Origin of the sequence: Streptomyces canarius, assembly GCF_014650735.1 — a bacterium.
Classification (GTDB): domain Bacteria; phylum Actinomycetota; class Actinomycetes; order Streptomycetales; family Streptomycetaceae; genus Streptomyces; species Streptomyces olivaceoviridis.
The window spans coordinates 56,576-114,246 of sequence record NZ_BMVN01000014.1; the positions used below are offsets into that span (position 1 = coordinate 56,576).

The window sequence follows — 57,671 nt, forward strand, 5'->3', positions numbered from 1 at the left end:
GGCCAGGGCGAAGAACGTGTTGCACAGGTTCGACTGAGCTTCGGTCAGCCGGTCGCTCTCGGTCATGTGCCTTCCCCAGTGCTCGGGCGGATCGGGGTGTTCGCGTCAGACGGCCTTCGCCGCCTTGAACACGTGGACGAGCCCTCCGGCCTGTGCCCGGCCGTGGAAGGCGATGTACTCGGGCAGTACGGCGTGCGGGGCCCACTTCTGCTTGTAGGCGAGCTGGCTCTGGGCCGGGTAGACCGCGTCCCCGTACTCCCAGAGCCACTGGACGAACCAGCCGAACGCCGCGCTGGCGTTCGGGGACTCCGTCTCGGGCACGAGGCTGGTGAAGGGCGTGAAACCGAAGTGCAGCCACTCCGCGCCCTCGGCCGTGAACGTGCTGATCGCCGCCTGGTTGATCGACTCCATGATGCCGGGCACATCGCCCGGCATCCTGCGGCTGAGGTCGTGCAGCCAGCCCGGCCGGCTGCCGTACGCCGGTGAGTAGGAGATGTAGCCGACGACCTCTCCCTCGATGAGCCCCACGAACAACCGGCGGTGATCCTGTGCCGGGCCGCCCATCTGGCCCACCAGGAACTCCAGTTCGTGGGCGTGCTCGCCCTTGCTGCCCAGCCAGGCGCGGTCGACGGCGGCCACCCCGTCGGCCCATTCCCGCAAGGTGCCCTCGACCACCGTCAGCCCCGCCCGGGCCGCACGGGCGATCTTGTTGCGCAGCTGCATGAACCGGGTGCCGCGCAGGGTGAACCGGGCCAGGTCGACGGCGTAGGAGGCGCCCACCTGGTTGACCGTGAACCCCTCTTCGGCGTAGAGGCCGACCTCGTTCTGCTGCACCTGGACGGACACGACCCCACGGCCCTGCTCGGCGGCGAACTCGACAAAGCTCCGCAGCAGTTCGGGCGCGCGGTCGGCCGGTGTGAACGGGCCCCCGAACTGGACGAGGAAGGGGCCGGAGGTGCGATAGACGATCACTCCGTCCAGGCCCGGGACGGAGAAGTAGGAGTTGCCGCTGTTGAGCGCCAGGAAGGCGCTGGGGTTGTCTCCGTGGGCCGAGATGGCTCGGTGCACGTCGTCCAGGGTGAGGGCTGTGGTTACCGCAGTCATCTTCGCTCGTGTCTCTCCGTGGGGAGGATGGACGTCGCATTCTGCGGAGAGGGCAGGATTCGAACCTGCGCGGACTGCTGGAGCCCGACCGGACCAGAGGTCCGGTCCCCGATAGGCCACTCCGGGCACCTCTCCTTGCGGTTCGTCGGCCGGTTTCCCTTCCGACGGTTCATATCCTGCCAGCGGGGCCTGACGAGACGATGACGCGCCCCTGACGTGCCGCCAGGGAGAGATCACCGGAGGTCAGCAGACACATATGCGGGACGACGGCAGCGCGCTGCACATGTATCTCTAAGACCGGTCTTCGGAGCGCACCGGCACAGCGCCTGAGCCGACGACCGGCCGACGGGGAGTCGGTGACCGGCCATCCTCCGCCCCCTTGGGCCGGAGGCGGGGACCGGGACCGAGCCGCCCTAGGTAATATTTGAGCAATGTCCGAGGTCGCCCCGGGGTCGTCCGACTCGGCCACAACGAAATCTGTCGGCCATAGTTCCCCTCGATTCGGAGCCGTGTGCATACGTGTCCTTCGCGCTGGGTACACACTGCTCCCCCCTCCGAACTCGGCGTCACGGCTACTACCATGGAGGTAATAGACACACGTGTGGCGTGTATTGCAGCATGCCCGTGCAGGATGCCCGCGCTGGGAGACGACCGCCTGGCAACGACAGCTTCACGAAGCCCGGATCGTGCCCACCTGGCTGGTCTGGCATGCGGTACATGGACTCGATTCGAGGGACATACGTGAAATTTCGCGTTCTGGGTTCTCTGAGCACCATCGGCGAAACCGTGACGAAGCCAGTCGAGGGCGCGCGCCAGCGGACGCTGCTTGCGCTCCTCCTCATCAGCCCGAAGAATGTCGTCACGAAGGACCAGTTCTTCGAAGAATTATGGCGGGACAAACTCCCCGGCGCTCCGGACAACGCGCTCCAGGCCATCGTGGCACGGGTCCGCAAGGTACTGGCCAGTGAGTTCGGTGAGGATTTCACCCGGATCAACCTGGTGACGCATCCGCACGGTTACTCGCTCGACGTCGAACCCGACCAGGTCGACGCACATGTGTTCTCCAGTCTGACCGCGGAGGCCGAGGCGAGGGCTCATCTGCACCCCGAAGCGGCTCGCGACCTGCTGGACCGGGCGCTCGGCCTGTGGCAGGGCTCAGCACTCCAGGGGGTGTCCGGCGGGCTCATCTGCGAGAGCGCCGCGACACAGCTGGAGGAGATGCGGCTGTCCGCCATCGAAGCCCGGATACGGCTGAACATCGAGATCAGCGGTCACGCCTCGGTGATCAGCGAGCTGAAGAGGATGACGTCCCTGTACCCCTGGCGGGAGCAGCTGTCGGAGCTGCTCATGATCAGTCTGTACCGGACGGGCCGCCAGGCGGAGGCCATCGAGGCGTACAACCACCTGCGCCGCCGGCTCGTCGACGGCTTCGGACTGGAACCGTCGCAGAACCTGACGAAGTGCATGATGGCCGTCCTGCGACAGGATCCGGGACTGGGCGAGCCCACCCGGAACACGGTCCACAAGAAGGCCGTGACCGCGCTCGTCCGGTGAACCGGCCGCGCGCGACATGACGGTGCCCCGAGCCCGCCGGCTCTGCCGAAACCCCCATCGCCCCCTTCCGGACGGGTGCCTCGCGGCGCCCGGACCGGCCCCGCTCTCCGAGGAAGGCCGCCGTGCCGAACAACAGCGATGTGACCACCACCGACTCGACGGACGCCACTACGCGGGTGCATGACCTGCTCCTGCGCTTTCCCGGCATCGCCCGTGCCCGGGTCACCCGTGACGCGTCGGGTGACCTACGGGCCGAGGTGCTCGGATGGGACGCGCCGGCCTCCTCGCCGTACGTGGGCCCCCTCGCCGAACTGGACATGCACAACCCCGACGAGGTGCAGTTCCTGCACGACGAGATCTTCGTGGGCGAGTCGTACCTGGACGGCGGCATCGTCCTGCGCCAGGACGCCGTGGTCTTCGACGTGGGCGCCAACATCGGGGCGTTCGCCCTGTTCGTCGGAGCCCGGTGCCCCTCCGCGGAGGTGTTCGCCTTCGAGCCGGTCACGGACATCCACCAGCAGCTGCGACGCAACCTGGAACGTTACGGCGTCCGGGCCCGGATGTTCGAGGCGGGACTGTCCGACCGGGACCGCGAGGTCACGTTCAACTTCTATCCGGACCTGTCCATCATGTCCTGCCGTTCCGACTACGCCAGCCTGGACACCGAGAGCGAACTGGTCAAGCAGTACGTGCAGAACGCCCGGGAGAGCGGCTCCACGGAGCGCGAGGAGCACCTGGCCCGGGTGGAATCCCTCGTCACCCGGGACTTCGAGCGGAGCGAACGGCGCTGCCGGCTGCGTCCGCTGTCCGCGGTGCTCGACGAGACCGGGGTGACCCGTATCGATCTGCTCAAGATCGATGTCCAGCGTTCCGAGCTGGACGTCCTCCTGGGGATCGAGGACCGGCACTGGCCGCTGGTCCAGCAGATCGTCATGGAGGTGCACGACGAGGTCGGTACCCCGACCGAGGGACGCCTTCGCCAGACGCAGTCCATGCTGGTCGAGCACGGCTTCAAGGTGAGCGGCTCGGAGGTCGAACTGCTGCGGGGAGCGGGCCGCTACACCGTGCGGGGCATACGGCCCGAGTACGCCGAGGACCCCCGCCCGGTGGTGGCGCGGACCGGCAACGCCAGGGCGCTCCGTCCCCAGGAGATCGTCTCCTGGCTGGCCGAGCGGCTTCCGCACGACCTCGTCCCCCGTGACATCACCGTGGTCAGTGAGCTGCCGTCCCACTGACCGGTTCCCGCAACGACGCGACCGCGGCGCCCGGACGGACATTCGTCCGGGCGCCGCTTCCACCTCCCACCGGTTCGCGGATGTCGCCCGCGTCAGGACCGGTTCCCCGCACAGACGAATTCGACGGAGGCCTCATGGGGCACGATGACGGACGGGCCTCGGGCCGCTGGTTCCACGCAGGCCCGCAGCGGCCCGATGCCACCGTCCGCCTCTACCTCTTCCCGCACGCCGGCGGATCCGCCGCCTCGTACGCACGGTGGGCGTCACTCCTCCCCCACGACGTGGAGGTGCGCACCACGCAGCTCCCGGGGCGGCAGGAACGCCGCTCGGAGACGGCGTTCACCCGCCTCGACCCGCTCATCGAGGCGCTGTACGACGAAGTGGAAGACGATTGGGACGGGCGGCCGTTCGCCTTCTTCGGGCACAGCATGGGGGCGCTGCTGAGTTACCGGCTCACCCTGGCCATGGAAGCGGAAGGCGGTCCGAGCCCTGCTCTGCTCGCCGTCTCGGGCTGGGCGGGCGTCGCACACCATCCCACCGACGTACCCATCGCGGACATGTCGGACGAGGAGTTCACCGGCGAGGTCGAACAGTTCGGCGGGCTGCCCCCGGAGGTGCTCGACGACCCCGAGATGCGCGCGCTGGTGCTGCCCGCGCTGCGTGCCGACTTCCAGGTCCTCAACGACTACCGCCATGACGCCGCACCGGTCCGGTGCCCCCTGGTGGCCTACTGCGGCCTCTCCGACCCGTTGCTCGCCGGCGACGCGATGGCGACCTGGTCGTCGCTCAGTCCCGCGTTCGTGGGCCTGACCCGGTTCCCGGGATCGCACTTCTACATCTACCAGCACGCCTCCGCGATCGCCGCCGATCTGGGCCGGCACCTGCGCGCGTCGGCGGCGAAGAGCTGACCGCGTCCCCACACCGGTCGCTCGCGGCTGTGGCCCGTACCCCCCCCCGGGGTACGGGCCACAGCCGCGAGCGACGGCTTCGGTCAGCTCTCGGCACCGCCGCCGTCGAACCGCTCGCCGAGGAACGCCGCGAGCAGCCGGGGCGTCGGGTGGTCGAAGACCGCCGACACCGGCAGGGTGATGCTCAGCGCCGATTGCAGACCGTCGCGCAGCTCCACGGCGGCCAGCGAGTCCATGCCGAGCTCGGAGAAGGCGGCCGTGGCGGGCACTTCGGTGGCATGGGCGAATCCCAGCGTGATCGCCAGGTGCTCCCGGACGAGCACCACCAGGGCCGCCTCACGCTCTTCGGAGGTGAGCCCGGCGAGGTCCTGCGGGGTGACCGAAGCGGTCCGCGGCGCCGGGACGTCCGGTACAGCCTGAGGCGACGGCTCGCTGTCGGCCAGGTGCCGGTGCCGGTCCGTCGGGAGCCAGTACCGCCTGCGGTCGAACGCGTAGGTGGGCAGGTCGACCTTGCGGCGGTCCGTGGCCGGGCCGTGGAAGTCGCGCCAGCCGAAGGACAGTCCGACCTCGTAGAGACCGGCCACGGCGTGCAGCAGCGCCTCGTCGTCCTCGGCGCCCTTCCGCAGGCTGGGCAGCCAGACCTGGTGTTCCGCCGCCTTCGCCGACCGCTTGGCCAGCGCGGTCAGGGTGCGGGCGGGGCCGATCTCGATGAACGCGTGGTTGCCCCGGCGTTCCACCGTCCGCATCCCGCCGAGGAAGTCCACGGGAGCGGTGATGTGCCGTACCCAGTACTCCGGGCGCGAGACCTGCCGCCACCGCGCCATCTCCCCGGTGACGTTGGAGACGAAGGACAGCTGGGGTTCGTGGAACTCGATGTCTGCCAGTTCCGCCGCGAAGGCCTCGGTGATCTCCTCCATGAGGGGGGAGTGGAAGGCGTGCGACACCGACAGCTCGGTGACGTGCACCTTCCGCCGGACCAGTTCGTCCTTCAGCGCGTCGAGGGAGGCCCGGGCACCGGACAGCACGCACTGGGTGGGGGCGTTGCGGGCAGCGATGGCCAGGTCGGGGTGGGCTTCGAGGAGCGGGGCGACCTCGTCGGCGGCGACGCGGACCGCGAGCATTCCGCCGGGCGCCGACACGGAGTCCATCAGCCGCGCCCGTGCCGCCACCAGCCGGACCGCGTCGGGCAGGCTGAACAGCCCGGCGACGGCGGCGGCCACGACTTCGCCGATGCTGTGCCCGATCATCACGCTGGGCCGCACGCCCCACGACAGCCAGAGCTGGGCCAGCGCGTATTCCAGCATGAACAGCGTGGGCTGCGCCCAGCGCGTTCGGTTGATCTCCTGCGGGTCCCCGTCGTCTCCCAGCATGATCGCCTTGAGCGATTGCCCCAGGTACGGCTCGAACAGCGCGTCGATCTCGTCGACCTGTTCGCGGAAGCGCGCGTACCGCCGGTACAGGCCGGCCCCCATCCCGGCGTACTGGGCTCCCTGCCCGGCGAAGAGGAAGGCCACCTTCCTGCTGATGTCGCCGGCGTCCCCCTGCTCACCGCTCAGCCGCACGAGCCGGTCGGCGAGCAGGGCGGTGAGGTCCTCGCGGTCGCGCACCACGCCGCTGACGCGGTGGGCGAAGTGCGCCCTGCCGACGTTCGCCGTGTAACAGATGTCGCCGACATCGAGGTCGGGGCGCTGGTCCAGCAGCTTCTGGTACCGGTCGAGCTGGTGTCGGAGCGAGGCCGCGCTCTTGGCCGAGAGGGTGAAGACGTGGCGGTCGCCGTCGCCCGGTCGCGGGCCCGGCTCGGCGGAGGGGGGCGCCTGCTCCACGACGGCCGCGGCGATGGTGCCGGTGAAGCCGAAGGAGTTCACGAGGGCGCGCCGGGTGCCGGCCTGCCAGGGGCGGTTGCTCGTCGGAACGTCGACCGGGTAGGCCGTCCACGGGATCCGCGACGACGGGGTGTCGAAGTTGGCCTGGGGGAAATAGCTGCCGTCGCGGAGCTGGGCGACGGTCTTGAGCACGCCCCCGACCCCGGCGGCCGGCTCCATGTGCCCGATGTTGGCCTTGTGGGAGCTGACCACGACGGGAGCCGTCGGAGTGTGCGAGTCGCGGAACACCTCGCTGATCGCTCCCAGTTCGATCGGGTCGCCCAGCGGGGTCCCGGTTCCGTGCGCCTCGACGAACTGGATGTGACCGGGTTCGAGTGCCGCCGCGGCCAGGGCCCTGCGCATCACGTGCTCCTGCGCGCTGCCGTTGGGGACGTAGAGGCCGGCGCTCTCGCCGTCCTGGCCCACAGCGGTACCGCGGATCAGCGCGAGCACCCGGTCCCCGTCCCGTTTGGCGTCCGACATGCGCTTGAGCACCAGGACGCCGCATCCCTCGGCACGGCCGTAGCCGTCGGCGCTGTCGTCGAACGTCTTGCAGCGCCCGTCCGGGGACAGCGCCTCCAGATCGGCGAAGAGGACGTTGGTACGCGGGTGGTGTATCACGTTGACGCCGCCGCACAGCGCGATGTCGCACTCGCGTCGGCGCAGCCCCTCCACCGCGTAGTGCAGCGCCACCAGCGAGGCGGAGCAGGCGGTGTCGATCGTGATGCTGGGACCGCGCCAGCCGAGGAAGTACGACAACCGGCCGCACAGACCGGCGTGGGTGACGCCCGGCGCGACACTTCCGTCGAGATCCCGCATGGCGATCCCGTCCAGCTCCATCGCGTAGTCGATGTTGCTGGCCCCGATGTAGACCCCGCCGTTGCCGTGCCGCAGGGTGGCCGGATCGATGTTGGCGCTCTCCAGCGCCTCCCAGGCGGTCTCCATGAGGAGGCGCTGCTGGGGGTCGATCCAGGCCGCCCCCTTCGGGGATATGTTGAAGAACCTGGCGTCGAAGAGGTCGATCGCGTCGAGGAAGCCGCCCGCCTGCGGTACCGGCTGTCCCAGCTTCGACAACTCCTCGTTGTCCCAGCGGTCGGAGGGCACCGGGACTGTCGCGGTGCCACCCTCGCGCAGGAATTCGGTCAGCTCGTCGAGTGAATTGCTCCCGCCGGGAAGGCGCACGCCGGCGCCGACCAGAGCGATCGGCTCGTACTTCTCCAGCAGCAGTCGCCGTACGAGTTCCGCCTGTTGCGGGTCACCGGCCTGGTTCTGGGCAGCGCCGGATCCCTGAACGGACATTGGCTTCACAGTGTCCATAACCTCTCGTCACACTTCTGCGGAACCGGCCGCGAACTCACGGCCGGTCCGTGATGGCGCTTCGGTCGGGCAGTTGAAGGTCGAGAATCTGACGCAGCATCTGGGCGTACGAGGTCAGCGCCCCCTGCATCGGTTCGGCCTCCCAGCCCGGCACGGGCGCTACGCCCGCCGCCGCACAGGACAGCCGCGGAGAGCCGAACCCGGACTCCGTGCGGTCCTGTCCGGTCACTCCATCGGGTTCCGGATCGAACACCACACCCACCTCCTGCGCAGTGAACCTCGGTCGAAATTCCTCGCACGGCGATCTCAAGCAGCGTTCCCAATTCCCCCTGCCGGATTCAAACACGACCCGGCCACGGCGCGGCGGGAATCGGTCCCCCGAACACCCTGAACATCAGCACTGTGTCAGCAACGCGTCAGTCCTGACTGGCACCATGTCACGGGTAACGCATTTGATAGATGTCAACACGATGGATAAGAGCCGGAGGTCGGCAAATATGGCAGACATGGCCGCAGCCGATTTGGTCGGGGTGTGGGAGCTTTCCGCCTGCTACGAGCGTGACGAGCACGGACGCATGCTGGAAGGACCGCTCGGCCCGAATCCCAAGGGGCGCCTCATGTACACCGCCGACGGCCACGTCGCCGTGACCATGATGAGGACATCGGGCACCGCCTCCTCGTCCGTCGCCATGGACGCCGTGGGTTACGCCGGCACCTGGCGTCTGGCCGGCCGGCAGGTCGTCCACACCATCGAGGTCACCAGCCCCGTGACGGGCTGGGCCGGTTCCGACCAGGTACGCGATGTCGAGGAGCTGAAGCCCGGGTCCCTGACCCTGGCGGGAACCGATGTCATCGACGGCAAGCGCCGGACGGCCGTACTGGAGTGGTCCCGGACGCCACCGCAGGACCACTGATCCCACCGGGCCGTAGGCCCCCGCGGCGCTCGTGGCCGTCGGGGGCCTACGGCCCGTGGGTTCGCGGGCGCCGCGGGGGCCTACGGCTCCGGGGAGCCGTTCGTAGCAGAGGCTGTCGTGAGCATTGGCCCGTGCTCCACCCCCGCCCGCTCCCCCGACCAGCGGGGCTCCCCCTTCACCGGCCGGTCCGAAGCCGCCGGTCAGCCGTGACTCGGTGCGGGATTGCGAGGTTGTCCATGGACCGCGGCCCGCTGGTGGTCCATCGATTGGCTCAGCGCGCAGCCGGCCGCGACGACGAGCGCACGCGCTGCTCCGAGTGCCTCGCGGAGCTCTTCGGCCCGTTCCTGCCGCATGGCATCCGGCGCTTCGGCCCGCACCAACAGCATGAACGCCTCCAGCGCGCTGAACTGGGCCTCCGCCAGGGCGCCCGAGCGGTCTATGGAGTCCATCCAGGACCTGACCGTCCGGCAGATGCAGGGATCTTCCCGTGCCGGGGAGCAGCAGCCTCCCCGCTCCTCGGCATCTGTTGCGTACGTTTCCCCTTGGCGCGGGTGCACGGCGTGAGCACTGGGCCGGCACAGCCGCGCGTCTGTGTTTGCCATGTCAAGCCTTCTCGGTGTGGAGGAAGCCCGGACAGGTGGCCGGCGCCTGGCCCATGAGTGCCACCCCGTGGTGCCTTCCTGCTCCTTCTTCTGCCCCGTGTCGTCGCCGGTGATGCCACCTGATGCGTGTCATCGCCTGCACGGATCACACAGCCATGGACGCCGGGCGGAAGATCGAATCACGCAACTATAGGTGTGCGTCCCGTCCGTACGACAGGTGCAGATTCGGCCACACATGACGATGCCGGCCCGGTCCCGGAGCCCGGTCCAACGGAAAACGTGTCTGCGGACCGGTTCGCCGGTCGCTCGTTCACACGTACTGGCGCACACCCAGCCCATGACAGCTTGTGGTCGTGCAACATCGTGATGATCGCCGACCGTGGACGGGTACCACCGGCTGCTGAAGACTCGATCCCAGTGTCGCGCCACGAAGACGAAGTGCGTTCCATGAGGGGAGAAGGCCACATTGCCTGCCAGTGCGATCGACCTCGACCATGTGATCGACAAAGTGCGGACAACGGGGTACGCCGTGCTTCCGGGCGTCCTCTCGCCCGAGGAGACCCGGCGCATCAGAGAAACACTGCACCGGTTGTCGGAGCTGGACGACGAAACCTACGGCGTCGAGCGCCTCATCGGGATGCGGCAACGCGGCGCGCTGCGCAACCTGGCCGCCGCCGACGATGTCTTCCACGGCCTGCTGGAGACCTCGTCCGCGCTCGACGTCGTCGACGCGTTCCTGGGCCCGCAGGGGATACTCAACTGCTTCGACGCCCTGATCCTGTTCCCGGGGCAGGGCCGCTACCCGTGGGACTACCACACGGACCTGATGGACGTCACCGGTGTGTCCTTCCCGCCCAACAGGATTCCCGGTGTCAATATCCTCTACTTCTTCGACCGGGTGCGCGAGGAGAACGGCGCGACATGGGTCGTCCCCGGAAGCCACCTCACCCTCGCCGACGAGCCGGACCCCGAGGTGATGGCACCGCTGTCGGTGCCGCTGGAGGTCGAACCCGGTGACGCCGTCGTGTTCGACGCGCGGATCTGGCACTGTGCCGGCACCAACGGCACGGACATGCCACGCGCCCTGATCAAGACGTTGTTCACGGCGCCCTGGTACCGGCCGCAGATGGACTTCACCCGCGCCGTGCCCGAGGACGTGCTCACCCGGCTCAGTCCGCGCGCCCGGCGGTATCTGAACGTGCACAACGTACCGCCCACGACCGTCGACGAGCTGCGGTGGCGGCTGTCCCACGGTGACGCGGTGAACGCGGAGGAGGCCAAGGTGGACAAGGCGGACAAGGTCGCGGAGGTCTGAGGTGTACCTGCTGCCATTCTTCAGCTACCGGCAGGTCGGCGACACCGTCGTCCTCACCAACCACATCAGCAAGAAGCAGGCCGTCGACACGTGGGCGACCGTGGAGGCGCTGGAGGCGATCTACGACTCGCCGTCCGCCTCGATCGGCGTCCCCGAGGTCGCCGAGGAGTTGGAACTGGTCTTCGCGGACCGCGACGCGGCCAACCGGTGGCTCGACAGCGGTCCGTCCCGGCAGGCGGGCCGGCTGCCCAAGATCGAGCAGATCGAGCTGACCAACCGCTGCCCGTACACCTGCAAGATGTGCCCGCGCACCTTCGAGATGGACCGCGGCCTCGGCGACATGTCGCTGGAGCTGTTCGACTCGATCATGCGCCAGGTCAGCGGTGACACGAAGTTCTGCGCACTGCACCACTTCGGGGAGTCCCTGCTGCACAGGGGCATCGGCGAGGCCATCGCCATCGCGCTGAGCCACGGCGTGCACACCGGCCTGTCGTGCAACCCGCCGAGTCTGCTGCCCAAGCGGGCCGAGGCGGTCCTCAAGGCGGGCCTCGCGAACATGGTGCTGTCGCTGGACTCCCTGGACCCGGACGTCTACAAGTCCATCCGCGGCCGGGCGGCCCGGTTCGACCTCGCCGACCGCAATCTGCGCGAGCTGGTGCGGTTGCGCGACGAGGGCGGATACGACACCAACCTCACCCTCCAGATGATCAACATGCACGCCAACAACGAGGAGGCCGAGCAGTTCCTCGCCTACTGCGAGGAACTGGGTGTCGACCGCGGTGTGGTCATCCGGCTTGAGCGCTGGGACTTCGGCGACGAGCTCGTGGCCGAGCTGGGCGAGCACACGTCGGCCGGTTACACCGAACCGTGCACCCGGCCGTGGAACTCCGTGGCCATCCTGTGGGACGGGCGGGTCGTCCCGTGCTGCCACGACTACAACGGCGAGAAGGTGCTCGGCAATCTTCAGCACGAGACGCTGGAGGAGATCTGGGCGAAGCCGGAGGCGCGCGAGTTCCGCTCCCGCAACACCGAGATGGCCATCTGCGCCAAGTGCGCGTTCGGCCAGTCGTTCCGGGAGGCCAGGCGGCAGAAGGAGGGCTTCCACCGGTTCCACAAGGAGGTCACCGAGCCGGGTGGCGCTCAGTGGGAGTGGTTCAATCCCCGCCTGCTCGACGCGGGCAAGACCAGGGCCTGGTACGACGGCTTCGACGTGCTGCCGGCGGTGCCCCATGAGACGGGAGCGTGAACGTGGACGAGACGCGATCGACGGCGCACGGCGCGCAGGTGAGGTTCGAGTCGGCCGATCTGGCCGCCCGCGCCGTGCTGCTGCGGGGATGGGCGTACGCCGACGGCGAGCTGGACGTCGTCGGCCCCGTGCTGGGCGCGGATCGCGAGCCCGGTGAGCAGGCAGCCGCACGGGACACGTGGCAGTCCGTGGAGAAGCCGGACCCGGCACACGCCCTGGGACCGGTCCGTTCGCTGGTCGTGCTGACCACGACCAGCGATGCCACCGTGTCCATCGCCCACGGCGGCCAGGCGTGGTGGCCCGCCGCGGACGGGGAGCCGTACGCGTGGACCGTTCGGCTGGGTGCGGGTGCGCAGGTCGTGGTCGACGGGCGCTCCGCCTACCGGGTCGACGAGGGCAAGGCCACTGCACTGCGCTGGACAGCCGCGTGACACGAGGAGTCAGTACATGATCACACTGGGTATCACGGGCAGTTTCTCCGACCTGGCCGGGACCTTCATGCCCGACGTGCCGGAGTACCTGTTCCACGATTCCGCCGCGGCCCTGGTCGTGGACGGGACGGTGGTCGCCGCGGTCGAGGAGGAGCGTCTCAACCGGCTCAAGCACTCCAACCTGTTCCCCGCCTCGGCGGCGAAGGCCTGTCTGGAGCTGGCCGGCGTGCGCGCGGAGGACGTCGACGACGTCGCGTTCTTCTTCGGGGAGGACTACGCCGACCTGGAGGTCGGCCTGGAGTACCTGAAGGTCCCCGATGCGCCCGTGCTGTCCGCGCGGGAGCTGCTGACGACACGTCTCACCGAGGCGCTGGGACGGGAGTTCCAGCAAGGTGAGATCCACTTCACCAAGCACCACCGCGCCCACGCGTTCGGTTCCTTCGCCGACTCGGGGTTCGACAGCGCTCTCGCGGTGGTCATCGACGGCAACGGCGAGGCCGAGGCCGTCTCGGTGTTCGAGTGCACCGACGGCGGCCTGAAGCTGCTGCACAGTTATCCCGACCGGCACTCGCTGGGCCATCTGTACCTGGCCCTGCTGCCCTTCCTCGGCTTCCGCCGCTTCGACGAGTACAAGGTCATGGGACTCGCGCCCTACGGTGACCCGTCGGTGTACCGCGACTGTTTCCGCCCGCACTACGAACTGTCGGACGGCGGCGGGTACACCATGGACAGCGGCGCCGTGGTGAAGCATCTGCTGCACGCCGGGTTCAAGCCACGCAGGCGCGGTGAGCCGATCCGGCAGCAGGACTCCGACCTGGCGGCGGCCCTCCAGGCGACGCTGGAGGAGGTGGAGCACCATCTGCTGAGCCACTGGGCGCGGCAGACGGGGGCCACCCGGCTGTGTCTGTCCGGTGGCGTGACCCACAACTCGACGGCCAATGGCCGCGTCCTGCAATGGGGCCTGTTCGACGAGGTCTTCGTCCATCCGGCCTCGCACGACGCGGGCGCGTCGGCGGGTGCGGCGCAGCACCGGCAGGCGGAGGTCACCGGCGGTCGCCGGGGCAAGGGGCTCGTCAACGCCTTCCTCGGGCCCGACCTGGGCGACCGGGACGTGGTACGGGCCGAACTGGCCGGGTGGAGCGCCTTCGTGGACGTGGAGGAGATCGCGCCGGGTGAGGAGGCGCGGTACGCGGCGTCGGCGGTCGCGGCCGGCCAGGTCGTGGGCTGGGCGCACGGGCGGTCCGAATTCGGGCCACGGGCCCTCGGCCACCGCAGCATCCTGGCCGATCCCCGCGACGCCGGCAGCCGCGACCGGGTCAACGCGATGATCAAGAAGAGGGAGGGGTTCCGGCCCTTCGCCCCCGCGGTCCTCGCCGAGTCCGCGCACGAGGTGTTCGACCTCACCGCCACCAAGGCGCGCCTGGACTTCATGGGCTGCGTCGTGGATGTCCGCCCCGAATGGCGGGAGAAGCTGCCCGCCGTCACCCACGTGGACGGCAGCGCACGCGTGCAGACCGTGCACCGGGACACCAACCCGGTGATGTGGGAGCTGATCGACGGTTTCCGCGCGGCCACGGACGTGCCGGTGCTGCTGAACACGTCGTTCAACAACTTCGCCGAGCCGATCGTGCAGTCGGTGGGCGATGTGCTGCGGTGCCTGGTGACCACGACGCTCGACCTGGCCGTCGTGCCCGGCCACGCGGTCCGGCGCAAGCCCGGGTTCCGCGCCGTGCTCCACACCGCGGATGTGGTGCTCCACCCGGCGACCCGGCTGCGCGAGGTGGCGACGGCCGACGGCTCGGTCGAACGCATCGTGTCGTTCCGTACCCAGGGGGCGAAGCCCGTCTCCGTGTCGGAGCCGGTGTTCGGCCTCCTCCAGGCAGCCGCGACGGAACCGACGTCGGCGGCGGCCCGTGGACTGCCCGCCGACGAGGAGACCCTGGACACGCTGCTGCTGTTGTGGGAGCACCGGGTCGTGGATTTCCGGGTCGGCTGACGCGGCGCACGAAGAACCATCGGGGGGCGACCCGGCGGGATCGCCCCCCGATCCGTACCCCGGACCCCCATCCGTTCCCTGGGAGGGAGACACAGTGACCGACCTGCGTTTCGACAGCGTCCGCCTCGACGTACAGGACATGGACGCGGCCGAGGCGTTCTACCGCGACGCCTTGGGCTTCGAGCGGGTGTTCCGCTACGACCTGCCGGACGGCGTCATCCAGATGATGGCGCCGGGCGGCCGGCTGCCCGGCGTCGAACTCACCATGCTGCGCGATCTCACACCGGTCGCCAGCGCCACCGAGCACGTGGCGTTCCTGGCCGACGACGTGCCCGCCTGGGTCGAGCGGGTCCGCCGTCTCGGCTACAAGGTGGTGCGTGAGCCGTTCTCCATCGAAGGGGAGACGATGGCGTTCGTCGCCGATCCCGACGGCCACCGGATCGAGCTGAAGCACTTCAGCTAGCGTCCCGATGACGGGCTTGGCGGCGCGTCCCGCCGCCAAGTCCCGGAACGCGCCGGACCTCCCGGGACAGAGGTGTCTCCCAGCAGGCGCTCGCAGTAGCCGGTCCGGCCGGCCGCGCACCGGCTGTGGGCGCCGCGGTGGAACGCCGGGTCGACCACCACGAGCGAGGTGTCCGGCAGCGTGCCCGGCCGGTCCGCCCGCCCCCGGAAGTCGATGAGGTCCGTGCCGCAGACCTCCGCGGCGGCCAGGGTTCTGTCCGACGGCCTCGCCCGCGGAGGTCGGGGTGCACGCGATGCCCTCGAAGCGCTCAGATACCGGCCACGCCCGCCTTCCGGAGCGCCTCGCGGGTGTCCACCGCGTCGGTGAAACGGACACCGGTGCCGCCCAGCGCCGCCAGCGCGTCGGTGTTGACCTGTTTGTCGTCCACCAGCAGCACGTTCCGCAGTGGCGTGTTCGTGGCGTCCGCCAGCAGTTCGAAGAACCGGGGCGACGGCTTGCGCACGCCCAGCCGGCACGAGGCGAACACGTCCACGTCCAAGCCGTGCAGGTGGTCCCGTACCACCTCGTCGATCCAGTCCGCGTAGTTCGACCCGATCACGACCGTGTGGGCGGCGGTGCAGTCGGACACCAGGTCGCGCATGCCGTCGATCCAGGCGTAGCCCTCGCGGCGCACCCGGTGGAACTCCTCGACGTCCCAGTCCAGGCCGCTGTCGACGAGACTGCGCCAGTAGTCGGCCTCGGTGATCTCGCCCCGTTCCAGCCGGTGGTACACGCCGTCCGGACGCACCGCCTCGAACTCGGCGAACGTCAACCCGCACGCGGCCTCGTGAGCGCGCCGGAACGGGTCGGTCAACAGGGTGTCCATCAGGTCGAAGACGATGAGCACGGTTCTCCTCACGAGGGGTGGTGCGGGATGACCTTGATCGCGCGGTGGCACCGCCCGGCCCGCCCATCGGATGACCGGAGGCGGTGTCGTCCGCGGTGGCCGGGACGACACCGCCTCCGGTCATCCGATGGCGGTGCGCAGCAGTACCTCGCGCACTTTCGCGGTCTTCGCCGCGGCCTCCTGCGGGGTGTCGAGCACGGTGACCTCGCCCAGGGTGCCCAGATAGCCGTCCACCACGCCCACGCTGAGTGCGACCGACCGGGACAGCAGGTCGTCGGTGCGCGGCAGGTCGCCGGGGGCGGCGTTCCGTATCCGTCGCTCGCCGTTCGCGTCGGTCCGGGCGAACTCGGCGTGCAACTGGCCCGCGCGGGCGTAGTTGTGCTTGGTCGAGGCGTCCAGGGTGGACCCGCCCAGTTCGCGCGCGAACGCCGCCGCTCGTACCGGATCCTCGAAGATCAGGACGTGCGCCGTACCGCACCAGCCCTCGTCGTGGATGACGCGGTGGCCGACGCCCGGCACACCGTCCAGTCCCTCGCGGACCACGGCCGCCAGGCGGCGGCAGTGCTCCAGTGCGCGGTCGAGCTTGCGCACCTGGGCCAGGCCCAGGGCGGCGGCCAGCTCGTGCATCCGCAGGTTGATCCCCATCCGCGGGCCCTCCTCGACCAGGCCCGCCCGGTCCGGCGCGAACCCGTGGTCGTGGAAGGCGAACGCCTGCCGGTACACCTCGGGCGACTCGGTGACCAGCAGACCACCGTCGCCCGTGGTCATCGTCTTGCCGGTGTTGAACGAGAAGGCGCCCGCCACGCCGATGGTGCCCAGCCGCCGGCCGCGGTACGAACCGCCGCACGCCTGAGCGCAGTCCTCCAGCAGGGGTATGCCGTCCGCGACCGCGAGCAGCCGGTCCAGGTCGGCGGGTCCGCCGATCATGTGCACCGGCATGATCGCCTTGGTGTGTGGGGTGAGCTTCGCCGCGACGTCGTCCGGAGCCAGCGTCAGGCTCTCGTCGATCTCGGCCAGCACCGGCCGGGCGCCGGTGAAGAGCACCGCCGCGATGGAGGCGATGAAGGTGTAGCCGGGCACGATCACCTCGTCCCCCGGGCCGACGCCGAGACCGGTCAGCCCGGCCACGAGCGCCGATGTGCAGCTGTTCACGGCCAGGGCGTGCGGGCTGCCGAGCAGTGCGGCCATCTCCCGCTCGAACCGCATCGTCTTGGACACGGACGACTCGTCGCCGAAGCGGTAGCGGGTGAGGTGGCCTTCTCGCAGCGCCTCGATGACCTCCTGCTCCTCGGCATCGTCGATCAGGTACCAGCCTGGACCGGGCACCGTGGCCCTCCGTTCTGTCGGGGTTCTCTCAACGTGACGGCTGAGGGGATACGGCAGCGTGGCCGGCCGGCTCGTCCCGGCTCCCTCTGTGGTGGATGCGGATGTGAGCTGCGGTGCGTCGAGTCACCGGCCGGCGAAATCGTTGAGCTCCACGAGATGCCCGTCGGGATCGCGGACGAAGGCGACGGTCTCGTCACCGATCTGCCACGGTTCCCTCACCACCTCGTAGCCGAGAGCGCGGACGTGTTCCAGCAGGCCGTGGACGTCGTCGACGGCGAACGCCAGATGTTCCGTCGCACTCGGGCGGGGCTCCAGCCCGGACTCGAACCACAGCTCGACTCCGGGTGGTGCTCCGCCGGGACCCATCTGCAAGATGACGCCGTTCTCGGTCTCATACCGGACGATCCGCCGCAGTCCCAATGCCTCTGAGTAGAACCGTTCGGCCCTGTCGATGTCCTTGACATCGACCCGGAGGTGGTCGAGACGCACTCCTACCACGGAATTCCCTTCTCGGATGGCCGCGTTGCGGAACATGACGACCGGTCACGCCGGCCGTGGTCGGCCCGAGTCGACGGCGCTTCCCTGGACACGACCCCCGTACTCAGTGGGTTGCCGTTCGCTCTTCTTGCCGGCCGCTCCCGGTGAGCCGGCCAAGCAGTTCCCGTCGGTCGATCTTGCCGTTCGGATTGAGCGGGATGCGTTCGACCAGCCGGAACTCGTCGGGCGACTGGGGCCCCAGCTGGCGCCGGAGGTGCTGGCGCAGCTCCGCCAGCGGCAGCTCACCGTCGGTTTCCAGGGCGAGGACCACGGTTCCGCCAGCGTCCGGGGCCAACTGGAAACAGCAGGCCAGGCGGACCGAGGGCTGGGCGATCGCGGCCTGTTCGATCGCCGCCAGATCGACGAAGACTCCTCGCCGTTTGACCTGTGAGTCCATCCGGCCCTTGATGACGAGGTTTCCGCGCTCGTCGAGCTCACCGATGTCCTGGCTGGTGAAGGTGGTCAGGCCGGCGGTGCGGCGCAGTGCGGCGTGGTCGGCCTCCGTGGCCGTGCCGTCGAGATAGCCCAGGGAGCCGTACGGTGTCTCGATGGCCACTTGGAACGACGCGCCACCGCCGGGCTCGTCCGCGCTGCGCAGTGGCAGCTGCCGCAACCGGGTCTGGGGCAGCGGTCGTCCGGCCGGTTGCGGACCGGGCGTCGGATTCGGGGGCACGGCGTACCAGAACTTCGCCAGGGTCGTCTCCGAGGGACCGTAAAGGTTGATCACCCTCGCATGCGGTGCCACTGCCCGCCACACCTCGACGTGGTGGGAGTGCAGGGGTTCGCCGGCGAACAGCGTCCACCGAAGCCGGTCCGCCCGCCGGTGCCGGGCCGCTGCCGCCCACCGGGCCGCGAGACTGGGCACCACGTGCACCACGTCGACGTCATGGTCGGCCAGCCACGGCACCACGGCGGCCGGGTCCACCCGTGTCACCGCCGGGGCGACGACCAGCTCACCGCCACCGCACAGTGCCAGTCCCAGTTCGCGGAAGATGACCTCGAACGTCGGTGGACTGATCATCGCCACCCGCTGGCCCGGTTCCAGGCCCAGCAGTTGACGCTCCCACTCCAGGAAGTGCAGTACGCCTGCTTCCTGGGAGACGATGCCTTTGGGCGGTCCCTGGGTGCCGGAGGTGAAGCCGACGTAGCCTGCGGCCTCCGGCAGGGTCCGCGGGTCGAACTCGGTGGGCAGGTACTCGGGCGTGTCCTGAACGCGCATCGTGAGCGCCGGCCGGGCGGCGCGCAGCACCTGGTCGCGCCGTTCCGCCGGCTGGTGGGGGTCCATCATCAGCGGAACCAGACCGGCGGCCCGGGCGGCCAGGTAGGCGGGAGCCAGGTAGGCGGGGTCGACCACGCCCAGTGCGACCACGGTGCCCGGCCGGCCGCCGTGGCGGCGGAGATCGTCGCTCCAGACCATCAACCGGTCGTCGAGTTCACCGTAGGTCATCGAGGTGTTCGCACCGGAGACCGCGCGGGCCTCCCGCCGCTCCGCCGCGACCTCGCGGACCCGCCGCACGAGAGCGGATGCGACGCTCGGGCGCAAAGGGGCGTTCCGGTGGCGTTCCGAAGCTGTCTGGCTCATGGTCATCCTTCTCGGCAGGAGGCGGTGGAGTACGGGCTCGCTGCGACGGAACGGTCCGCGACGTAGGAGAGCGCGGCCAGGAGCTGGGTCGAGGACATCGGCGAGTCGTGGTCTGGCTGGGGACGGACCGGCATGGCACCGGCCCGCGACCAGGCGAGCCTTCCCCGCGCGTCGATGAACGACCGGGAGTTCCCGGCGTTGTCCGGGTGCAGGCAGTACGGCACGTCGAGCAGTCCTCCTCGCATCGCCTCGACGAGCGCGTGGCCGACGTCGTCCGACAGCTCAAGGACCGCTTCGATCAGGGCACATGCTTCGTGCAGCACCTCGTTGTCGCTGCCGTCGCCGCCGCCCTCGCCGCCGCCGTCGCTGTGGTCGCCGCCGCCCATCGGCCCCGGCCCGTCGGCGAACCGGCCCGCCTCGTCGAACCAGTCGGCCGCGGCGCGCAGCGCCTGGGTGTTGTCCGCGATGGTGGGGATACGGTGTGCCTCGGCGGCCGTCTTCACGATGAGCCGCTCGACACCGCCCTGCGCCGCCAGTCGGACGGACTGTTCGGCCAGCCGCATCGCCCCTGACCGCGTGGCCGGGAACAGTCCCATGTAGGTGTAGAGCACGACGTGCCAGTCCACGTCGGACAGGTGTCTCCTGGCGAGTGTCCGCAATGCCGCCAGCGCCTGGAGATCCTGTTGGTGGTTGGTCTGTTGCGCGTAGCTCAACGACACGCTGCGCAGTCCGTGCTGGCGGAAGAACAGGGCTTCCAGCACGCTGACGGCGACCAGCAGGGACGGCGGGCACAACTGGCCCAGCAGGCAGCCGCCGAACGTTTCCAGGTGTGGCTCGGCACCGGGCCGGCGCAGTGCGGCGAGCTCCTCGCAGCAACGGCGCCAGTTGTCGACGGCACGCCGTACGGGAAGCCGGCCGTACGGAAGGCAGTAGGACAGTGGGCCGCCCTCCGTCGCGTAGAGCTCGACTCGTGACATCGCTCGGACGATGTCGAGCGGGTCGGGACTGCCGTGTCTGACCTGGATCTGGAAATCCGCGCCGGCCAGTCCCAGCGTGACGCCCAGGGTCACCTCGGGATGGAGACTGACGATCGGATATCCGTTCAGCCGCTCGCCGTTCGCCAGTGCGGCCTCGATCGACCGGTAGTCACCGACCCTGGTGTAACTGTCCAGGGTGATCGTCCCAGCCGTCGCGGCAGGCAGTCGGGCGACTGCCGTCAGCCCCTCTCGCATGAGGGCGGGATCGCCGAAACCCATCCGGGGCTGGACGACCAGTCGCCCCTGGGCATGGGCACGCCTGACGAACTCACCGAAGTCACATCCGAACGGTGACATATCGTTCGGTGTGCTCATCGGGAATCCTTCCTGTTGCCGTGCTGACGGCCCTGTGAACGCCGGCGGCGAAGGCCAGGAACGGAGAGAGGTCGGCGGCGTCTTCGAAGACCGCGGCGAAGCCGGCGGAGAGGAGGAGCCGTTCCCGCTCGACCGCACCGGCCGTCCCGTCGGTTCCGAGCTTCCCGCCGATGACCACCGGGGTCCCGGCGAGGGCGGCATCGGCGCGAATCCGCTGGATGAGGCGCGTTCCGTCACTGGCACCGTGGCCGTTCACCGAGCTGATCACGATCAGGTCCGGTCGGTGGCGCCGGCCGTTCTCGATCAGCAACTCGTCCGGGACACAGGGACCGAGGTTGTGGACGTCGTAGCCGGCCTCGGCGAGCACCAGTTCCAGGTAGACGAGGTTCCACGTGTGGGAGTCGGAGGACACCGAACTGAGCAGTGCGGTGGGATTCCGTCGCGGGTAGCTGTTGTCAGTGGTCATTTTGACGTCTGCCCATCGGGTAGTCGCACAGGGTGAGCGGGCTCGTCGGCCGGCTCGGGGAAATCCGCCGGACTCGTCGGGGAGCCGACAGAGCCGGGCCGGATGCGTCGGTGCCGCGCCGCGCTCGGCGCACACCTCGCGCGGTTCCATGGCACCGCAGTCGTCACCGGTACCGCTGCGACGTCAACTCGGCGGTGTCCGCGGCACGGTCACGGCTTGCCGCCCCGGAACTCGTCGAACAGCTCCCTGGCGTCCCGGCGTATCCGGTCCTGGTCGAGGTGCTCCAGTGTGGGCAGTACCGACCGCAGTTTCGTCAGGTCGGCCCCGGTCCAGTACTGGTACCGGTCGGACAGCGGATTGGCCACCAGCTGGACAGCGAGCGGTGCCTGGACGAACGAGGCGGACCATTCCAGCAGGGTCGCGAAGCTGACCGGTGCGCCGGATCCGAGGTTGTACACCCCGGAGGGGACCGGGGTGTCGATCAACGCGAGGCAGGTACGCGCCACCACCTCGACCGGAACGTAGTCGCGACTGGCGGTAAGGGAGTCGGCGAACAGCCTGACGGGCACGTCGGCGGCGGCCTGGCGCAGCAGTTGGGAGAGGATGGAGGCCATCTCGCCCTTCTGCTCCTCGCCGCTGCCGAAGACGTTCGTGTACCGCAGCCCGACCCAGTTCAGGTGCTCCGACGCCCGCGCCATCTCCTGGTCGAGCCGGAGCTTGGACTCGGCGTAGGGGTTGAGCGGACCGGAACACCGGTCGGCGCCGGCGTCCTCGGCGATCAGTGTCCCTCGGGGGAAGGTGCCGTAGACGCTGTGCGAGGAGGCGTAGACGAACCGCGTGCCGGATGACGCGCAGGCCGCGGCCAGCGCGACGGGAGCGTCGACGTTGACGCGTTGCAGCAGGTCCCGGTCCTGTTCGACGGTGCTGCTGATGCCGGCCTGGTTGACGACCGCGGCGAACCGGCCGGAGCGGATCTCCTCCAGCACTCGCCGATCAGCCAGGTCGGTGCGCAGCACCCGGGCGCACAGCGCCACCTCTTCCGGCGCCGGTCTGATGTCCAGCGCGGTCACCCGCCATCCCGCATGGGCAAAGGCGATCGCGCAGTGCCGGCCGATAAATCCTGACGTTCCAGTGATCAGAATCTCGTCAGGCATCCGCAACGCCTCCATTCAATTCCGCACGGTTTGGCGGGCCAACCATAACACGATATCCACGCGGGAAAATGGCCTCAGATTGGCGCTTATATGCAATCCCCGGCTTGGTTCCGAAAGGTATGGTCTCCCCGCCGGCTCTCTGTTCTCCGTAGCTGATTTCGGCGCGTGCGAGCACCCGTTGACCTGCGGTGACGGCACTTCTCCCCCGTCCCGTCGCGCAGCAGCAAAGGGAATTGTTCAGGACTTCTCGGTTTTCCATCCGGAAGGCGCCGAGTCAGCCGGCGGAATTCTGCTGACGCAGGTGCGAGATCTGGATGCGGAGCCAGTCCGCAGCCTGGGCGAAGGCGGCCGTGCGGTGCTCCCGCCGGGCATGCGGTTCAAGGGTCAGCGGACCGGAGTAGCCGTTGGCGGCCAGGCCGGCGAGCAGGCCGGGCCAGTTGACCGCCCCGGTGCCCAGCGCGGTGGTCTCGTAGGCCCGGTCGTAGTCGTGGTAGCGGACCCACGGTCCGTCCGGCTCGGGCCGGGTGGTGTCGGCGTACCGGATGTCCTTGACGTGCAGGTACTCCACGTCCTCGGCCAGAACGTCGAACGCGTACGGAAAGGGCTCGACGCCCGCGCAGTAGAAGTTCGCCGCGTCGAAGTTGAGCCGCAGTCGCGGGCTGCCGATCCGGCGCACCGCGGCGCGCAGGGCGTTCGGGCGCCGGGTGAGGTCGCCCCGGTAGCGGTCGCGCCCGAACGCGTCGAACTCGTTCTCCAGCACCAGGGTCACCCCGAGGGATTCCGCCCGCCGCAGCACGGGTTCCAGGTTGCGGGCGAGGACCTCCGCTGTGCGCCGGTCGTCACGGTAACCCGGTGCGCCGAAGTACGTGTTGACGTAAGGCGCGCCGATCCGGTCGGCCAGCTCCAGCGCGTCGATCAGCCGTGCCCGGTTGCCCGGGACGTCCTCGGTCTCCGCGTTCTCCACACCGACCGAGACCGCGACGACCCGTCCGGACCAGGCCGCCAGGCGGGCCACCGCGTCGCCACCGCTTTCGGTCCGGAGGTTTTCCGGGCTCCAGAGCTCGATCGCCGTCACCCCGACCTCGTCGGCGGTGCGCAACAGCGTGTCGAGCGGTTCGTCCCGGAACTCGGTCCCGCTGATCGCGATCTGCGGATCGAACGTCATGGCGTCGGTCACAGCTGAACCCCCACTTTGCCCACTTCCCCCGCCACCGCTTCCTCTATGTCCGGCGGCGGACCGAACGCGGCACTCCGGGCGAGCACGCGCGCCAGTTCATCGGTCTGCTCCTCGGTCAGGAAGTTCGGCCATGTGGTGAGTTCGAACACGAGGCGGTCCCCGCGGTCGAGGATGCGCAGGTCGAGTGGGGCGCTGGACTCCTTGGCCATGGGGATCGACCGCAACCGCGCCTTGCCGGAGGGGAAGTCCAACTCCATCTGGTACAGGTTCACGCTGAAGTAGATCCACGGCGTCCAACCGGCGTCGAACCACGCGCTGCGACCGCCCAGCACCAGCGAGGGCGGGGTCATCTGCCAGCCCAGTCCGCTGAGCAAGCGCTCCTGGAAGCTCGCAGCCGCCTGCTCGGGCGTCTCGCGCTCCGCGACGTCCACGGACAGCCACAGTTCACGCACCGGTGAAGCGACCAGCTCCGAGGTGCCGAGCAGGTCCCGGTTGAGCGACTGCACGATGAGCGGCACCTGGCTGACGCCCATGACCGTTCGAACCGCGTGCAGAAGGTGGCCGGCGAACAGCGCGAACGGGGTCACTCCCTCGGCCGCCGCTCGCTCCAGCAGCCGCCGGCGGGACTCCGCGCCGACCTCGAAGCCGCGGTGGGCCCACCGGTCCGGCGCGGCGCCCAGCCCTGCGGCCGTTTCCGTCGCCGGCCAATGCGGTGCGAGCATCTCGGACCAGAACTCGGCGGCGCTCTTCCCCGCATCGGCCAGAACCTGACGTTCTATCGAGCACCATTGGGAGAGGGTCAGGCCGGCGGGGTCCGCCAGGGGCAGGCCCGCACAGAGTCGGCCGATCTCCAACAGGAGCATGCGCAACGACAACAGGTCGCTCAAGCTGTGGTCGATGACCATGCAGAGCAGGTCGACATCCGCGTTTCGGATCAGGGTGACCGCCGCGAGTGGGGCCTTGGTGCGGTCGAAGAGTCGCTCCCTGAGGCGCAGCACCATGCGGTCGAGCTCTCGGTCATCGGCGTCAGGGGCGTCCACCACCTCCAGCGGAATGGAGGCCGCCGGGTCGAGCCGAGCGAGGATCACGTCCCCGCTCCGGTGCAGCGACACGCGCAGCGCCTCGTGCCGCTGGACCAGCGTGTCCAGGGCTGAGCGCAGTACGTCGGCGTCCATCGTCCCGGCCGGCAACTCCACGGCGGCCCATGTCGGGACGGGCGTCCGCTCCCAGTCCGGGCCCATGCGGCGGGCCAGGTGGTTGGTCATCATCGGCGCCAGGAAGTACTCGCCCAGCTCCGCGGGACGAGGCGGCGGGGGTGCCTCGACACGCTTCAGATCGTCCAGGAAGACGACCAGATCGCCTATGTTCGAGTGTTCGAACACGGCGGCCAGCGGGATGTCGAAGCCCAGTCGCTCTTGGAGCCGGGCCACCATCGAGGCGACCGCCATGGAGTCGAGGCCGATGGCGAAGAAGTCGGTCCGGTCGTCGATCTGTGCCGGGTCGACCTGGTGCGTCGACTCGGTCAACGCCGCGCGAACCGCGGCTCTGATCGTCTCGTGGGTCACGGAACTGTCGGTTGGTCGGAGGTCCATCGCAGTCAGGTTCCCTTCCGCAGTTGTCGTTCTCGGTGCACCGGCCGGCGTCGACGGCCGGGTGGCGCGTTCCGCGCGTCAGACCGCGAAGTCGTTGCCGGTACGCCGCGCCCGCATCGCCTGCACCCTGAAGGCCACCGCGGCCAGGACGGCCCAGCCCACCCCGACCACCGCCTCGCGGACGACATCCGGGAAGTACGGGGTGCCGGCGGCGAGCGCGCGAACGGCGGCGACGCCGTGCGTCATCGGCAGCACCGCGCCGATGGTGTCCAGGACCGGCAGCTGCACCACGGCGGTGACAAAACTGCCGGCCGCCAGCATCAGCCAGCTCAGCGCGTTGCCGAGCAGCACGTTGGTATCCAGTCGGGCGGACAGCGAGGCCACGGCCAGGCCTGCCGCGGCGCTGGACAGAATCATCAGCAGGAAGATCGGGAAGGCCCGCAGAAGCCACACCGTCGACGCGCCCAGACCCGTCAACGGGCCGACGATCACCACGCACAGCAAGTAGACCACTACCGCGTCCACGACCCACGGGACACTCCGGGCGGCGTTCAGGCACGTGATCGACACGTTGGCCATCCGTACCCGGGAGGACGTGCCCCACCGCTGGTCGAGCGTGGACACGTCGGACAGCCCGATGATCGTGGACACAGTGATGCTCAACGCCACCGCTCCCGGAAACGCGTACGCCGCGCCGTTCCCCCTCACCTGGCCGATGAGCACCCAGAACAGGCACTGGAGCACGGCACGCGGCCACGTCGTGACGAGGGAGAGCCGCCAGGGATAGGCCACGAGGTGCTCGGCGTAGGAGAGTCGGGCCACCGTCACGTAATTCACCACAGCTACTCCAGATCCAGTGTGCCGTTGACCCGGGCCCGCCGGGAGACGTAGCCGAAGACCCGGTACCCCGCGAGGGCGTAACCGGCGCTGAGCAGGAGCGTCAGGCCGAAGTAACGCAGGTCCGGATCCCCTTGGGCGCAGGAGACGAAGAACTCCATGGCCCAGCGGAAACTGATCAGCCAGGAGAAGAGGCGGACCGGCCGTGGAAACAGGCTGAGCGGGATCAACAGACCACTGAGGAGGAACACCGGGTACATCAACGCGCCGGAGATCTGCGAACCGTGCCGGCTCACCAGGAAGACGCAGGACAGCAGCACGCCCACCGCGGTGCCGGAGAGCAGGACGACAACCAGGCCGGCGACCACCCATACCGGCGGGCCGAGGTCGACCGGCTGGCGCAGGACGGCGAGTGTCGCGCCGACCGTGGCCAACACCGAGGCCGCCGACAGCAGGCTCGACCCGAGCGACTTGCCGATCAGTACGACCAGCGCGGACCGGAGCCCGAAGAGCCCCGGCGCCAGTACGCCCTCGACCCGCTCCAGTTGCAGGATGATGGCACCCCTCCAGACCGTGTTGGTCCACAGCGCCATCAGCACGATGCCCGACACCACCCGCGCGGCCGACACCGGATCGGTGGTCGAGTTCAGGTTCACCAGCAGCAGCACCGCCGGTTGCACGACGCCGAAGACCACGGTGAACTTCCACGCCGTCGCGTAGATCAGGATCTGGTGGCGAGCCGTACTCGCGAGCGCCGCCACTGTTCCTGTGCCGCGCGTCACGCGGATCGTCCGATCACCGGGGCTTCGGCGGCGGTCCCGCCGGCCAGACGGGCGAACGCCTCCTCCAGCCGCATGTCCTCGACGCGCACTTCGCGCACCGTGAGACCGCCGAACAACCGGCCGATCTCGGTGAACACATCCGCGTCCCACTCCCGCAGACGCAGGGCGGCCTCCCAGTTGTCCACCTCGTGGCGCACCCTGATGTCGACGAGTGGGGACGCGGACAGGTCGGGCAGCGGTCCCTCCCCGCGGACCAGGATGGTGGCGACGTGATCGGCCAGCGAGATGAACTCGCCGAGTTCGCTCTCGTGCTGGACCGTCCCCTCCCGCAACAGCACGACCCGCTGGGCGAGACGTTCGACGTCGAGCAGGTAGTGGCTGGTGAGCAGGACCGCGACCCCCTCGTCGCGCAGTGCCAGCACGGTGTCGCGCAGGCTCTGCGCCTCGTACGGGTCGAGGCCGACGGTCGGTTCGTCGAGCATCAGCACCGAGGGACGGCCCAGCAGGCCGATCGCCAGGTGCAGCCGCTGGCGCATGCCTTTGGAGTAGGTCTCGACACGCCGGTCGGCGACCTCCGTCAGGTGCACCTGCTCCAGCACCTCCGCGATGCGCGTGGTCAGCCCGCGTCCGCCCAGTTCGCGCAGCGTCCCGAAGTAGCGCAGATTGTCCCGCGCGTTCAGCCTTCCGTACAGGCCACGGTCTCCGCCGAAGGACACCCCCAGTGCTCCGCGGGCCTGGCGGGCCTGGGAAACGACGTCGAACCCCTGGATCCGGGCCGTTCCCCGGTCGGGCGTCAGCACCGTGGACAGGATCCGCAGGAGGGTGGTCTTGCCCGCGCCGTTGCCGCCCAGCAAGGCCACGATCTCGCCCGGCGCCACGGTGAAGGTCACGTCGCGCAGGACCGTGACCTCGGTGCCGCCACGGCCGAACGAGCGGCCGATTGCGGCGACTTCGATCGCCGGCCTCACGAGCTGCCCTCCTCGTCCGGGCGCACGCGAAGGTCACGCTGGATCCGGCGGAACTCGGCGTGGTCGGCTTCCACCTGGTCCAGGTCGCGGTGTGCCAGCAGCGCCCAGCCCTGGTTCATCGTGGACATCAGCCCAGTGGATCGCTCGACGCGATCTCCGTCACGAAGGGGCAGGTGGACGTGCCGGCAGCTGGGGAGGGACTGCACCCGGTCGAGGACGGCCGTGTTGCTCACGACGCCCGACTCGCGGAAGACCAGGTAGACCCCGCGCACCCGACGCTGGAGGGTGTAGTCCGTCCGGTCGGACGCACCGCCCCGGAGGCTGTGCACGTAACGCGAGAGCGCGCTGCCGCCGGTGGCCAGCTCGGTGGCGCCCGCCAGGCCGGCGCCCGACAACCGCGCGCCCGTCTCCATCAGTACCGGCCCGTCGTCGGTGAGCAGCACCTCGGTGTGGCAGGGGCCGAAACGCACGCCCAGCGCGTCCAGGACGCGGCGGACGTAGGCGATCAGCGCGGGATTCTCGGGTGAGTCCGCGGGCAGGAAATCGGTGCTCTCGTAGACCGCGAAGCTGTTGCCGACCGAGACCTTGTTGTACCGGCACACGTTGGTGACATCGTGACGACCGTTCTGGGTGAAGGTGTCCACCACGTACTCGGTGCCGTACATGCGCCGCTGTATCAGGACGGTCTGGTTGACCGCACCGAGCAGGTTCCGCGCGCCCAGCAGGTTCCGGACCGCCGCCGTGAGATCGCCGCCCTTGGGCACGAGAGTGAGCCCGTCCGACAGCGAACTGCGGGCCGGCTTGACCACCAGTTCGCCGGTCTCGACCGAGAGTCCGGCCGCCTCGGCCGCCTCGGCACAGCCGCGCCAGTCGTCGACCGCGACCGTGGGGATGGTCGGGATCCCGGCTGCTTTCAGGGTCCGCATCATGACGGCCTTGTCCCGGCGGGCCACGGAGCGCTCCGGGTCGTTGGCGAAGTCGGGGGTGAGCCGAGCGGCGAGCGCGTCGGCGAATTCGACTCCGCACTCCGCCCCGGGCAGCACGGCGACCGGGTGCATCCGGCCGATACGGTCGAGCACCTCGGCCAGGCCGAGGTCGGCCTCGGTCGTCCCGGCGTGGTCGGCCGCCGTGAAGGTGCGCGTGTACGCCGGGTCCGGACGTGGCGTGGTGAGCACCGCGTGGGTCGCGAACCCGGCTCGGCGCAGGGTGCGGCCGAGCGCGACTCCGGAGGAGTACGGGTCGACCAGGACGACGGTCCTGTCCTTCGTGTGGTCAGACGGCACGGGCTGCCTCGCGGATCCCGGCATGCAGCATGTTGACGGTGGGTGTGGTGAACACGTCGCTCATGTCGACCTGCACGCCCCAGCGTTCCTCCACCTCGACCACGAGTCGCGCCGCGGTGATGGAGTCACCTCCGGCCTCGAAGAAGTCCGTGTCCCCGGACAACTCGGGCACGCCGAAGATTTCCGCACACAGCGCGGTGAACTCGGCCAGGGTCGGCCCGTTGACCACCATGATGGATCTCCTGTCTCACTGTCTGTCTGTTCCCCGCCGTCGGCACGACCGAGGTCGGCCTCCGGTCTGTCGCGGCTCAGGACCTGAGGACACCGGCCAGTGCGTCACTGGTCAGCGACGCCGTGAAGAACTCCGCCCGGTCGACGTCGATCGTCAGGTGCTTGGCTGCACAGTCGGGTTCGCACGGATGGTCGCGGGCCACCATGTGCAGTTCCTCCGGGCCGGCCGGCAGCTTGCCCGGATCGCACGCGGCGGTGAGGTGGGCGAACCAGTCGGCCTGCATTCCGGCCAGCCGGCCGGCCACCGTGCCGAAGTTGTGCGGTGGGCCGGCGTACGACTCGGCCATCGCCACTTCCAGGTCCGGCAGCCACCGGCGGATGACGTCGCGCACCGTGTCGGCATCGGCGTCGTAGCGCGCGGCCGTCTCCGCCGGGAGCGCGATCTTGGCCAGGGCGCCCCGCAGCCGGTCGGCGACACCGCGCGCCACGGTGTGCTCCGGGTTCAGCGCCACCAGCAAGGGCGGCCGGCGGTAGCGCGCGGCCAGGTGCCGGGCGATGGCGGTCGCACCGCAGTAGGACACGATCGTGCCGACGTCCTCGTCCGCGAGCCGGTCGAACAGTTGCCCGGCGTACTCCTCGATCGCCGTCGCCCGCGGCCGGAACTCGTCGAGCAGGTACCGGGTCGAGAAGCCCAGGCTCTCCAGTCGCATCGCGCGGACGCGCCCGGACGTCCCGCTGCCCGGGAACTCCAGCACGACAGTGGTACGGACGGACTCGGCCCCGGCACGATCAGTGCTCATTCTTCTTCTCCTCAGCCGAGGCGAGGTCATCGGGCAGCAGGTCCAGAAGCAGTGCGTCATGCCGTCCGGCCGGGCCGGGCAGGTAGGAACGCAGCCGTCCGACCGTGCGGAAGCCGACCTTCTCGTAGCACCGCAGGGCGCGGTCGTTGTCGGCGTCGGACAGGAGCGCCACCCGGGCATGGCCGGCCGCGAAGACGGCGGACGCGAAGACGGTCAGCGCCGTCGTGCCGAGACCGCGGTCGCGGTCCTCCGGCGTGGCGATCACGATCTTCGGCCGCACCGTGTCGGAATCGTCGTCGACCTCGTACTCGATGAAACCGACCGTCCGCTCGTCGTCGATGATTTGCAGACAGCGTTCGTGCTGGAAGCGGGCCAGGTCCTCGGGTCGGGCGGACTGGTCCCACCACCGGCGTACCTCGGGATCCCCGAACGCCTGCCGGAACAGCGCCAGGTCCTCGGGAACCGTCCGGCGCAGGCGGACCGGGCCCTGTGCGGCCGTGCCGTCGTCGAACAGTGCCGCTCCGGGCCGCACCAGCGCCGGCGCGCACGCCTCGATCAGCTCCTCCAGGGTGTCGAGGATCGCGGCGGCCTCCTCCACCTTGGGGTCCGGGAAGTACCGGCACGTGGGTACGTCGAGCGCGCGCTCGTCCAGGAACGGCTGCCTGCCCAGCACGATCAGCGGACGGCCGGTGTCCAGCGCCAGCGCGATCTCGCCCAGCGTCCCGTACCGGCCCTCGAAGGCGATGACGCCGTCCCCGGCCCAGTTCAGGATGTTGCTGCGGGCCAGGTCCATCGAGGTGGGCAGCGCCCAGGTCGTGGCGGGGGTCGCGTCGTCCAGCCGGTTCCACTTGAGCAGACCGAGCGTCTGTCCGCCCTCCGCCACACAGGCGAGCTGCGCGACCTCGGCGATACCGCCTTCCCCGCCGGTGACCATGCCGTACCCGCGCCGCCCGATCTCAGCGCCCACAGCCTCGGCGAGCGCCAGTGAGGTGGTGCCGGCGTTGCCGGACCGTCCGCCCAGGACCGCGATCGCACGATTCCTCATGACGCTGCCGCCTCTCCCCTGCCGTAGTGACCGGGCGCGCTCACGTCGGCCGGATCGAGACGGTCGAGCGCTGCGCGCACGTCAGCCGCCGTGACCCCGTCCCGGCACACGTCGAAACACCCCTGGTAGTAGTTGGCGCACGTACCGTTCACGCGCATGAACTCGCACTCGCGCGCGGGCTGGCTCTGTACCGCCCGGAACCGGCCCGGGACCGCCACCGGTGACCAGATCCGCGAGTCGGTGACGAGGTAGAGCCCGACTGTGGGGCAGCCGAGCGCCGCGGCCAGATGCAGCGCCAGCGAGTCGTTCGTCACCAGACGGGACAGGCCGCCGATCCAGTCCCGCAACTCCGTCGTCGTCTCGGGCAGGCACAGCGTGACCCGGTCCGGATGACGGGCGGCCAGTTCCCGGGCGATCGCCCGCTCCGACTCGTGCGGCCCCGAGCACACCTCCACCGGGCCGATGTCATCGATCAGCTCGGACCACCGGGACGCCGGCCAGCGCTTGGACTCGATGCTGGCGCCCACGCAGATGCCGGTCAGCCCGGGTCGCGGCCTCCAGGAGGAGCCGAGCCAGGCCGCGGTGACGCCGTCGGTCGCCACCCCGTGCCGACGGAGGTGGAGCTCGCTCTGCGTGCCGAACGGCTGGAGTTTCTCCTCGGCGCTCAGCTCGTGCAGGTCCCAGCACTCGATACCGAGACCGGCGGCCGACTCCCGGAAGGCGAGGTAGTCACCGTCGTACCGCACTTCCTCGTACCGGAGATTGATGATCAGCGTGACGTCGTGCTCCTGGCAGAACTCGACGATGGCCGGCTGGTCGGCGGGGCGGAACCGCCGCCAGAGGGTGGGCAGGGTGGCGATCGGGCCGCGCAGGCCGAGCGGTTCGCGCACCCAGTCCGCCTCCAGCAGCGCGTTCGGGGGCGACCAGTACCGCAGACCGGGCAGCGTCCGTTCCACCGCGGCCAGCAGCGGAGCGAGGATGATGCCGTTGCCCAGCCCGCCGTTGAGGAACAGCAGCGCGTTGCGGTGGGCGGTCGGGCGGGCGTTCATCGGCTCACCTCGGTGAACTCTCCGGCCAGCCGGGCGGCGAGCGCGAGGATGGTCAGCGCGGGATTGGCCGCGCCGGTGCGCGGGAACGTCGCCGGGCCGCACACGTACAGACCGGGCACGGCGCGCACCTGGGCCTTCTCGTCCACGAGCGTGCCCCCCAGGGGCAGCGTGCCGGCCTCGTGCTGTTCGGAGCCGAGCGGGAAGCTGTACGTCACCGGCCGGCCCGGCGTGTCCATGGCATCCCCTGCGGCGACCCAGTCGGCGAGGTCGGTTGCGCCGAACGGTTCGAAATCGAGCGGACGCCCGGTCAGGCCCGCCTGTTCGTCGAGCAGTTGGTACATCCGCCGCAGCTCCTGCCGCTGGGCTGCGATCACCTCCCGGTCGGCGTCGCCGAGACGGCCGGCCACGCTTGTCCGCCAGGGCAGCTCCGGTCCGGGCTCGCACCACACCTGGCCGCCCGGATCGCGCGCCTGCTCGCCCATGAGGTAGCAGTCCACGACCACGAGGCCGTGTCCGTTCCGGTGAGCGCTCAGCATGAGGTTGGAGCGCGACTTCGGGGGAGCCGCGGCGCGGAAGAGTCCACCGGCGTCGGCGAGTTCACGGATCGCGTCCGGCACGGCGGCCGGGTCGAAAGCCGTCACGAAACCCTGCGCCAGTTTGTCGACCAGGCCCGGCAGCACGGCCGGCTGGGCATCGGCCGGCGTCACCGCCTGGAGCACCAGCCGGCTGTTCTCGATCGTGCCGGCGGCGAGCACGACCCTCCGTGCCTCGATCACCGTCCGCCGGCCGTCGTTCTCGGCCACGACCCCGGACACGGCTCCGTCCGGCCCGCTGGTCACGGCGACCACCTGGTGGTCACAGAGCACGGACACGGTACCGGGCTGCTGCTCGCCGGGCCGCAGCTCCAAGGGGGACCACGCCCGCCAGCGTGGGGAGTTCCCGGCGGCGAGCACCGCCCGCGGCACCTCGGTGAACCGGCGGTCGCCGAGCTGGAACTCGCGCTCGGACGTGAGGGGGCCGCCCATCCACCTCTCCAGGTCGGCGACGACCCTGTCGTAGAGCGACGGACCGCCCTGCCAGGCATCGGTCAGCTCGGCGATGACCTCGGGCGGCCAGGAGGCCGGCTCCAGCGCCCATGGCTCGACCGGCAGCGTGACGCCACCCCAGTAGAGGGCCCGGCCGCCGAGCCGGCGGCGTAGGCCCGAAATTCCGTCGAAACCCGTTCCGGCGGCATGGTACGGCTGGCTGAAAAAGGGGTCCGACTCCGGTTCCAGCCAGAGTTGGTTGGCCTTTTTCTGGTCATGCTCCCAACGAAGGTGGTCAGGTCCGGCATCAGGACCCGCCTCGATCACCAGAACGGCTACCGGATAGGTGGCGGCTATCCGGTGCGCCAGATAAAGGCCGGCGAGCCCGCCGCCGACGACAAGGATGTCGACCGATGCCGGATGATCGCCTCTCGCAATGATGTAAGGAGTACTCATCAAACCCCTATAAATCGAGGCTAGCACCGCGGCCGATTGCCTCGTATGTCACTTCACAGTGCTGCCCGATGGGCACTTGACCAGGAACCATACACGGAGAGGAGACGTATTCATTGAACTTGAGGGCCAGGTTCCGCATCGCCCTCACCCCGAATGTGCAAAACTTCTCAATTCGGACTTTGGCGCCTTTCCACACTCCTGCTGTAACACCGGCGCCAGACTCAGGTGAATTGGCTCGCAAATGCTATTGCCGGTGGCCAGGCCGCCTTCCTTGCTCTACGTTCGGAAAACGCCTGCTCGGGCGACGAACAGCAACCCGACCATGATCCTCGCGCCCGTGACGACAGCGTCGATCATGGTCGATCCGCGAAAGACCATGATGCGAGCGGTGCAGTGCACGGCTTCCGGACCAATCTGCTGATGTTGTGTGTCACCGAGGGAGAAACCATGGCCGCCAAACCGGCTTCTACGGACGATGGTCATCGCCATCTCAACGGCCTGACGCAGGCGCTGGCTGGTCTCGATGTCGAACGGATCACGCTCTGGGGCAGTGAACTCGCCGACCGGCTCAGCGCCGGACGGACACTGCTCGTCGCGGGCAACGGCGGTTCGGCGGCCGAGGCCCAGCACCTCACCGCCGAACTCGTCGGGCGGTACAAGCGCGAACGGCGGGGGGTCGCGGCGATCGCCCTGCACGCCGACTCGTCGACCGTGACGGCGGTGGCCAACGACTACGGCTACGAGCAGGTGTTCGCGCGCCAGGTGGAGGCGCACGCGCGGCCCGGCGATGTCCTCCTGCTGCTGTCCACGTCGGGCCGCAGCGCGAACCTGTTGCGCGCCGCCGAAGCGGCCCGTGCCGCCGGAGTGACCACGTGGGCCCTCACCGGCCCCGGTCCCAGTCCACTGACCGAACTCGCCGATGACGCGGTGACGATCGACGCGGCCACCACCGCCAACGTCCAGGAGTGCCACCTCGTGGTGGCGCATCTGCTCGCGGCGGCGGTCGAGGAACGCCTGGTCGAACAGCAGGCGGCGGACACGCCGGCGGTGCCCGCCGTTCCGGAACCGCCCGCGCTGCCGGCCCCCGTGGACGGTCCGACGGCGGCATTGCCGGCCCGGCGGACCGGCACCGCGAAGCGTCTGCGGGTCGTGGTGGTGGGCGACACCCTGCTCGACCGGGACAGCACCGGCTCGGTCAGCCGGCTCTCCCCGGAGGCCCCGGTCCCGGTCCTCGCCGACCTCGATGTCGCCGAGCGGCCGGGCGGCGCCGGTCTCGCCGCGGCCCTCTCCGCGACCGGCGGCGTCGACGTGACGCTGGTGACCGCGTTGTCGCAGGACGTGTCAGGCGCCGTGCTCCGCTCGCTGTTCGACGACGCCGGCGTCCGGGTCGTCGACCTCGGCCTCAGCGGACCCACACCGGTCAAGTCCCGCATCCGCACGCACGACCGGACCCTGCTGATGCTCGACGAGGCCGGCCCGGCCGGCGAGATCCTCTCGGACAACCTGGAGGACGTCGCCGACGCGCTCGCCACGGCCGACGGCATCCTCGTGTCGGACTACGGTCGAGGGGTGGCCGCGCTGCCCGCGGTTCGCCGGCTGCTGGCCGAATCGACCGGCCGGGTACCGACCGTGTGGGACCCGCATCCGCTGGGCGCGAAGGCCGTGCCCGGCGTCCGGCTGGTCACCCCCAACAGCCGTGAGGCGGCAGGGCTCACCGGTCGGCAGAGCGTTTCCGGCCGGGACGATCTGACCCTCGACATCGCGGCGGCGCGGGACCTGCTCGACCAGTGGCGGGTCGAGCAGGTGGTGGTGACGCGGGGCATGCGGGGCGCGGTCCTGATGCAGCGCGGTGCGCACACACCGCTCGTGGTCAACAGCCGGCGCGTCATAGGTCACGACGCCTGCGGCGCCGGAGACCGGTTCGCGGCGACCACCACCATTCAGCTGGCCGGTGGCGCCACACCGGCAGCGGCGGTGGCGGCGGCGACCGAGGCGGCCACCGCCTACGTCGAGAACGGGGGCCCCCGGTACGTCAGCGATCGTCCGGAGCGGAACCGCTCGGGAGCGGAGGACGACGCGCTCCTCCTGGCCCGCCAGGTGCGGGCCGCCGGCGGTACGGTGGTGGCGGTCGGCGGCTGCTTCGATCTTCTGCATCGCGGCCACGCCGCGATGCTCGAAGAGGCGCGCCAGCTGGGCGACTGCCTGATCGCCTGCATCAACGACGACGAATCGGTGGCCCGGCTCAAAGGCCCCGACCGGCCCGTGCTGTCCGCGGCCGACCGGGCCGCGATGCTGCGCTCGCTGCGCTCGGTCGACGCGGTGCTGGTCTTCGGCGAGGACACCCCCGAAGCCGCACTCCAGTCACTGCGGCCGGACATCTTCGTCAAGGGGGGCGACTACCACGCGACGGAGTTGCCCGAGTCCGAGACGGTCCGCGCCTGGGGCGGGCACGTGGTCACCGTGCCCTTCGTGGACGGCCACTCCACCACCTCGCTGCTGGACAAGCTGATCCCGGAACTTCCCGACTCGCAGACCCCCCGGCCCTGGAAGTCCTTGATCTCGATCCAGTGGCCGTCGGGATCGAGCGGGAACGCCACGGCCTCCCCGCCGGTGCGGCGTGGCTCCTCGGCGATCTGACACCCGAGGACCCGGGCATGCGCCACCGTTCCGGGCACACGAGCTCGACCCCCGGCGCACACCGGCGCCGGCTGGACGATCAACCGGTACAGAGCACCGTCTCCCTTCGTCCCACAACGCCCGGCCGTCCGCTCGACGATGTCGTCACTCGACGACACCGGGAGGTTCACGAGTGACAGGCTCGTGCGACGCAGGGAGAAGCCACCGCATGGAAAGAGAATTCGTGTACGACGGAAATGGTCGGGAAAGGGCGACCGACTCCCTGCGCACCAGTCGGTCGCCGCAAGCCGACACGACGATGTTGCTGCCACCGCGGCTTGAGGAACACGCCTACCAGGTGTACGACTGGGTCCTGGAGAACGGGGAGGTCGACTACGCGGCCATGGCCCCCGCCCTCGGCCTCGGCCCCGGCGAGCTGCGGAACGCCGTGGAGACGCTGGTGGACTGGCGGCTGCTGCGCGAACTGCCCGACCGCAGCGCGATCGTCGCCGCCCGGCCCGATGCGGCACTCGCCGAGGCGATGCTGCCTTTGGAGAACGCCATCACCCGGTACCGGCTGGAGGTCAGCCGGACGCGTGACGAGTTCGACAGGCTGATGTCCATCTACCTCGTCGCGGGCGACCACAGCGCCACCGAACCGCTCACCTGCGCCGACGACCTCCACGACGCGCTGAGCGGCCTCGCCGGGTCGTGTACGCGCGAGGTGCTGGTCGCCAACCCCGGCAAGGATCCCGTGCCCAGAGCACTCCGGCAGGCGTTGTGGGGCGAGATGAGGCCGCGTGCCGAGGTGTGCGACGGGGTACGGGTCCGGGTGATGTACCAGCATTCGTCACGGCGCGATGCCACCACCCGAGCTCATACCTCGGCGGCCCGCCGGGCAGCCGCCGAGGTGCGCACCGTCGGCGAACTGCACGACCGGATCGTCGTGTTCGACCGGCAGGTCGCGGTGCTCATCGGTGACGGTGTGCAGGGCAGCGTCGTCATCCGGGAGGCGTCCGTGGTCGACTTCCTGGCGCGGGTGTTCGACCGGTCCTGGGAGCAGGGCCTGGACTTCGCGGGCGAGGCGGGGAGACAGCACGAGGTCCGCGAGCTGGCCGACAGCGTGCAACAGGACATCGTCAGACTGCTGGTCCAGGGCATGCGGGACGAGGAGATCGCCCGGCGGTTGGACATCTCGGTGCGCACCTGCCGCAGGCACATCGCGAAGGTCATGGAACGACTGCGGTCGGAAAGTCGTTTCCAGGCCGGCTACTTGCTGCGCAAGCGGGGCTGGGAATTTCTGATCAACAGCTCCGACGACCGTGCCGGAGACGTCGGGTGACAGGTATCCACCGCAGGACACGCTCGGCTCAGGAGATACGGGTGGTGCGGCCGTCGGCGCCCACCCAGCCGAGAGGTGGGCAGGCCGACGGTGACGTACTTCGGGGCGGCTGTCGCCTCGCCGGCCGTGGTGACGGCCAAGCGGGGAGGGTCGCCGATCAGCCGCCGGCCTCCAGGACCACATGGCTCTTACCGGGGTGGCGCAGCGCGGTCAGGCCCACGTCGGCCAGGTGCCGCGCATACCGCTCCTCAAGGCTGGAGTGGACGACGGCGAGCAGCCGCCGGCCCGCGGCGGCGCGGCGTGCCAGCCCGCGCATGAGAGCGGTGGTCCTGGCCACGTCGATGTGCGTGGGCACATTGCACACCGTCAGCGGAGTGTCCTCGATCTCCGTCGGGTCCGTGCTGCACACCACCTCCAGCGGCACGCCGTTGGCCTCGGCGTTACGGCCGGCCAACCACAGTGCCACGCTGTCCACATCGGTGGCCACGGCCCGATCGGCCACCCCGGCGCGCACCAGACCGAGGGCGAGCGGACCGTAGCCGACACCGACGTCGGCGATGGTGGACACGTGGGGCTGCCGCAGTGCCACGTCGAGCAGATGAGCCGTGCCCTCGTCGATGTGGCCCGGCGAGAAGACGCCGTAGTCGGCGGCGAACGTCAGTGCGTGGCCGTCCATCAGCGCGGTGAAGGTCCGCGGCTGGGGCGGCGTGACCTCAGCGGGCGGACGGCCCGCGATCCGGTACAGCTTGCCCGCGCGGGAGCGGCTGACGTCCCGCCAGCCGAGGTCCGTGAGCAACGCGGGTAAAGAACCGGCACCCTGCTGCTTCGTCAGGAACCAGGCCGCCGTGCCGTCGTCGGTGACCAGATGCCGCGCCACCAGCCAACTCAGCGCGGTGACGAGCGCCTTGCCCCGGTAGGTGGGCAGGTGAACGTCGACGAGCGGCGCGCGGGGAAGATCGTCACGGACCATGGCCTCGTGAAGCCCGAGCACGACGGCACCACCGCGGCGCGCCCCCTCCGACAGACCGTCGGCGGTCAGGGCCACGACACCGTCGCCGGCCGAGACGGCGGCGTCTGACGGATCGCCAACCGCCCATCGTGACAGGGACGTCAGGGACTGCGCGGTGCGTTGCTGTTGCGTTCGCATGACCAACGTATTCTAGCCTCGATCCTTCGTCTTGCGTGTGGCCGGCCGAGCCGAGCAGGCGGATCGAAGCAGGTGATCCTCGTGCCGTCGGCATCGGTGATCTTCAACTGGGCGCCGGGACGCGGTCGTTCTTCCGGCAGCCGGGTGGCCGTGAGTGATCGGCGGCGCCGTCCGCCCAGCCGGATTCCCGTGGGGACTTGGTCCGATCACCCGGCTCAACTTCTCTGCGTGCCATGATCGACGCATGTCTCACTACTTCACAACTCCCGACGACAAGGGCATCGGCAAAACGTCGTCCGTGCCGCTGCGTCTGCCGTACGGGCCCGTGGAGGAGGTGCAACTCCTCACCGCGCCCGGCGTCTTCTCGGCCTCGCGCGTCGACCCCGGCACGTCCGTCCTGCTCCGCGCCCTGCCCCAGCCGCCTGCGCGGGGGACGTCCCTCGACATCGGGTGCGGCTACGGCCCGCTCACCGTCGCCGTCGCCGGAGCCTCACCCGAGTCGACGCATTGGGCCGTCGACGTCAACGACCACGCGCTGGAGCTCTGCCGCCGGAACGCCGAGCGGCTCGGCCTGCGCGGGGTACGCTGCGCCCGCCCGGAACACGTCCCCGACGACGTGCGCTTCGACTTCATCGTCTCCAATCCGGCCATCCGTATCGGCAAACCGCAGCTCCACGCCATGTTGCGGCACTGGCTGGATCGGCTGGTACCGGGCGGCAAGGCGTACCTCGTGGTGCACAAGCACCTGGGCGCCGACTCACTCCAGCGCTGGCTCGGCGAGCAGGGGTGGCCCACCGAGCGGTACGCCTCGCAGAAGGGCTTCCGCATCCTGTGCTGCACCACCGCGTAGGACGGCTGACCGATGACGACGCAGGCTCTACCGGCCGACGGCGCCGGAGCGGGGCGAGTTCCCGCTGACGAGGCCGGTGGCTGAACGCGACTCCGGACGGCTGACCGGCGTGCCGCCGCGCGCCGACCTCGCGTGCGCCCGCTTTTACCCACGCGCCCGCCCGCGGGACGGGAAGGCCGCGTGCGCCGTCCTCGGCGACCGGGGCGGGAAGGTCACCGCCGGCCTTCGTGCCAGGCGCGGTCGAGGGGCTGCCGGACGCCTTGCGTGAGGTGCTGCCCGGCCCGGTAGAGCGCCTTGAGCAGGCCCTTCAGACCTTCGGCGCGTACGGTGCCGCCCCGGTCCCAGGCGCCCCGGACACCGCCCAGCGGCCCGCTCCCACGCCCACTGTCCAGGCGGCCCCGAAGGCCCGACTCCTCGCCCTGCACCGCCGTTCGCCTCCGGTGCCCGTCACGGCCCGACCGCCCGCCCGTTCGACGCGGCGCCGGTCCCGCGTCCGGCCCCGGCGGGAGGCGATCTCAGTCAGTTTCGGCCACGGGAGGAGGTGAGGCTTGAGAAACCCTTTGTCACACGTATCTTGCCAATCCGAGCGGTCTGTCTCTACGTGTGCGGCAGCTCCGCCCTTCCCCGCGCGCGTTGTGGTCGACCGCCCACGGCTCGGGAACCGGGGCACGACCTGGCGTGACAGCCGCGACTGGGCGTACGCGGCCCGCATCGGGGCACCACACCCGCACCGAGTCGCGTAAGCGGACCACACGCCCACCCCGTCTCATTTGCGTGCTTAATGCAAGCAAAATCACCTTGACCGAATCTCATCGATCCTCGGTGTTTCACACGTTGCTGTTCAAGCAATGATCTGAGTGGCCGCCCCAGTGGCACAGCACAGGACCTTCCGAAGAAGATCCAGTTTCTCATACTTCGAAGCGAAAGGCTGGCCGGTGACATCACGGACTTTTGATCAGGGGATGCGTGTACTTCATTCCCGGCCGGAATACGCGACCTCGTGTCACGCCGTTCCGGCCGGGCGTCGGAGGGCGACTTTCTGACAGGCCGCCCGAGAAATCCCCGAAGTCTTGAGGACGGTCTCCATGATGCGAAGGGTCAAAGAGTTGCGGTATTCGAACGAGAACGGCGTCCGTGGCGCAGCCGCCACTTCGGCAGCGACAGGCGGCCGAGGGGACGCACCGCCGTCACAAGCGCCTGTCGGAAGCGACCGTCGGTCCCTGCGGGCTGCCGCTATGCGAATGGCCGAGGAACGCCTGCGAGAAGAGGATCTCAGCCCCACCGTGATCGCTCAGGAACTGAACGTATCGGTCCGCACACTGCACCGGTCCTTCACCGGAACCGGGGAGTCGATCATGGGGTACGTACGTCGTCGACGCTTGGAGCAGGCGCGGGAAGCCCTCCTCTCCGGCCACGGCGAAGTCAGCGTGTCCGAGGTCGCCCAGCGCTGGCATTTCGCCGACAGCAGCCACTTCATTCGCGCCTTCCGAGTCCACTTCGGTATAACGCCGGCGCGGGTCTTACACCTGAACGGCTGACACGAAGAGGCGCATCGGTCCGGGCCGCGGACAGAGCGCGGTTGACGGTGGGCGGGGCCGGCGTGAGCGCGCGGCCCGGTGGGCGTCCGAGCGGCGTCGTCACCCACGGACCGGCGCCCATGCGGACCCGCAGCGGCGATCGTCCTCGCGGGTGACGACGAGCTTGACGGTCCATGGGACCAAGGCGTGCGGCACGTCGAGTGCGGCGCATACGGAACCAACGTGGCTCCTGCGCCCGTGGGGTTGAGACGTCGAAGACCTCCCCCAACGGCACGGGAGCCTCGTGCGTCGCGCACCTCCGGCATCATCCGGCCGGACCACCGGGCTCAATCGCGGTCGGCCATCAGGAATCCCGCTTGCAGGCGGCTCTCCGCACCGACCTGTTCGACCAGCTCGGCGATGTGCCTGCGACACGTCCGCACCGATATCCCCAGCCGGCGGGCGATCACACCGTCGTGCGCGCCCTGGACCAGCAGGTGAAGGATGCGGCACTTGACCTCGTCACCGGTCAGCGCCTCGACGTCGGGCTCGGCCTGCTCGGTCAGCGGCACCGCCTCCGACCAGTGCTGTTCGAAGGCGCCCCGGAGCATGTCCAGCACCGTGGTCTGCCGGACCACGACCGCGCTGCCCGCCCGGTCCCCCGTGGCCGGAATGAACGCGGCGTGCTCGTCGAGGAGGATCAGGGGGCCCGCCACCTGGGGGACGACGCGCACCAGCGCTCCGGCACGGGCGGCGGTCGATGCGCCGTGCCGCATCGCCCAGTCGTCGTCCAGCACTTCGGCCGCGCACACCGCCCGCACGCGCACGCCGCGCCTGGACAAGGACGCGGTTTCCGCGAGCAGCTGGTCGAGCAGACCGCCGAAGCCGTCCGTCCCGGAGTGCATCAGCAGTACTTCCCGTACGCTGCCCTCGGCGATCTCGCTCATCAGCAGGTTGATTCCGACGCCCTCCGGAATCACGCCGATGGTGTCGCTCCCGCGCCCCATGCGGCGCTTGCGGTGCTGCTGGTACATGGACATCAGCCTGCGGAAATCGTCGTTCAGCCGGTCCGCCTCGTCGCGGAACTCCACGATCTGCTTCTCCAGCGGGCCGACGATGTTCGCCGCCACGGCATCCGGTCTGCCCGCGACGACCCTTCCTTTGCCGTCCGTGTGCAGCAGCCGTAGTCGCAGGAGCCGTTCCAGACATTCGTTGAAGCGGGGAAGACTCAGTCCCAGCTGCTCGGGAATCGCGTCGATTTCGGCGCGTCCCCGGTCGAGGACCCATCGATAGACGACCCAGCTCGTGTCGTCCAGGGTGGAAATGACGCGTAGTTCGCTGTACCCCTGCTCCGCACCCGCCACGACACCACCTAGTTCCTCTTGGAGAGACACGTGGCCTCTGGTTTCGGCCCACCGACGCTGGATCGTTACCCGCGAGACCGGTTGGCGAATCCAGGGATCGGCTTCCCGCTGTGGAACGGGGAACGGATGTCCCGTGGTCGTGAAGTCGCGAGAGCGTGTCGGGTCGTGACGGCCGCCCTCGGCGGCGCCTTCCTCGCCGACGTGGGCAAGTTGCGGTCCTCAAGGCGATGCGCGGCGCCCGGTCCCCCGTGCGTCGACACGTGTGGAAGTGGCCGCGTACGGGTCCTCGCCGTCAGGTGGTTCGGCGTCGACCGGTGCAGCTCGTTGACCGCGGCGGGGCAGCGGCCCTGAACGTGGCCGGGCTCGTGGAGCCGGGCGTGCTTCAGGTGGGACGGTCCGATGTCACGCCCGGTTCCGGAACTCATCCTTCCGCCATGTGAACGTCATGAGTCTGCCAAGCTCCTGCCCCGTCGCGGTAGTCGCGGCGGGGTCAACTGCCCCCTGCATTCACCGCGACAGGGGAGAGACCGGATGACACCCGCAGCCCGCCCGTCCCAGCACGCCCCCGAACTGCGCGCCGCCGCCCGGCACCTGGGCCGGCGCCGCTTGCTCACCATGACCGGCGCCGCCGCCGCGCTCGCCTTCGCCGTGAACCTGCCCGCCGCCGGCACGGCCGCCGCCGCCGAGCTCGACGCCCGGAGGATCACCGACGACCCCTTCACGCTGGGCGTGGCCTCCGGCGACCCGCTGCCCGGCTCGGTCCTGCTGTGGACCCGGCTGGCCCCGCAGCCGTACCAGCCCGACGGCGGACTGCCCGCGCAGCGCGTCACCGTGCACTGGGAGCTGGCCCACGACGCGGACTTCCGCCGGATCGTCAGGCGCGGCACCGCCCCCGCCCACCCCGAGTTCAGCCACACCGTCCACGTCGAGGTGCCCCACCTGCCGGCGGACCGCGTCTTCTTCTACCGCTTCCGGGCCGGCGCCTGGCTGAGCCCCACCGGCCGCACCCGCACCGCCCCCCTGCCCGGCACCCGCCCCGCCGCGCTCACCCTGGGCGCCGTGTCCTGCCAGGCCTACGCCGACGGCTACTACACCGCCTACCGCCACCTCGCCGAGGACGACGTGGACGTCGTCTTCCACCTGGGCGACTACCTGTACGAGTACGCCGTGAACGCCACCGGCAACGACCGCAACTACACCGACCGGACCCTCCCGGCCCACTACAACCACGAGACGGTGACGCTGGAGGACTACCGGCTGCGCTACGCCCTGTTCAAGTCCGACCCGGACCTGATGGCCGCGCACGCCGCGCACCCCTTCGTCGTCACCTGGGACGACCACGAGACGGAGAACAACTACGCCGACGACACCCCGGAGGACGGCGGCTCCTCCGAGGAGTTCCTGCTGCGCCGCGCCTCCGCCTACCGCGCCTACTGGGAGAACCAGCCGCTGCGCCGCCCGCAGCTGCCCACCGGCTCCGACATGCGGCTCTACCGCCGCCTGCACTGGGGCCGGCTCGCCCAGTTCGACGTCCTGGACACCCGCCAGTACCGCTCGGACCAGGCCTACGGCGACGGCTGGCAGTACCCCGGCCCCGAGTCCGAGGACCCGGCGCGCACGCTCACCGGTGCCACGCAGGAGCGGTGGCTGATCGACGGCTGGCGTGCCTCGCGGGCGCTGTGGAACGTCGTACCGCAGCAGGTCACCTTCTCCCAGCGGTACAACACCACGGCTACGCCGTCCAAGGTCTCCATGGACTCCTGGGACGGCTACCCGGCCTCCCGCGAGCGGATCCTGGCGGGGGCCGAAGCCGCCGGCGTGGAGAACCTCATGGTCCTCACCGGCGACGTGCACGTGCACTACGCGTTCGACATCAAGCGCGACTTCGGCGACCCCGGTTCCCGGACCGTGGGCACGGAGATCGTCACCACGTCGATCACCAGCGGGCGCGACGGCGCGGACCGGCCCGGCAACTGGGCCACCTACCTCGCGGCCAACCCGCACATGAAGTTCTACAACGGACGGCGCGGCTACGTGACGGTCACGCTCGGACAGGAAGCGGCCCGCGCCGACTTCAAGACCGTCCCGTACGTCACCAGGCCGGGCGCACCCGTCACGACCGCGGCCTCCTTCGTCACGGAAGCCGGCGCCCCCGGACTCAAGCCCGCCTGAACCCGGCGCGGCAGCGAACCCAGGCCGGGGCGGAGTCCGTCCCGGCCACCTCTCCCGGGCAGCGGACGCCGACGCGGGCGCGATGCGCGTCGGGCGTCCGCGACACCGGGCCTGCCCCTCCCCAGCGGCACCAACGGCACCTCCTTCCCGCCGGCCCGCAGCGTCCGCATGACCTTGAGGAAGGCACCGGCTCACACACACCTGCCACGATCGTGGTGTCACGGCGGACGGCACCGAATGATCCGGTCCGGATCCGGCGGAGTGGTTTACAGTCTTGCAGCCGTCCTTGTCCTCACCGTCCCGACGGGAGCCGCGGTGCCGCCCCTGACGTGTTCTCCGCGGACGAGGCCGGCGCTGGGTGTGACGGGGGTCGGCTGAGGGGAGACTTCGCGGTGCTCGGAGGGGTCCATGGCAACGGCGGTGGTCGGCTCCCGGCGCTGTCCGCGCCGCAGTTCGTCGGCCGGGAGGATGAGCTCGGCACACTTGCGTCGGCGCTCGGACGTGTCCCCGCGGTCGTGCTGATCGAGGGTGAGGCGGGCATCGGCAAGACCCGGCTGCTGCGCGAGTTCCTGGCGTCCCAGGCGGAGCGGGGGCGGCACGCCCTGGTCGGTGCCTGCCTGGAGTTGCGGGTGCCGTACACCCTCGGGGCGGTGGTGGACGCGGTGCGGGACGGCGTCGACAACGTTGCCGCGCTGCGGCTGAGCGGGCTGGCGGGCGCGCTGAGGCCGTTGTTCCCCGAGTGGGCCGACGACCTGCCTGCGGCACCGGAGGCGCTGGAGGACGCCACCGCCGCCCGGCACCGGCTGTTCCGGGCCTTCGTCGAGGTCCTCGGCCGGCTCGACGTCGCGGTCCTCGCGCTGGAGGACGTCCACTGGGCCGATGAGGCGACTCTCGAATTCCTGCTGTTCCTCGTCTCCCGCCGGCCGCAGCCGGTCAGTGTGGTGCTGACCTTCCGACGCGACGAAGTGCCGTCGGGTTCCCCGCTGTTGCGGCTGTCCTCCCGGCTGCCCTCCGACGCTCGTCCGGTCAGGCTGACGCCGGGGCCGCTGGATGTCGGTGAGACCGCCTCGTTCATCTCGTCGATGCTGGCCGGCGGGCACGTCTCGAACGAGTTCGCGGCCTTCCTGCACGCACGCACCGCGGGCGTACCCCTGGCGGTGGAGGAATCGGTGCGGCTGATGCACGACCGCGCCGATCTGATCCGCCGCGACGGCGGTTGGGCGCGGCGTCGGCTGGACCGCATCGAGGTCCCGCCGACGATCCGCGACGCCATGCTGGAGCGCGTCCAGCGGCTCGGCCCCGACACCCGCACCGTCCTGTACGCGGCGGCAGTGCTCTCCGGTCCGGCCGACCACGCGACGCTGCTCGCGGTCACCGGCCTGCCGCAGGAGCGGTTCGCGGGACAGTCGGCCGAAGCGCTCGGCAGCGGCCTGCTGCGCGAGGACAAGTCCGGGCAGTGGTCGTTCCGGCATCCGCTGGCGTGTTACGCCGTGTACGACGCCATCCCGGCCGGGGACCGGCGTGCCATGCACCTGCGGGCGGGCCGGACCCTCCAGCGGTGGCCGGTGCCCCCGGTGGCGCAGCTGGCGCGGCACTTCCGGCTGGCCGGCGACGCCGAGGCCGCGTGCCGGTACACCGAGGAGGCGGCCGACCTCTGCCTCCAGTCCGGGGACGTGGCCACCTCGGCGCTGCTGATCCACAGCCTGGTCGCCACCGTCCCGCTGCCCGCCGGGGTACTGGTACGTCTGGTGACGAAGATCCAGTTCCAGGCGCTGTCCGGCTCCGACCCGTACTCGGCGGTCATCGCATCGCTGCGTTCGGCTCTCGCCGGCCAGGTCCTCACGCCGGTGGAGCAGGCGTCCGTCCGCTTCCAGATCGGCCGGGTCCTCATGGTGGCGGGCGAGATCGAGGCGGGCCGCGGCGAGATCCTCACCGCGATCGCCCATCTGCCGCCGGGCTCCGCGGAGCAGGCACGCGCCCGTGTGCTGCTGGCCCTGCCCCTGGGGAACGCGCGGCCGGTCCGGGAGCACCTGCGGTGGCTGGAGGAGGCGCCGCCGCCGGCGCGGTCGATGGCGTCCCTCGACCGGCTGCACCTGTCGGTGGAACGCGCGTTCGCGCTGCTCATGCTGGGTGAGGAGGCCGGATGGGCGGCGGCCCGGGAGATCCCGGACGACGTCCCGGAGCCGCGGGCGGCGTCCATCGTCGCGATCGGTCACACGAACGTCGGCGAGGAGGCGACGCGGTGGGGACGGTACGAGGAGGCCAGGGCACGACTCGCCAAGGCCCGCGCCCTCGCCGAGCGCCACCAGCTCCTGGACTACCTCGACAGCATCGCCTCCTCCCAGGCCCACCTGGACTGGTTCACCGGTGCCTGGTCGGGACTCGCCGAGCAGACGGCGCGCCTGCTCGACGACGACAGCGGCGTACGGCTGAAAGACCGGTGCGAGGCGGCGCTCGTGGCCGGGTTGCTCCAGGCCGCCTGCGGAGACCGGGAGGTGGCCGAGGAGCGGCTGGCGTTCGCCGGACGCGACGACCAGCAGCGCATCGAGGCCGTGGCGGCACTGGCCCAGTTGTGCCTGCGCGACGGCGACGTCGACGAGGCGCTCCGGCTGACCGACCAGCTCGCCGAGACCGCCGTCGGCGGCGGCCCGTGGTCCCGTGCCGTCGAGTTCGCCCCCGTGCGCACCGCCGCCCTGGCCGCCGCCGGCCGGCTCGGAGCCGCCGCGGAGGTGGTGAACGCTCTCGACGGTGCCCTGGGCGACAGGGACGCACCGGCGGCCCAGGCGTCCCTCGTCCTGTGCCGCGCGATCCTGGCGGAGGCCGATGGCCGCCGCACGGACGCCGCCGCGCTGTTCGCCCGTGCGGCCACCGCCTGGGAGGCGCTGCCGCGGCCGTACGACGCTCTGCTCGCCAGGGAACGCTCCGCCCGCTGCCTGCTCGCCGAGGGCCGGGACGAGACGGCGCTCCCCGCGCTGTCGGACATCGCGCGGGCGCTGTCGGAACTCGGCGCCTCCCGCGACGCCGACCGGATCCTCCGGTTCCTCGCCGGCAAGGGGTTCGCGGTGACGCGCGGGCGGGGGCGTCCCGGCTACGGCAACCGGCTCTCGCCGCGTGAGCTGGAAGTGGCCCGGCTGCTGGTGGAGGGGCTGACCAACCGCCAGATCGCCGACACCTTGGGGGTGTCGGTGCAGACGATCGCCAGCCAGGTGAAGTCGGCGATGCGCAAGATGGACGTCACCTCGCGCACGGCACTCGCGGTCAGGGTCGTCGAGTCGGGTCTCGTCGGCGACCTGGACCAACGGCCCGCGCGCGACGAGTGAATTCGGCACGGCCTTCAGAGGACGACGAAAAGTCCCGTACCGAACGGCGGGATTAAATCCCGCATCTGAGCGATCGTGCCGGCCCCCGGCACGATCGCACACTCATTGCCATGCCGCCCGCCAAGCCGCCGACGCCCGCCTCGGCAGACGTACCGCCCGCACCGGAACTCCGTCCTCAGGACGAACCCGTGCCGGCCGGACCGCCGTCCGACCCGGCGGACTCCGCCACCCCGCACACCGAGAGGGCCGGCGCCGACGACGACGCCGAGTACGAACCCCTCTGACACAGGGCCCCTGGCGCGAGGCGTGGAGCAGCCCGCGTCCGCTGAGCGGCCGGCGTCCTCGTGTGCACGCAAGGGACGGTCGCCGACGCGCCGCACGCCCCTGGCCCGGACCTGTTCCCACGTTCCCCGTCATTCCTCTCAAGGGAGACTCATCGATGAGGTCAAGCGCAACAACGGGCGTCGGCAGACGCTGGGGCGCGGTGACCGTCGGTCTGACCGTCCTCGGCATGCTCGTGTCGACGACGACGGCCCACGCCGCCGCCCCGGACCGGCAGCCGCCGCCATCCGGTGCCGCACAGACGGACAGCCCGACATCGGCCGCCGACAACCCCCTGGCTCGATTCGTCTCCGCGTCGGGCGGATCCGTGCCGGTCACGCTGATCACCGGCGACACCGTGGACGTCGGTGTCGACGACGGCGGCAAGCCGGTCGTCCGCGGCACCGAGAGCGCGCCTCGGCCCGATGGACTGCCGGTCGTGTTCCACACCCTCACCCGCCAGGGCAAGGTGTACGTCGTACCGGACGACGCCCTCGCACTGGTCGGCCAGGGACTGCTCGACTGGTCGCTCTTCGACCTCGGCCAGTTGCTGACGCTCGCCGCCGCGGGCGGGAAGGACACCGTGCCGGTGCTCGTCACCTACACCGGCACCGCCGCGGCCGACAGGACGCGGAAGGTCGCCGGGGCGTCCGGCGGACGGGCACTTCCGAGCATCAACGGCCGCTCGATGAGGATCGCCGGCGACGGACGGTGGTGGCAGGGGGTACGGGGCAAGACGGCCTCCACACCGGCCGCCGCCCGGTCCGCCGGTTCCCTGACCGGGGTCAAGAAGGTGTGGCTCAACGGCCTGTCCCACGTCGACCTCGAACAGTCGGTACCCCGGATCGGCGCGCCCGTCGCCTGGGAACGCGGCTACGACGGCACCGGCGTGACCGTGGCGGTGCTGGACACCGGTATCGACGCCACCCACCCGGACGTGTCCGCGAGCATCGTCGGGCAGACCGACTTCACCGGCAGTCCGCACGGTGCCAAGGACGGGCACGGGCACGGCACCCATGTGGCGTCCACGGTCCTGGGCAGCGGCGCCGCGTCCAAGGGGCTGCGCAAGGGCGTCGCACCCGGCGCCAAGCTGCTGGTGGGCAAGGTCTGCAACGACGCGGGAGAGTGTCCCGACGACGCGATCATCGCGGGCATGGACTGGGCCGCCCACTCCGGGGCCAAGGTCGTCAACATGAGCCTGGGTGGTGAACCCACCGACGGCACCGATCCGATGAGCCAGGCGCTCAACGAGCTCAGCCGCACCACCGGGACCCTGTTCGTGGTCGCGGCCGGCAACTCCGGTTTCGTCGCCCAGAAGGTCGTCACCCCGGGCTCCGCCGACGACGCCCTGACCGTGGCGGCCGTCGACAAGAACGACGAGATGGCGCAGTTCTCCAATCGGGGACCGCGCATCGGGGACGGCGCCGCCAAGCCCGACATCGCCGCTCCGGGCGTCGACATCGTCGCGGCGCGCGCCGCGGGCACGGCCATGGGCACGCCGGTGGACCAGTACTACACCACGGCCAGCGGGACCTCGATGGCGACGCCGCACGTCACCGGCGCCGCGGCCATCATCGCCCAGCAGCATCCGGAGCTGACCGGTCAGCAGATCAAGGCACTGCTGATGGACACCGCCTCCGACCTGGGACACGACATGTACGCCCAGGGCACCGGTCTGGTGGACCTGGCGACGGCGACCAATCCGCAGATCGTCCCGAAGGGGAACCTGAACTTCGGCCGCCTGGCCTTCCCGCACTCGGCGCAGACGAAGCGGATCACGTACACCAACCGCGGCGACAAGGCGATCACGCTGCATCTGTCGATGCCGGTCTCCTTCGGCGACGGCAAGCCGGCCGCGGCGGGTCTGTTCACCCTCGGCACGGACACGGTGGTCGTTCCCGCGGGCGGGTCCGCCGAGGTGCCGGTGACGCTCGACGCCAGGGTACTGGGCGCCGACGGGCCCTATGGCACGTACAACGGGCTGCTGAGCGCCCGTGACGACTCCGGCGCGATACGGCTGAACGCACGGATCCACACCTTCGTGGAGGCCCAGAAGTTCCCGCTGACCGTGCACGTCGTCCCTCCCGCGGGTGCCACGGACGTCCGTTACGGGACCGCCACCTTCATGCCGGTCGACGACCAGATCCACCTGCACGCGGGCCAGGTCGCCGAAACCGGCGCGGACACCGTGACCGAGCAGCTCTTCCGCGGCACCTACGCGGTACAGATCCCGGTCACATGGCGGAACGCGGCCGGTGACGTGCAGCAGGCCACACCGATCGCACCGGAGGTGGGCCTCACCAAGGCGACCACGGTCACCCTGGACCTGCGCAAGGCCGAACCGCTGCGCGTGGAGTACCCCGAGTCCACCGAGACCTACAACGCCACCGACGTCGTCAACCGGGTCTCGGCGACCGGGGCGTGGACGATGGGCTCGTCGTCGGCGTTCGACTACAGGGCCGCCGAACCGAACTGGTGGGTGCTGCCCACCGGCAAGGTGAGCGAAGGCTCCCTCACCCACGACTTCTACACCTCGGGGACGACTCCCGTCGTCACCATGCGCGCCACCGGCGGCGGTGCCTCCGCCGCCCTGTCCGCCCGCTACGTGACCCCGGACGCCGCGCTGTCCGAGTCGCAGGGGTGGCTGCGCGACAACGGGGACCCGAGCACCCGGCAAGCCTCGATCCCGGTTCCCCGGCTGCCGGTCGAGGGACACCTGCCGGTGGTCCACGCCGGCACCGGGTCCCCCGCCGAACTCGCGGACGTGGACGTCCGGGGCAAGCTCGTCCTCCTGACGCCGACCGACATCTGTCAGGGCACCTGCGACTATGCCGAGCTCCGGGAGCGGGTGGCCACCGCCGCCTCCGCGCACGCCGTCGGTGTGCTGGTCGCGGCACCGGGCCTCACCTCGCTGGGCCGTCCCTCGGAGTTCGACCAGTGCCTGGACGGGCCGCAGAGCTGTCCGGCGATCGAGCCGTACGCCGCGCTGCCCATCATGAGCGTGCCCTACGTCCAGGCCCAGGCCCTGATCCAGCGGATCAAGGCCGGCGGGTCGCACGTCCGGATCGGCCTCGGCGGCAGCGTCGTGCCGAGGGCGTACGCGGCCACGTACCACGAGAACGGACAGCTCCAGCCGAAGACCTACCGGCTCGGGAAGGACGATCTCGACCGGGTCGACCTCTCCTTCCACGCGGCACGGCCCGGGGAGGTGCACCAGCTGAGCTGGAACCAGTCCCTCCAGGCCGGCACCGCCTCGTCGCAGGTGTCCCTGCCGCACCCGTCCACGCAGCGGACCATGACCGCCTTCGTCAAGCGGGAGGACAACGCCATCAGCCGGTTCACCGCGTCCTGGGCCGAGCGCGGGGCGGACCACTTCCTGACGCACAACCGCACGGAAATGAACGACATGGTTCTCACCGGCAGGAACGAGATCCACTGGAACGCAGGGCCGTCCGTACCGGGGGCCGTGCCGCAGGTGCGCACCGCGTCGGGCTTCTCGGTCCAGGCCGGACCGTGCTCGGGTTGCCGGCAGGGCGACACCTTCTACCCCACCCTCTATCTGACGGACAGTGGCGGCGGTCGCCAGGCGCTGATCGGCATCGTCGACGACGAACTGCTCCAGCACGAGTTCATCGATCTCCCCTCCTGCGGGACGGCCCCCTCGCCGACCGTGCCGAACCTCGACTCCACCTGCGACTTCAAGCTGCTCAACGCATCCGGTGACGAGATCGGGCGTCATACGGAGCACCTCCCCGACGAGACCTGGCCGACCCTGTGACGGCACTCGACACCGCCAAGGAGACCGACACGATGAACACCCCAGTGCCATCGGCGCGGCGCCGCAGAGGGGCCCTCATGGTGCTCGCAGCCGCAGCGATGCTGGCGCTCGCCGGCTGCAAGGGCGGTGACCTCGTCTCCTACGACCTTCCGGCGAAGTCCGCCCGGTACACGTTCGAGACGCGGACCAACGACGTCAGGACGGTGTGGCAGTACACCTCCGCCACGGCGACCAAGGACGACGCCCCGAAGCTGAGCCCGTGCGTCGGTGAGCTGATCGGCAGCAACCACGCGGCCTGCCGCCCGGAGCCGCTGATCTTCCTGCGCTACGACTTCGGTCTGGCCCTGGACAACACGGCCAAGGCCGGGGAGAAACACGAGGTCACCGTCGTCGGCTACTACCAGCAGCGGCTCACCGACCTGCCCGAGGTGACCTCCCTGAAGGCGGAGACCACCTTCGACGGAGGCAGGACCTGGCATCCCGCGGCCACGAAGGCGACCGGGAAGAACACGTTCACCACCACCATCAGCAACCCGCGGCGGGAGAAGGCCGCCGAGGGTGTCGGACTGAGGATCAGCGCGACCGACAGCCAGGGCAACACCGTCAGGCAGACCATCCCCACGGCATATACGCTGCGCTGACGAACATCCACCGCGCGGCTGGGCAGAGCGGGGCGAGAGGCGACTCCCGCCCCGCTCACCCGGCACAGCCCTTCGGGACACTGAAGGGACAGATGATGGAATAAGGAGCTTTCACCAGAAAGTTGGGGACATACGACTGGCTCCGGGGTGCCGGTGGCCGGTCGCCACGTGTCACGTGATGTCCCGACGGACTTCTGGGGAGGCCTGATGCACCGCGAATCCCTCGCGGCCACCGACTGGCGGGCGATGAGCGCCTGTAGACGCGAGGACCCTGAGCTGTTCTTCCCGATCGGCGACACCGGTCCCTGCGCGGTGCAGATCGAACAGGCCAAGGCCGTGTGCCGGGACTGCGCCGTCGTCACGCCCTGTCTGCGGTGGGCGCTGGAGACACGCGAGGCCCACGGCATATGGGGGGCGACGACCGAGACCGAACGCCGCCGGCTCCGTCGTCAGCCCCCGGCCGTGCGGGCGGACGTCCGAGGCGCATGACCCGCGAGGGAGCCGGAACCCCGCACGGCGGGGCGGGAGAAGGTCCGCCGTGCGGGGGTCCTGGCCGGGGTCAGTCCTCCCAGTGGCGGACCGCAGGGCCTGCTGCCGAGTGGTGGGGGTGCTGTGCGAGGGGCCGTTCGGGGTGTCGGCCGGCGCCGTGACCGGCGTCATGAGCAGGCCGCCCGCGGCCGGCACGCTCGCGCCGAGCGCGACAGACGTGCCGCCTGCCCTCTTTCGCTGGTGCGAGGCAGTGATCCTTGGGCAATGGGATACGTGTTTTGAACCGCGGATGTTACGTATGACGCGGAGTTACACTCACATGTATGACCAATGACGATGCGGTTTCCGAGGCCGCAGAGGCCTTCCAGACGGCTACGGAGTGGCTCGCCGGTGTCCTGCCGGACGGCCTGCACGAGCGCGGTCCCGGCGGCGCCCTGCTGGCCGTCACCCGCTCGATGATCCCCCTGCTCAACAGCATCATGAGTGTGACCGACGTGCCGGACGCGGCGGAGATCGGGCTGCTCTGCGAGAAGGCCGCACCGCATGTCGCACAGCTCCCCTGGAGCATCCGGCTGCGCGGCGAGCCCGGTGCCGAGATCGCCGGCATCGCCGCCGCCCGCGGACTGCGCACGCTCACCCGGCAGCCCTTCATGCTGCTGTCCCTGGACGAGGACCGCGACAGCCGCGAGTCCGCCCGGGGGCCCGTGACCGTGCGTCCGCTCCGCGACGACGAGGACCAGACCTTCGCCACCGTCCTCGGCGCGGCCTTCGGGGCCCCGCCGATGATCATCACCAGCCTGTACACGCCCCTCGTCCTCGGACAGCCCTTCGTCCGGGCCTACCTCGCCGAGGTGGACGGGGTGCCGGCCGGAGCGGGGCTGGCGATCCTCACCGAACGGCATGTCGGGCTCGCCAACATCGGTACCCTGCGCGACCACCGGCGGCGCGGGGTCGGCCGTGCGCTGACCGAGGCGATCCTGCGGGACGGCCGGGCCGCCGGGGCGCACACGGCGTATCTGCACTCCAGCGAGGAGGCGCTGCCGCTCTTCGAGCGGGCCGGCTTCCGCACCCGGGAGTCGTGGGCGACGTTCACGGCCTGAACGCGAAGGCGACGGAAGGTGACAGCGGCCCTGCCGGTCGGCCGTGGGCCGCTGTGCCGGGGCCGCGCCGCCCGGGGCGGATCACCTGTGCCGCCGTACGACGACCGCGCGCGCCGGGCAGCGGGAAACGGCTCACACGCTCGGCGGCGGGGCCGACAGCCGGGCGAGCTGGGCGTGCCACAGTTCGTCCAGGCGCTCCACCCATGTGGGCGACAACGTGTCGAACGCCTTGGGGAGGGAGGCGCGGACGGCGCTCTCGACGACGATCTCCGTGCCGTCGCCGACCTCGGTGAGCAGATATCCCTGGTACAGCCGGACACTGGTACCCAGGCACATCCAGCCGAGCCGGCGGGGCGGTACGTGCTCTCCCACGTAGACCTCGAACCGATGACCGCACCAGCGCACCTCGAAGGTCTGGGTGAAGGCCGGGGCGCTGACCTCCTCGCACCTCGGCACCCAGCTGGTCCAGTCCGCGATGTCGGTGAGCACACGGAAGACCCGCTCGGGCGGGCCGGGCACGACGGCCTGCACATGGTGGAAGCCATGGGCTTCGGCAGGTGAGAATCCGGACGGCCAGTGGATGTCCGGGTGGCTGTCTGCGGGGTCGTGCATCCGACTCTCTCTCACGCTGCTTCTGGCTCCGGTCGCCCCCGGCCGCGCTGGTGGCGTGAGCCGGGGGCGTGCCCCTGTCCAGGATGCGACCATCGCCCGTGCGGGTACATACGTCATCTGACTGACGGTGCACCGTGCGGCAGGTCAGCTCGCGCCGCCTCCGGTCTGCTCGGCCACCAGGTGCGCGGCGTACCACTCGGCCCAGTCGGGGTCCGCGTCGCCGGTGCTCCCCGGCCGCTCGGCGTGTGCCGCGGCGGCCCGGCGCAGGGCCCGGGCGAGGTCGTCCGCGGAGGTGAAGGCCGTCGGGCCGGGTCCGATACGGCCGGGCAGGCGGGAGGTGACCTCCTGGACCAGCCACGCGTTGCCGTCCGGGTCGCGGAAGGGGAAGTGCGAGCGGTAGCTCTCCCGCTCGGGGTGCAGTCCGGGCTCGGGGGCGGGGCCCCCGGTGTGGTAGTAGTCGCCCACCTCGACCCCCAGCTCCACCAGCCTGTTCCGTTCCGCGACGATGTCGGGGACGCACAGGTACATGTTCTGGGCCGAGCCGGGTTCGGCCGTGGTCAGGCCTGTTCCGAACTGCACCGAACACGCCGAGCCCGGCGGGGTGACCTGCACCTTGGCGGGTGGTGTGCGGTCCAGTCGCCAGCCGAGCCGTAGGTAGAACTCCTTCGCCCGCTCGACGTCGGACACGGGGATCGTCACCACCTCCAGCCGCTCGTCGGGGCTGAACCGCACCGGTTCTGCCGTCATGACGTCCTCCTCCTCCCCTGGGACAACTCACACGTACGTGGATGAACGCTACGCCCCCAGTCGGGACGAAACCAGCGAATCGGGTACATATCTTCGCCCGACATGTGTCCGGTAGACTCCGGCCCGGAGACACGTGTGCCGGGAACGGACGCGGTGGGCACATGTGAGCACAGGGATGGCCGCGAGGTCAGCGATGCGTGTCCGTGTCATGCCCTTCGTGTGTCTCCTTCCGTCGTGACCATGGACTGTGAGGGCCGCATGACCGTCATCCCCGCGGGAGACCCGGGCCACACTCGCTACGACACGGCGACGGCATCGACGGTCACCTCCGTCGGCGAGCACCTGCATCTGGTGCACTCGGGGAGCAGGCCGCCGGTGTGGCTCACCCGGCTCGCCGGCCGGCTGGGCCCCACCCGGCCGAACGAGGCGTTCGTCGTGGTCGGCGTGCCCTCGGTCGAGGGCGGCGCGGAGGGGCTGGGCCGGCTGCTGGCGCCCGCCCTGGAGGCGAGCCGGGACGCGCGGGTGCGCCTGCTGACCCTGGTGATGTCCGAGGGCGCCCACGAGGCCGGCGACAGCCCGTCGGCGGCCCGGCTGATCAGCGAACGGTGGGGAATGGACGTCCTGGCCACCGCCGGGTCCGCGCTCGTGACGGCGACGGGTTGTCTCTTCGCGCCCGGCCACCCGGGGGGCCCCGGCGGCTGGTGGCACTTCTCGCCCGGCACGGCCACCCGGCAGGTGAGCGGTCATCTGCCCATTCCGGACTGGGAGATCGCGGTGCGGCGGGTGGGCCGCCAGACACTGGCCGGGCACATCGTCGAACCCGTGCCGGCCGGGCTGGCCGTACGGCCCGCGGGACCGGTGTCGCCCGCCACCCACGCCCGGCTGCACGCCGTACCGCCGGAGGACGGCCGGCCGCAGCTGATCATCACCTCGCCGCGGACTCCCGCCACCGTCCTCGCGGTGGTCATGGGGACGCTCCCCGAGCGGGTCCGCGGCTCGCTGCGGCTGGTTTCGCTGGCGGGTCAGCCGATGTCACGGACCGCTCAGGAGGTGTCGGACCTCCTGGGCTGCGAGGTCGGGGTGGCGCTGGGAGCGCCCGTCATGCACGGCAGGGCCGTCCCGGAGGGCGTCTCGGCCGGCGACGCCGCCGCGGACCAGTACCTGCTCGACGAGCAGGGCCGGCCCGCCTGGCGGCCCTTCGCCCAAACCCTCGTCCACGAGCCGGCGACGAGCGGGGGCGGCCGGCCGGCACGCGTGACGCAATGGCGGGTCCCCGCGGTGCTGAGCGCGGGCACCGGGCCCGACGCGCTGTCGCTGGGCCGGGACTGGAAGGCGGGGGTGACCCCGTCGGGCCTGTGGGTCGGACCGCGTGACGCCGCACCGCCGCTCCTCGCCACGGCCCGCCCCGCCCGCCCCGACACCGTCGCACTCGACCTCGGGCCCTGGGGTTCGCACCGGCCCCTCGACGCGTCCCTGTGGCCGGCGCTGGAGAGGCTGTTCGGGCAGTTGGAGCCCGAGGTCTGTGTCCGGGCCGTGGTGCACGTCCACGGCGCTCTCGACGCACGGGACGGTGAGCGGCTGCACAGGCTGACGGTCCGTCACGGACTCAGGCGGGCCGACCCGGTGACGTCGCCCCGGCCGGAGCCCGCAGGACGCCCCGGCACCGGACCGGAACCCGCCTCCGGCTCCGGCCGGTCCCGGCATCGCACCCCGCTGCCGGCGTCGTAGTCCGTCATGAACCGCAGCGGGCGGCGTCCCGGCCGGCGCACGGTTCCTGACCCATTTCTTCCTCTTGGACATGTATGTGACTGTCGGCACATTCGCCCGACCTGCGAACCAGCGGAGCGTCACACGTCGTTGGTGATACATGAGGGATACATCGTGCAGCGATCCCGCACCCTGATCAGGAGGGAACCATGGGGCCCAACGCAAGGACACCCAGGACCGCCGTCGCCGTGATCGGCGCGGGTGCCGTCGGAGGTGTGGTCGCGTCAGCGCTGCACAGAGCAGGCCACGATGTGACGGTCTGTGTGCGTACCCGTTTCGACGAACTGCGGATCGAGAACGGCGCACGGGTCGAGCGCTTCCCGGTGCGGGTCGTGACCGACCCGAGCGACCTCAAGCCGGTGCGCTGGGTCCTGCTCGCCGTGAAGTCGTTCG

At 70.5% G+C, this 57,671-nt stretch carries 50 protein-coding genes and 1 tRNA gene (2 of these 51 running past the window's edge); 22 read left to right on the plus strand and 29 right to left on the minus strand.

What is annotated here, in order from left to right:
* The 3 genes from IE294_RS21035 to IE294_RS21045 all read right to left on the minus strand — a co-directional run.
* Positions 1–66: the beginning of an ABC transporter ATP-binding protein gene (locus IE294_RS21035; protein ID WP_189888382.1), read on the minus strand. The gene continues 105 nt to the left of window position 1, outside the view; 66 of the gene's 171 nt are visible here — the first part of the coding sequence; its start codon is at positions 64–66; its stop codon lies off the left edge, out of view.
* 39 nt (positions 67–105) lie between these two features.
* Entirely contained in the window at positions 106–1,104 is a 999-nt protein-coding gene (locus tag IE294_RS21040) for a bifunctional lysylphosphatidylglycerol flippase/synthetase MprF (RefSeq protein WP_189888384.1), read from the minus strand.
* Between the two features lie 44 nt (positions 1,105–1,148).
* Positions 1,149–1,239, minus strand: a tRNA-Arg gene (locus IE294_RS21045).
* Between the two features lie 651 nt (positions 1,240–1,890).
* Here IE294_RS21045 and IE294_RS21050 point away from each other — a divergent pair.
* The 3 genes from IE294_RS21050 (at position 1,891) to IE294_RS21060 (ending at position 4,801) form a co-directional block, all read left to right on the plus strand.
* On the plus strand, positions 1,891–2,658 hold the full coding sequence (locus tag IE294_RS21050; RefSeq protein WP_229917257.1) for an AfsR/SARP family transcriptional regulator: 768 nt from the start codon (positions 1,891–1,893) through the stop codon (positions 2,656–2,658).
* 122 nt (positions 2,659–2,780) lie between these two features.
* Complete coding sequence (locus tag IE294_RS21055; protein ID WP_189888386.1) at positions 2,781–3,893, plus strand: FkbM family methyltransferase; 1,113 nt, start codon at positions 2,781–2,783, stop codon at positions 3,891–3,893.
* Positions 3,894–4,027: 134 nt separating this feature from the next.
* Positions 4,028–4,801 carry a thioesterase II family protein gene (locus IE294_RS21060; RefSeq protein ID WP_189888388.1) on the plus strand — a complete coding sequence of 258 codons (774 nt, stop codon included), beginning with the start codon at positions 4,028–4,030 and terminating at the stop codon, positions 4,799–4,801.
* Positions 4,802–4,884: 83 nt separating this feature from the next.
* Here the strand turns inward: IE294_RS21060 and IE294_RS21065 are convergent, their stop codons facing one another.
* Both IE294_RS21065 and IE294_RS21070 read right to left on the minus strand, forming a co-directional pair.
* Positions 4,885–7,962: a type I polyketide synthase gene (locus tag IE294_RS21065; protein WP_189888390.1), complete on the minus strand. Its 3,078-nt coding sequence runs from the start codon at positions 7,960–7,962 to the stop codon at positions 4,885–4,887.
* Positions 7,963–8,017: 55 nt separating this feature from the next.
* Positions 8,018–8,236 (minus strand): hypothetical protein, encoded by a 219-nt coding sequence (locus IE294_RS21070; RefSeq protein ID WP_189888392.1) that lies wholly within the window; start codon positions 8,234–8,236, stop codon positions 8,018–8,020.
* Positions 8,237–8,486: 250 nt separating this feature from the next.
* On the opposite strand from IE294_RS21070, the gene IE294_RS21075 reads away from it, so the two are divergent.
* Complete coding sequence (locus IE294_RS21075; RefSeq protein ID WP_229917258.1) at positions 8,487–8,894, plus strand: lipocalin-like domain-containing protein; 408 nt, start codon at positions 8,487–8,489, stop codon at positions 8,892–8,894.
* 200 nt (positions 8,895–9,094) lie between these two features.
* Here IE294_RS21075 and IE294_RS21080 read toward each other — a convergent pair whose 3' ends face one another.
* On the minus strand, positions 9,095–9,343 hold the full coding sequence (locus IE294_RS21080; protein WP_189888394.1) for a hypothetical protein: 249 nt from the start codon (positions 9,341–9,343) through the stop codon (positions 9,095–9,097).
* Positions 9,344–9,962: 619 nt separating this feature from the next.
* Here IE294_RS21080 and IE294_RS21085 point away from each other — a divergent pair.
* The 5 genes from IE294_RS21085 (at position 9,963) to IE294_RS21105 (ending at position 14,947) form a co-directional block, all read left to right on the plus strand.
* Complete coding sequence (locus IE294_RS21085; protein WP_189888396.1) at positions 9,963–10,811, plus strand: phytanoyl-CoA dioxygenase family protein; 849 nt, start codon at positions 9,963–9,965, stop codon at positions 10,809–10,811.
* 1 nt (position 10,812) lies between these two features.
* A complete protein-coding gene (locus tag IE294_RS21090; protein ID WP_189888398.1) occupies positions 10,813–12,057 on the plus strand; it encodes a radical SAM/SPASM domain-containing protein in 1,245 nt (414 codons plus the stop codon).
* Between the two features lie 2 nt (positions 12,058–12,059).
* Positions 12,060–12,488 (plus strand): hypothetical protein, encoded by a 429-nt coding sequence (locus IE294_RS21095; RefSeq protein ID WP_189888400.1) that lies wholly within the window; start codon positions 12,060–12,062, stop codon positions 12,486–12,488.
* Between the two features lie 16 nt (positions 12,489–12,504).
* Positions 12,505–14,484 (plus strand): carbamoyltransferase family protein, encoded by a 1,980-nt coding sequence (locus IE294_RS21100; protein WP_189888402.1) that lies wholly within the window; start codon positions 12,505–12,507, stop codon positions 14,482–14,484.
* A 94-nt stretch (positions 14,485–14,578) separates the two neighbouring features.
* On the plus strand, positions 14,579–14,947 hold the full coding sequence (locus IE294_RS21105; protein WP_189888404.1) for a VOC family protein: 369 nt from the start codon (positions 14,579–14,581) through the stop codon (positions 14,945–14,947).
* 307 nt (positions 14,948–15,254) lie between these two features.
* Here IE294_RS21105 and IE294_RS21110 read toward each other — a convergent pair whose 3' ends face one another.
* The 18 genes from IE294_RS21110 to IE294_RS21195 all read right to left on the minus strand — a co-directional run bounded on the left by IE294_RS21110 (position 15,255) and on the right by IE294_RS21195 (position 33,495).
* Complete coding sequence (locus IE294_RS21110; protein ID WP_189888406.1) at positions 15,255–15,833, minus strand: HAD family hydrolase; 579 nt, start codon at positions 15,831–15,833, stop codon at positions 15,255–15,257.
* A 120-nt stretch (positions 15,834–15,953) separates the two neighbouring features.
* The gene (locus tag IE294_RS21115) at positions 15,954–17,159 is read right to left on the minus strand and encodes a DegT/DnrJ/EryC1/StrS family aminotransferase (protein ID WP_229917259.1); all 1,206 of its coding nucleotides are present in this window, start codon (positions 17,157–17,159) and stop codon (positions 15,954–15,956) included.
* Positions 17,160–17,282: 123 nt separating this feature from the next.
* A complete protein-coding gene (locus IE294_RS21120; protein ID WP_189888408.1) occupies positions 17,283–17,657 on the minus strand; it encodes a VOC family protein in 375 nt (124 codons plus the stop codon).
* A gap of 103 nt (positions 17,658–17,760) precedes the next feature.
* The gene (locus tag IE294_RS21125; RefSeq protein ID WP_189888410.1) at positions 17,761–19,278 is read right to left on the minus strand and encodes an AMP-binding protein; all 1,518 of its coding nucleotides are present in this window, start codon (positions 19,276–19,278) and stop codon (positions 17,761–17,763) included.
* Positions 19,279–19,280: 2 nt separating this feature from the next.
* Positions 19,281–20,630, minus strand: a complete 1,350-nt coding sequence (locus tag IE294_RS21130; protein ID WP_189888412.1) for a methylaspartate mutase — start codon at positions 20,628–20,630, stop codon at positions 19,281–19,283.
* The gene (locus IE294_RS21135) at positions 20,593–21,096 is read right to left on the minus strand and encodes a cobalamin B12-binding domain-containing protein (protein WP_189888414.1); all 504 of its coding nucleotides are present in this window, start codon (positions 21,094–21,096) and stop codon (positions 20,593–20,595) included. The genes IE294_RS21130 and IE294_RS21135 overlap by 38 nt, the downstream gene beginning before the upstream one ends.
* A 209-nt stretch (positions 21,097–21,305) precedes the next feature.
* A complete protein-coding gene (locus IE294_RS21140; protein ID WP_189888416.1) occupies positions 21,306–22,250 on the minus strand; it encodes an NAD-dependent epimerase/dehydratase family protein in 945 nt (314 codons plus the stop codon).
* Between the two features lie 274 nt (positions 22,251–22,524).
* Positions 22,525–23,427 carry a sugar phosphate isomerase/epimerase family protein gene (locus tag IE294_RS21145; RefSeq protein ID WP_189888418.1) on the minus strand — a complete coding sequence of 301 codons (903 nt, stop codon included), beginning with the start codon at positions 23,425–23,427 and terminating at the stop codon, positions 22,525–22,527.
* Positions 23,424–25,019 carry a condensation domain-containing protein gene (locus IE294_RS21150; protein ID WP_189888420.1) on the minus strand — a complete coding sequence of 532 codons (1,596 nt, stop codon included), beginning with the start codon at positions 25,017–25,019 and terminating at the stop codon, positions 23,424–23,426. Before IE294_RS21150 ends, IE294_RS21145 begins: the two co-directional genes overlap by 4 nt.
* 78 nt (positions 25,020–25,097) lie before the next feature.
* Positions 25,098–25,859: an ABC transporter permease gene (locus IE294_RS21155; RefSeq protein ID WP_189888422.1), complete on the minus strand. Its 762-nt coding sequence runs from the start codon at positions 25,857–25,859 to the stop codon at positions 25,098–25,100.
* 2 nt (positions 25,860–25,861) lie between these two features.
* Entirely contained in the window at positions 25,862–26,638 is a 777-nt protein-coding gene (locus tag IE294_RS21160) for an ABC transporter permease (protein ID WP_189888424.1), read from the minus strand.
* Positions 26,635–27,606, minus strand: a complete 972-nt coding sequence (locus IE294_RS21165; protein ID WP_229917260.1) for an ABC transporter ATP-binding protein — start codon at positions 27,604–27,606, stop codon at positions 26,635–26,637. The genes IE294_RS21160 and IE294_RS21165 overlap by 4 nt, the downstream gene beginning before the upstream one ends.
* Complete coding sequence (locus IE294_RS21170; protein WP_189888425.1) at positions 27,603–28,889, minus strand: ATP-grasp domain-containing protein; 1,287 nt, start codon at positions 28,887–28,889, stop codon at positions 27,603–27,605. Before IE294_RS21170 ends, IE294_RS21165 begins: the two co-directional genes overlap by 4 nt.
* Positions 28,879–29,121: an acyl carrier protein gene (locus IE294_RS21175; RefSeq protein ID WP_189817467.1), complete on the minus strand. Its 243-nt coding sequence runs from the start codon at positions 29,119–29,121 to the stop codon at positions 28,879–28,881. The genes IE294_RS21170 and IE294_RS21175 overlap by 11 nt, the downstream gene beginning before the upstream one ends.
* Before the next feature lie 76 nt (positions 29,122–29,197).
* Entirely contained in the window at positions 29,198–29,920 is a 723-nt protein-coding gene (locus IE294_RS21180) for a hypothetical protein (RefSeq protein WP_189888427.1), read from the minus strand.
* Positions 29,910–30,965, minus strand: a complete 1,056-nt coding sequence (locus tag IE294_RS21185) for a GNAT family N-acetyltransferase (RefSeq protein ID WP_189888429.1) — start codon at positions 30,963–30,965, stop codon at positions 29,910–29,912. Before IE294_RS21185 ends, IE294_RS21180 begins: the two co-directional genes overlap by 11 nt.
* Entirely contained in the window at positions 30,962–32,014 is a 1,053-nt protein-coding gene (locus IE294_RS21190; RefSeq protein ID WP_189888431.1) for a glycosyltransferase family 9 protein, read from the minus strand. Before IE294_RS21190 ends, IE294_RS21185 begins: the two co-directional genes overlap by 4 nt.
* A complete protein-coding gene (locus tag IE294_RS21195) occupies positions 32,011–33,495 on the minus strand; it encodes an FAD-binding protein (RefSeq protein WP_189888433.1) in 1,485 nt (494 codons plus the stop codon). Before IE294_RS21195 ends, IE294_RS21190 begins: the two co-directional genes overlap by 4 nt.
* A gap of 447 nt (positions 33,496–33,942) precedes the next feature.
* Here IE294_RS21195 and IE294_RS21200 point away from each other — a divergent pair, with 447 nt between their 5' ends.
* Both IE294_RS21200 and IE294_RS21205 read left to right on the plus strand, forming a co-directional pair.
* Positions 33,943–36,132 (plus strand): PfkB family carbohydrate kinase, encoded by a 2,190-nt coding sequence (locus IE294_RS21200; RefSeq protein ID WP_189888435.1) that lies wholly within the window; start codon positions 33,943–33,945, stop codon positions 36,130–36,132.
* 208 nt (positions 36,133–36,340) lie between these two features.
* Entirely contained in the window at positions 36,341–37,453 is a 1,113-nt protein-coding gene (locus IE294_RS21205) for a helix-turn-helix transcriptional regulator (protein ID WP_189888437.1), read from the plus strand.
* 157 nt (positions 37,454–37,610) lie between these two features.
* On the opposite strand, the gene IE294_RS21210 is transcribed toward IE294_RS21205, so the two are convergent.
* Positions 37,611–38,600, minus strand: a complete 990-nt coding sequence (locus IE294_RS21210) for a methyltransferase (RefSeq protein ID WP_189888439.1) — start codon at positions 38,598–38,600, stop codon at positions 37,611–37,613.
* Positions 38,601–38,844: 244 nt separating this feature from the next.
* Here IE294_RS21210 and IE294_RS21215 point away from each other — a divergent pair, with 244 nt between their 5' ends.
* Entirely contained in the window at positions 38,845–39,450 is a 606-nt protein-coding gene (locus IE294_RS21215) for a class I SAM-dependent methyltransferase (RefSeq protein WP_189888441.1), read from the plus strand.
* 212 nt (positions 39,451–39,662) lie between these two features.
* Here IE294_RS21215 and IE294_RS21220 read toward each other — a convergent pair whose 3' ends face one another.
* Positions 39,663–39,875, minus strand: coding sequence for a hypothetical protein (locus IE294_RS21220; protein WP_189888443.1), 213 nt, complete (start codon positions 39,873–39,875; stop codon positions 39,663–39,665).
* 816 nt (positions 39,876–40,691) lie between these two features.
* Here IE294_RS21220 and IE294_RS21225 point away from each other — a divergent pair.
* Complete coding sequence (locus IE294_RS21225) at positions 40,692–40,988, plus strand: helix-turn-helix transcriptional regulator (protein ID WP_189817458.1); 297 nt, start codon at positions 40,692–40,694, stop codon at positions 40,986–40,988.
* Between the two features lie 326 nt (positions 40,989–41,314).
* On the opposite strand, the gene IE294_RS47710 is transcribed toward IE294_RS21225, so the two are convergent.
* A complete protein-coding gene (locus IE294_RS47710; protein ID WP_229917261.1) occupies positions 41,315–42,331 on the minus strand; it encodes a LuxR C-terminal-related transcriptional regulator in 1,017 nt (338 codons plus the stop codon).
* Positions 42,332–42,862: 531 nt separating this feature from the next.
* Between IE294_RS47710 and IE294_RS21235 the strand changes: the two genes are divergently transcribed.
* From IE294_RS21235 to IE294_RS21265, 7 genes are all read left to right on the plus strand, one after another.
* Positions 42,863–44,503: an alkaline phosphatase D family protein gene (locus IE294_RS21235; protein ID WP_189888445.1), complete on the plus strand. Its 1,641-nt coding sequence runs from the start codon at positions 42,863–42,865 to the stop codon at positions 44,501–44,503.
* Positions 44,504–44,895: 392 nt separating this feature from the next.
* The gene (locus IE294_RS21240) at positions 44,896–47,823 is read left to right on the plus strand and encodes a helix-turn-helix transcriptional regulator (RefSeq protein ID WP_189888447.1); all 2,928 of its coding nucleotides are present in this window, start codon (positions 44,896–44,898) and stop codon (positions 47,821–47,823) included.
* A gap of 110 nt (positions 47,824–47,933) precedes the next feature.
* Positions 47,934–48,107, plus strand: coding sequence for a hypothetical protein (locus tag IE294_RS21245; RefSeq protein WP_189888449.1), 174 nt, complete (start codon positions 47,934–47,936; stop codon positions 48,105–48,107).
* Between the two features lie 155 nt (positions 48,108–48,262).
* Positions 48,263–51,922 (plus strand): S8 family peptidase, encoded by a 3,660-nt coding sequence (locus IE294_RS21250; RefSeq protein ID WP_189888451.1) that lies wholly within the window; start codon positions 48,263–48,265, stop codon positions 51,920–51,922.
* A gap of 77 nt (positions 51,923–51,999) precedes the next feature.
* Positions 52,000–52,563 carry a hypothetical protein gene (locus IE294_RS21255; RefSeq protein WP_189888453.1) on the plus strand — a complete coding sequence of 188 codons (564 nt, stop codon included), beginning with the start codon at positions 52,000–52,002 and terminating at the stop codon, positions 52,561–52,563.
* A 207-nt stretch (positions 52,564–52,770) separates the two neighbouring features.
* The gene (locus IE294_RS21260; RefSeq protein WP_189817452.1) at positions 52,771–53,052 is read left to right on the plus strand and encodes a WhiB family transcriptional regulator; all 282 of its coding nucleotides are present in this window, start codon (positions 52,771–52,773) and stop codon (positions 53,050–53,052) included.
* Positions 53,053–53,375: 323 nt separating this feature from the next.
* Complete coding sequence (locus IE294_RS21265; RefSeq protein ID WP_189888455.1) at positions 53,376–54,152, plus strand: GNAT family N-acetyltransferase; 777 nt, start codon at positions 53,376–53,378, stop codon at positions 54,150–54,152.
* 132 nt (positions 54,153–54,284) lie between these two features.
* Here the strand turns inward: IE294_RS21265 and IE294_RS21270 are convergent, their stop codons facing one another.
* Both IE294_RS21270 and IE294_RS21275 read right to left on the minus strand, forming a co-directional pair.
* Positions 54,285–54,764: an SRPBCC family protein gene (locus tag IE294_RS21270; RefSeq protein WP_189888457.1), complete on the minus strand. Its 480-nt coding sequence runs from the start codon at positions 54,762–54,764 to the stop codon at positions 54,285–54,287.
* Positions 54,765–54,908: 144 nt separating this feature from the next.
* Positions 54,909–55,511 (minus strand): VOC family protein, encoded by a 603-nt coding sequence (locus tag IE294_RS21275; RefSeq protein WP_189888459.1) that lies wholly within the window; start codon positions 55,509–55,511, stop codon positions 54,909–54,911.
* A gap of 240 nt (positions 55,512–55,751) precedes the next feature.
* On the opposite strand from IE294_RS21275, the gene IE294_RS21280 reads away from it, so the two are divergent.
* A complete protein-coding gene (locus IE294_RS21280) occupies positions 55,752–57,239 on the plus strand; it encodes a hypothetical protein (RefSeq protein WP_229917276.1) in 1,488 nt (495 codons plus the stop codon).
* Positions 57,240–57,427: 188 nt separating this feature from the next.
* A protein-coding gene (locus IE294_RS21285) for a 2-dehydropantoate 2-reductase (RefSeq protein ID WP_189888461.1) crosses the window boundary here: on the plus strand, positions 57,428–57,671 show its 5' portion. Its footprint extends 698 nt past the window's final position; 244 of the gene's 942 nt are visible here — the first part of the coding sequence; it begins with the start codon at positions 57,428–57,430; the stop codon falls past the right edge of the window.

Coding starts and splice junctions, on each gene's coding strand:
- IE294_RS21255 (WP_189888453.1), top strand. CDS start 52,000: ATGGTGCTCGCAGCCGCAGCGATGCTGGCGCTCGCCGGCTGCAAGGGC.
- IE294_RS21190 (WP_189888431.1), bottom strand. CDS start 32,014: ATGAACGCCCGCCCGACCGCCCACCGCAACGCGCTGCTGTTCCTCAAC.
- IE294_RS21135 (WP_189888414.1), bottom strand. CDS start 21,096: ATGACCACTGACAACAGCTACCCGCGACGGAATCCCACCGCACTGCTC.
- IE294_RS21225 (WP_189817458.1), top strand. CDS start 40,692: ATGGCCGAGGAACGCCTGCGAGAAGAGGATCTCAGCCCCACCGTGATC.
- IE294_RS21265 (WP_189888455.1), top strand. CDS start 53,376: ATGACCAATGACGATGCGGTTTCCGAGGCCGCAGAGGCCTTCCAGACG.
- IE294_RS21200 (WP_189888435.1), top strand. CDS start 33,943: ATGGCCGCCAAACCGGCTTCTACGGACGATGGTCATCGCCATCTCAAC.
- IE294_RS21125 (WP_189888410.1), bottom strand. CDS start 19,278: ATGAGCCAGACAGCTTCGGAACGCCACCGGAACGCCCCTTTGCGCCCG.
- IE294_RS21080 (WP_189888394.1), bottom strand. CDS start 9,343: ATGGACTCCATAGACCGCTCGGGCGCCCTGGCGGAGGCCCAGTTCAGC.
- IE294_RS21075 (WP_229917258.1), top strand. CDS start 8,487: ATGGCCGCAGCCGATTTGGTCGGGGTGTGGGAGCTTTCCGCCTGCTAC.
- IE294_RS21215 (WP_189888441.1), top strand. CDS start 38,845: ATGTCTCACTACTTCACAACTCCCGACGACAAGGGCATCGGCAAAACG.
- IE294_RS21130 (WP_189888412.1), bottom strand. CDS start 20,630: ATGAGCACACCGAACGATATGTCACCGTTCGGATGTGACTTCGGTGAG.
- IE294_RS21205 (WP_189888437.1), top strand. CDS start 36,341: ATGGAAAGAGAATTCGTGTACGACGGAAATGGTCGGGAAAGGGCGACC.
- IE294_RS21195 (WP_189888433.1), bottom strand. CDS start 33,495: ATGAGTACTCCTTACATCATTGCGAGAGGCGATCATCCGGCATCGGTC.
- IE294_RS21280 (WP_229917276.1), top strand. CDS start 55,752: ATGGACTGTGAGGGCCGCATGACCGTCATCCCCGCGGGAGACCCGGGC.
- IE294_RS21210 (WP_189888439.1), bottom strand. CDS start 38,600: ATGCGAACGCAACAGCAACGCACCGCGCAGTCCCTGACGTCCCTGTCA.
- IE294_RS21245 (WP_189888449.1), top strand. CDS start 47,934: ATGCCGCCCGCCAAGCCGCCGACGCCCGCCTCGGCAGACGTACCGCCC.
- IE294_RS21065 (WP_189888390.1), bottom strand. CDS start 7,962: ATGTCCGTTCAGGGATCCGGCGCTGCCCAGAACCAGGCCGGTGACCCG.
- IE294_RS21150 (WP_189888420.1), bottom strand. CDS start 25,019: ATGGACCTCCGACCAACCGACAGTTCCGTGACCCACGAGACGATCAGA.
- IE294_RS21060 (WP_189888388.1), top strand. CDS start 4,028: ATGGGGCACGATGACGGACGGGCCTCGGGCCGCTGGTTCCACGCAGGC.
- IE294_RS21270 (WP_189888457.1), bottom strand. CDS start 54,764: ATGCACGACCCCGCAGACAGCCACCCGGACATCCACTGGCCGTCCGGA.
- IE294_RS21275 (WP_189888459.1), bottom strand. CDS start 55,511: ATGACGGCAGAACCGGTGCGGTTCAGCCCCGACGAGCGGCTGGAGGTG.
- IE294_RS21180 (WP_189888427.1), bottom strand. CDS start 29,920: ATGAGCACTGATCGTGCCGGGGCCGAGTCCGTCCGTACCACTGTCGTG.
- IE294_RS21140 (WP_189888416.1), bottom strand. CDS start 22,250: ATGCCTGACGAGATTCTGATCACTGGAACGTCAGGATTTATCGGCCGG.
- IE294_RS21040 (WP_189888384.1), bottom strand. CDS start 1,104: ATGACTGCGGTAACCACAGCCCTCACCCTGGACGACGTGCACCGAGCC.
- IE294_RS21235 (WP_189888445.1), top strand. CDS start 42,863: ATGACACCCGCAGCCCGCCCGTCCCAGCACGCCCCCGAACTGCGCGCC.
- IE294_RS21185 (WP_189888429.1), bottom strand. CDS start 30,965: ATGAGGAATCGTGCGATCGCGGTCCTGGGCGGACGGTCCGGCAACGCC.
- IE294_RS21175 (WP_189817467.1), bottom strand. CDS start 29,121: ATGGTGGTCAACGGGCCGACCCTGGCCGAGTTCACCGCGCTGTGTGCG.
- IE294_RS21260 (WP_189817452.1), top strand. CDS start 52,771: ATGCACCGCGAATCCCTCGCGGCCACCGACTGGCGGGCGATGAGCGCC.
- IE294_RS21250 (WP_189888451.1), top strand. CDS start 48,263: ATGAGGTCAAGCGCAACAACGGGCGTCGGCAGACGCTGGGGCGCGGTG.
- IE294_RS21100 (WP_189888402.1), top strand. CDS start 12,505: ATGATCACACTGGGTATCACGGGCAGTTTCTCCGACCTGGCCGGGACC.